This window comes from Brevibacterium casei CIP 102111 (assembly GCF_900169275.1).
Lineage (GTDB): Bacteria > Actinomycetota > Actinomycetes > Actinomycetales > Brevibacteriaceae > Brevibacterium > Brevibacterium casei.
Genome location: NZ_FXZC01000004.1, coordinates 113,838 through 169,567, shown reverse-complemented (window position 1 = coordinate 169,567; position 55,730 = coordinate 113,838). Strand labels below are relative to the sequence as shown.

Sequence of the window (55,730 nt, the reverse complement as noted above, 5' to 3'; positions counted from 1 at the left end):
CGAGCATCCCGATCTCCGTGAACCGGTTGACCGCGACCCGGGCGGTGACGAGCGCCGAACCGTGCGCGCGGATCGCGTCGCTGAGCCGAACGACGTCGGAGGGGCGGGTGAGCCCGTGCTGGAGGTCGAGGCAGACGAAGTCGTACCCCGTCGCCGCTCCGATCGTCGCGAGCTCCGGGCTCGCCGTCATCATCCACAGCCCGTTGTAGACCGCACCCTCGGCGAGCCGGGCGCGGTGCGTCTCGAATGCAGCAGTCATGGGGGCATCGAACCACACCGGCCCGGGTGCGGTCGCCGACGTTCAGGATCCGGGCGAGCCCGGCAGGGCCCTGCCCGCCGCACTGAGGAGTCAGTGCCCTTGACGTGGGCGACCGAGCGCCCATACTCGAACCATGCCCACCCACACCGAGGAGGACCAGTGAGCGAGCGACCCACCGACGACGCCGTCATCGCCGCCCAGGCCGACGACGTCACCCGCGGCCTCAGCGTCGACATCGACGGCGGCACCCAGCATGCCGTCCAATCACTCAGCCAGACCTACCCGACCTCCGTCGACGACCTCTGGGAGGCGTGCACCGACCCCGAGCGCCTCGCCCGCTGGTTCGCCCCGGTCAGCGGCGACCTGCGGCCAGGCGGCCGGTACGCGATCGAGGGCAACGCCTCGGGCACGGTCGAGGCCTGCGAAGCACCGCGGACCTTCGCGATCACGTGGGAGTTCGGCGGCGGAACGAGCCAGGTGTCCGTGCGCGTCGACCCCGACGGCGATGGTGCCCGACTCACCCTCGAGCATGCGGCCACCGCCGAGGCGGGGTCGGAGTTCTGGACCCAGTACGGGCCCGGGGCGACCGGCGTCGGGTGGGACCTCTCGCTCCTCGGACTCGCCCTCCACCTCAAGGCCGGAACGGGTCGCCCCGAGGACGAGGAGGCCTTCGCTCAGACGCCGGCCGTCCAGCGGTTCATCCGCGCGTCCAGTGCGGCGTGGGGTGAGGCCTCGGCGGCGGCAGGCACCCCCGAACCCGAGGCCCGGGCCGCGGCGGAGCGGACGACGGCGTTCTACCTCGGCGAGGACTGACCGCCGGCCCCGAGCGCGAGGCGGGCGATGTCCCTGAGCACCGCGAGCTCCTCACTGTCCTCGAGGAGGGACTTGAGTTCGATCGCCGCCGTCGTCACCGGCCCGCGGTAGGCACCGGCGACATTGTCCGGCTCCCTGGTCAGGGGGTAGGACACACAGAGCGCGAACACCGTGGCCCCGACCGTGAAGGCCACGCTCGCCGAGGCGGTCCCCTTCACCCGCGCCTGCTTCGTCGCGTAGAACTCCCCCGGATTCCCCGGCCCGCACAGGGCGAGCGCCGCCGACCCGCCGTCGACGAGCGGGAGGATCGTGCCGACGCCGCGGGTGACCCGCAGCTCGTGGTCGGCTTCGACGTTGCGCACGCACACCCGGTCCTCGCCGACACGGACCCACAGCTGCACGGATTCGCTCGTGAGCGTGCGCAGGTGCTCGAGGACGGAATTCGTCGTCGCGATGCTCCGCCGTCCCGGGAACGGCCCGAGGCGGAGCAGGCCCCCGGAGTCGCGGACGATGAAGCGGTGGGTCCGCAGGTCGGCGAGGAGGCGGTACGTCGTCGACTTCGAGTAGCCGAGGCGGCGGCACACCTCGGCGGCGGTCATCGGGGTGTCCTGGAGCGCGGTGAGGATCGCCGCACTCCGGTCGATGACTCCGACCTCCTGGGGTCGGTCGAAATCGGACGGGGCGAGCGCCTCGGCGGGGGTGGGATCGCCCCGCCCCTCCGTGGTCGTCGACCTCCCTGCGGTGGACGTTCTGTCGGTCATCGGTGTCCTCTCCCTCATCCGACGCTCACATCTGCCAACAGCTTCCGTCGGCGCACCCACCAGCGGAAGACGAACGGACCGACGATGCCGGCGATCATGAGGATGATGATCGCCAGGGACACCGGCCGGGTGACCAGGGGTGCGAGCGATCCCCCGGAGATCTGGAGCATGCGGCGGAAGTTGTCCTCGAGGAGCGGAACGAGGACGAGCGCGAGGATCGACGGGGCGAGCGGGATGCCGCCTCGGTCCATGAGGTAGCCGACGACCCCGAAGATGCCGAGCATGATGAGGCCGAAGAGGCTGAACTCGATCGCGTAGGCGCCGATGACGACGAGGACGAGGATCGCGGAGAAGAGGATCTCCTTGGGCATCTTGAGGAGTTTGACGAAGACGCCGACGAGCGGGAGGTTGAGGATGATGAGGGCGACGTTGCCGACGTACATGCTCGCGATGATCGTCCAGATCAGTCCCGATTCGTCGCGGAAGATCAGCGGACCGGGCTGGAGTCCGTACATCGTGAAGACGAAGAGGAGCAGCGCCGTCGTCGCCGATCCGGGGATGCCGAGGCTGAAGAGGGGGACCATCGCACCGCCGACGCCGGCGTTGTTCGCCGCCTCGGGACCGGCCACTCCTTCGATCGCTCCTTTGCCGAACTCGTCTTTGCGCTTCGAGATCCGCTTCTCCATGATGTAGGACATGAAGGAGGCCAGCGACGGTCCGACACCGGGGAGGACGCCGATGATGAACCCGAGGACCGAGCCCCGCGCCCACGGGCCGGCCGAGCGCTGCCAGTCCTGCTTCGTCATCCACCGCTCGGAGCCGAAGCTCTGGATCTCCTCCTTCGCCCCCTGACCGAGCGCGAGGTTGCGGATCGCCTCGGGGATCGCGAAGAGGGCCATGGCGAAGATCGTGAAGTCGATGCCGTCGGAGAGCAGCGTGATGCCGAACGTCTGCCGTGGCAGGCCCGTCTGGAAGTCGAGGCCGATGAGGCCGACGGCGAGGCCGATGAAGATCGAGATGAGGGCCTTCGCTCGGGACCCGGTCGACATCGTCGAGGCGAGCAGGAGGGCTGCGGCCATGAGGAGGAAGTACTCGGTGGCCCCGAAGACGTTGGCGAGGCGGACGAGGACCGGGGAGAGGAACGTCAGCCCGATGATCGCGAGCGTGCCGGCGAGGAACGACCCGATCGCCGCGGTCGCCAGCGCCGCCTTCGCCCGGCCGCGCCGGGCCATCTCGTAGCCCTCGATCGCCGTCACCGCACTCGAGACCTCGCCGGGGGTCTTGATCAGGGTCGCGGTGATCGATCCGCCGTACATCGAGCCGTAGTAGATCCCGCAGAGGAGGATGAGGCCGTGCACGGGCTCCATCCCGAAGGAGACGGGGATGAGGATCGCGATCGCCGAGATCGGACCGATCCCCGGCAGGACGCCGACGACGGTGCCGAGCAGGACGCCGAGGAGGGCGAAGGCGAGACTGGCCGGCTGCAGCGCCGAGGCGAAGCCGCCTCCCAGATCGACGAGTGTGTCCATGCCCTCCCCCTATCCCAGGATTCCCACGGGCAGGTAGACCGCGAGCCCGAAGACGAAGGCGACGTAGACCGCGACGGAGAAGAGGACGGAGAAGACGAGGTTGCGGATCCACTTCTCCGGGGCGTAGAGACTCGTCACCGCCATGAGGAACGCCGCGGTCGAGAGGACGAAGCCGACCGGGATGACGATCGCGAGGTAGGCGAAGAAGAGCGCGAACTGGACCAGGACCCTGCGCCCCGCCGGCTCCGGCGGCGCCTCGATGACGACACCGCCGGTGGGTTCGGTGGTGCCGTCACCCAGGGACCCGGCCTCCGCCTCGGCGGGGTGGGTCCGACCCTGCCCGGTCCGAGCACTCCACACGGACTGTCCGGCGAGGAAGAGGCCGAGGACGATGAGCCCGGCGCCGACGATCTGGGGGAAGGTCCGCGGGGTGACGATGTCGGCCGTCTCCCGGATCGAGAAGGTCGCCGAGAGGTAGACGACCCCGATGACCGTGATGACGATCCCGGTGACGAGATCGCGCCGGGTCGCGGTCATTTGTCCGTGCCCAGTTCGGTCTCCTTGACACCCTCCTCGACCGTCTTCGCCGCTTCGTCGACGTAGCTCTGCGCGTCCTCACCGGTCCGGAACTCCGGCGCCCACTGGTTCTTCTTCACCGTGTCCTCCCACGTGGTCGACGTGCTCATCTTCTCCAGCGTCGTCGCCCAGTAGTCGACGGCCTCCTGCGGCATGTCCGCGGGACCGTAGACCCCGCGCCAGTTGCCGAGCGTGACGTCGTAGCCGGAGTCCATCGCGGTGGGCACCGATTCGAACGGGGCGAGCAGCGGCTTCTGGGCGAACGTGACGAGGGGGACGATGTCCCCGGATTCGAGGACGGACCGGAATTCACTCAGTCCGGCGATCGCGACCTTCGCATCCCCGTTGAGCATCGCCGTCGTCTGCTCGCCGCCGCCGTCGTAGTTGACGAAGTTGACGTCGGCGGGTTCGACCCCTGCGGCCTTCGCGAAGAGCGCGAACGGCAGCGTGTCGTCGCCGGCGGCGGCCACGGTCACCGCCTGCGGGTCGTCCTTGAGCGCGGAGACGAGGCCGTCGAGGTCGGCGATGTCACTGTCCTTGGGAGCGACGACGATGAAGTCCTCGACGTAGAGCGTGGCGATGAGGGTGGCGTCCTGCGGCCCGTACTCGCACAGACCCCGCGCCTTCATCGTCTGGCTCGCCAGCGAGGTGATCGCGATCTGGTCGTCCTTGCCCTTGTCCTGCTGCATCATCGTCGTCAGCCACGTGCAGCCCGTGCCGCCCGGCCGGTTCTGCACCGGCAGGGGCGTGGTGACGAGTTCGTCGCGCTGCAGGGCCTCGGTGACGGCGCGCGCCGTCGTGTCCCAGCCCGAGCCGGGTTCGGCAGGGGCCGTCACCGTCACCGGTCCCGACGGGTAGTCCCCGCCCTCCCCCGGCGGCTGGGCTCGGCCCTGGCATCCGGAGAGGACGAGCGCCGTCGCGGCGAGCGCGGCCCCCACGCCTGCCCACCGTCTCCTCTGCGCACCTTCCCTCGCCGAGGTGGTCCGACCTGTGCCTGTGATCGTCGTTGATCGCATTGCCACTCCTTGATCAGCTGCAGCTGCCTGCAGATCCCTGTCATCGTGTGTTGTCGTATAACTGCGGTGCTCGTGTCCGTGGTACTCGCGCCTGCGGTGCTCGCGGTGTTCCCGTCATTGCGACTGCGTCCTCTCCTCGCCGAGGTCGACGTCCGGGAGGTCGGGAGGGGTGCCCGAGTTCCCGTCCCGGTAGACCGCATTGTGCTCACCGGGGGCGGGGACGTTGCGGCGCAGGCCCAGTCGCTGTCCGTCGAAGGTGAGCGGCAGCAGCGGGATGTCGACGCTCTCCCCGTCGGGCAGGCCCGTGGCCGCCAATGCTCCCGAGGCCACGAGGTGGGGGTCGCTCGTGAGGTCGGCGGGGGTGTTGACGGGGGCGACGGGCAGGCCCCTGCGTGTGCACTTCCCCTCGATCTCGGCGAGGCTGAGTCGGGAGAGGGCGGCCTGGAGTTCGGCGTGGATGCGCTCGCGTTGGTCGACGCGGCCCTGGTTGTGCTCGAGCGCGGGATCCCGGGCGAGGTCGGTGAGCCCGAACTCGTCGCAGAGGTCGCGCCACTGCCCGTCGCTGACGGCGGCGACGAAGACCTGGCTGCCGTCCCGGTCGAGGAAGATGTCGTAGACGGCCCACGTCGCCCGCCGGGTGGGCATCGGCCGCAGCGGCTCCTCGCTCAGCTGGGCCTGCGCCATGTGGGTGCCGACGAGGAACGCGTTGTTCTCGAACAGGGCGGAGTTGACGAGTTGCCCGCGGCCGGTCTGCTCGCGCACCCGCAGGGCGGAGAGGATGCCGATGACCCCGAACATCCCGCCCATGATGTCGTTGACGCTTGCGCCCGCCCGCAGGGGCTGACCGGGAGGACCGGTCATGAAGGCGAGCCCGCCGAGCATCTGGACGACCTCGTCGAGGGCGGTGCGCTGCCCGTAGGGACCGGGAAGGAATCCCTTGAGGGAGGCGTAGATGAGGCGCGGGTTGCGGGCGGCGAGCTCGTCGTACCCGTAGCCCATCGACTCCATCTTCCCGACCCGGAAGTTCTCGAGGAGGACGTCGGCGGAGTCGATGAGGGTGAGGGCGACCTCCCGGTCGGCCGCCTCGGCGATGTCGAGCTGGACGCTGAGTTTGTTGCGGTTGAAGGCGGGGAAGAGTCCGGAGCCCGAGCCGGGCAGGTAGCGGGTCTTGTCGCCGGCCCCGCGGGGCTCGACCTTGATCACCTCGGCGCCGAGGTCGGCGAGGATCATCCCGCAGCTCGGGCCCATGACCATATGGGAGAACTCGACGACGCGGACGCCGGCCAGGGGCAGGGGCTCGCTCGGTCCGGCGTCGACGGCCGCCGCCTCGGTGCTGGTGTGCGGGTCCTCGTCGATCATGATCAGCCGCGGTAGGGTGCGGGGACGGCGGGGATCTGGGAGAGGCTCGAGCTCAGCTCGTGGCCGACGGCGGCGGTGAGCGGTGCCCGCACCTCGGCGAGCGCATCGACGTCGACGCCGGTCGCGACCCCTTCGCGGTGGAGGAGGTGGACGAGGTCGTCGGTGCCGATGTTCCCGGCCGCGCCCGGAGCGAACGGGCAGCCGCCGAGGCCGCCCATCGCGGCGTCGAAGTGTTCGACGCCGAGGTCGAGGGCGGCGATGACGTTGGCCATCCCGAAGTTGTACGTGTCATGGAGGTGGAGGCCGACCGACTTCCCCGGGAAAGCCTCCATGACCGCCGAGGTGTTCCGGCGCACCAGTGAGGGGTTGGCGTTGCCGATGGTGTCGGCGACGCCGATGCCGTAGGCGCCCGCCTCGACGAAGGGGCGGATGACCTCGACGAGGCGGTCGGGATCGGTGATCCCGTCGAAGGGGCAGATGAAGCTCACGGCCGTCGTGATGTCGAAGCGCACGCCGTGGTCGCGGGCGTAGTCGGCGGCGGCCAGCAGGCGTTCGGTGGCCTGGGCGATCGGTGCGTCCGAGTTCGCCTGCGAGTGGCCTTCGGAGGCGGAGACGACGAGTTTGATGTTCTTCGCTCCCGCATCGACGGCGCGTTCGGCACCCTTGAGGTTGAAGACGAGCGTGAAGAAGTCGACCCCCTGGTCCTCGTGCGGCCGAAGGCGTTCGAGAACCTCCCCGGTGTCGGCCATCTGCGGGACCTTCTTCGGGTTGACGAAGGATCCGACTTCGATCTCGGTGAGCCCGGCGGCGATGAGGCGCTCTGCGAGTTCGACCTTGACGTCCGTGGGCACGATGGCCGCCTCGATCTGCAGCCCGTCGCGCAGGGTCGTGTCGAGGATGTGCACCGTGTTCGGCCGGACCATGTGTCTCCCTCTGCGTCATCTCCGCATGAGCGGAACGATGATGGCGATATCGTCTCCCGCTCAGCGGGAGGATGCTTCCGGCATGCGCCCTCGCATGCTTACTTCAGAGATAGCATAAGCACGCCGTTGCAGGGAATGGCTGCGGGTCGCTATGTGAGAGCGGAGTGGGAAGTCGGCGTCCGTTGTCCCGGCAAACGGGACACTCGCGGTCGCGGCGGGATCCGGTCGTGTGCGGCTCAGCCTGCTTCTTCAGTGGCGCGGACGATAGTGGAGCACGGCAGCGCCCGACTCGAGTTCGCGACGGTCCGTGGGGACGAGGTCGACGACCTCGGCGAGACCGTTGAACACGTACGGCCCATAGCCGGCGATGCGCGGGTGGACGACGAACTCGTATTCGTCGATGAGTCCGAGTTCGGCGAGCGCCCGGGGCAGCGTCACTCCCCCGACGAAGAGTCCGCGGACGGAGTCGTCCTTGATCCGTTCGATCTCCGATCTGAGGTCGCTGCCGAGGAGTTCGGCGTTCCAGTCGACCTCGGTGAGCGTGCTCGAGACGACGTACTTCTTCGCCTTGTCGATGACCTCGGCGAAGACGTCGATGTCGGTCTGCGTCTCCGCGTCGGCGGCGTCGGTCTCGGGAGTCACTGCGGGCTGGCGCCACGCGGATTCCATGAGCTGGTAGGTCCTGCGGCCGAAGAGGAGGCCGTCGGCCTGTCGGAGGTTCTCGGCGTGGTGGGCGTGGAGATCCTCGTCGGGGTCGATCGCGAGGTGGTCGCAGCACCCGTCGACGGTGATGTTGATCGAATACCGCAGCTCTGCCATGGGCTCAGGGTACTGCCGGGCCTCCCGGTTCGGAAGGGTCCTCGGGTTCGCCCATTCCCAGCCAGGCGAGCACCTCGGCGGTGTGTTCACCGAGGTCGGGGCCGAGGTGATCGATGGGGATCGAGGCACCGCCGATGACCGGGGTGATGCCGGGGAAGGCGACGTCGTCGAGGACCTCCTCGCCGGTGGAGACGTCGATCTCCTGGATCATGTTCCGGGCGCGCAGCTGCTCATCGGCGACGAGGTCCTCGGCCGTGTAGATCGGCCCCGCAGGCACTCCCGCCTCGTCGAGGACCGCGACGACCTCGTCGACGTCGCGCTCGGCGCACCACGCTCCGATCGCCTCGTCGAGTTCGTCCCGGCGGTCCCATCGGCCGGCGTTCGTCTGCAGGTCGGGATCATCACCGAGGTCGGGTCGGTCGATCGCCGTCATCAGGCGGGCGAAGATGCCGTCGCCGTTGCCGGCGATGACGACGGACTTCCCACCGGCGCAGAGGTAGCCGTTCGAGGGCGCGATGCCCTCCATCCGACCACCGGTGCGCGTGCGGACCTCGCCGAAGGCCGAGTAGTCGGGGACGAGGGACTCCATGACGGAGAACATCGCTTCGTTGAGGGCGACGTCGACGGTGCGGTCGGCGAGCGGTCCCTCGCCCTCGAAGCCGACCTCCTTGCCTGTGACCGCCTCGGCGGCTCCGTGGATGCGCTGCCGCTGCCGGTCGAAGAGCATCATCACGGCCCCGAAGGCCGCCTGCATGCCGGCGATCGAGTCGCCGATCGAGATGCCCACGCGTACGGGTGGGCGGTCGGGATCGCCGACGAGTTCGCGGAATCCCGAATACCCCTCGGCGACGGCGGCGAAACCGGGTCGGGCCGACATCGGTCCGGTCTGACCGAACGCGGAGATCCGGACGAGGATGATCTCGGGGTTGACCTCCTCGAGGACGTCGGGGCCGATCCCCCACTTCTCCAGGGTGCCCGGCCGGAAGTTCTCAAGGACGATGTCGGAGCGGCGGACGAGCTCGAGGACGGCTTCGCGTCCGTCCTCGGAGCGCAGGTCGAGGGTCACGGACTTCTTGTTGCGGTTGATCGTGCGGTAGAGCATCGACGTCGTGCCGGCCTTGAGCCGCCAGTTGCGCAGCTCGTCGCCGGTGTCGGGACGTTCGACCTTGATGACCTCGGCTCCGAAGTCGGCGAGCATCCGGCCGGCGGTGGGGGCCGCGATGTAGTTGCCGAGTTCGAGGACCCGCACACCGGTCAGCGGGAGGCGGCGCGTTGTCATGGGAGGCTCCTGTTCTCCTGTCGGGCGTCCGCGTCGGCGGCCCGGACACGGTCCTTCCATGGTGCCAGGTCGAACCCGCCGAGGCGGACTCGTCCCTGACCATGAACGTGCCGTCGCCGGAGAGTTCGATGAATGTCGAGCAACCCCCCTTGCCTTATCGCGCGGAGTGTCGAAGACTGGCAGACACGCCGCGATGCGCGGCGCAGTGTCAGTGCGAGATCGATTCCCAAGGAGCAGATCATGACATCGGAGAACTTCGGAAGCAACGACCCGAGCGCCGAGGCGGGCCTCGGCCAGGAGAGTCAGCAGGGTCATCCCGGTCCCGGAAGCCAGGACGGTACGGAAGGCCAGCAGGGCCACCCGGGCACGGACAGCCAGCAGACCGGCGGTCAGCCGCAGGGTGACCGCGGCGGTGTCGGCGGCCTCGACGATCAGCAGGCCGGTCGCCCGGGCGGCGACGGGCGCGATCGCCAGCGGATCGAGGAGAGCGAGGACGAGGGCTTCGGCGGCACCCAGCCGGAGCGCGACGCACCCGCCTGAGGCGACCCCACCCCGAGTTCTGAGGGACCGCATGCCGAGCGTGCGGTCTCTCGGAGCGCGACCGGGTCAGAACTCGACCCGGTCGGCTCCCTTGAGGCCGAGCATGGCCCGCGCCTCGTCTGGGGTCGCGACCTCCATCCCGAGCTCTTCGACGATGCGGCGCATCTTCTCCACCTGCTCGGCATTCGACTCGGCGAGTCGGCCGGGCCCGATCCACAGCGAGTCCTCGAGGCCGACGCGGATGTGGGAGCCCATCGTCACCCCCATCGTCGCGAGCGGCTGCTGGTTGCGTCCCGCGCCGAGGATCGACCACTGGTAGTCCTCGAGGAGTCGATCTGCGGTCCGCCGCATGTGCATGAGGTCCTCGGGGTGGCCGCCGATGCCGCCGAGGAGACCGAACACCGACTGGACGAACAGGGGCCCGGTGGCGAGCCCCCGCGACTGGAAGTGGGCGAGGCTGTAGAGGTGTGAGATGTCGTAGCACTCGAACTCGAACCGGGTGCCGTTGGCATTTCCGATCTCGAGGATGCGCTCGATGTCGGCGAACGTGTTCTTGAAGACGAGGTCACGGGAGTTCTCGAGGTGCTCTCGCTCCCACTCGTGCTCGAAGTCCTCGTACTTCTCGAGCATGGGGAAGAGACCGAAGTTCATCGACCCCATATTCAGGCTCGCAAGCTCCGGTTTGAACTCGGCGACCGGACGCATCCGCTCCTCGACGCTCATGTGCGGTGACCCGCCCGTGGTGATGTTGACGACCGCGTCGGAGTTCGCGGCGACCTTCTCGAGCACCGGTGCGAAATGCTCGGGGTCCTGCGAGGGTCTGCCGTCCTCGGGATCACGGGTGTGGAGATGGAGAATCGCCGCCCCCGCCTCGGCGGCCCCGATCGCGGCATCGGCGATCTCATCCTGGGTGACGGGAAGGTGGGGCGACATCGTCGGCGTGTGGATGGCGCCGGTCACCGCCGAGGTGATGATGACTTTGCGTGGCTGTGCCATGGGTTCGTGGTCCTCTGGGATCGGTGGGCAAGTGGGGGTCAGTAGAGCTTCTCGGTGTTGCCGTCGACGGCCATAGCCTGGCCCGTGACATGGGAGGCCATCGTCGAGGCGAGGAAGACGGCCATGTTGCCGATGTCGGCGGCCGCGGCGAGCTTCCCGAGGGACGCCTGCCCGGTGTAGAGCGCGGTGACCTCGTCGACGGAGACTCCGAGCATCTGCGCCTTCGAGGCGATGACCGCCTCGATGCGGGGACCGTCGACCGCACCCGGACAGATCGCATTGCAGCGGATGCCTTCGGGACCGAGTTCGATGGCAAGCGTCTTCGTCAGTCCCACGACCGCCCACTTCGACGCCGAGTACGGACTGCGTCCGGCCATGCCGAGACGCCCGGCGGCCGAGGAGAGGTTGACGATCGAGGCGCTGCCGCTCGTGCGCAGGAGCGGCAGGAAGTGCTTGACGCAGTAGAACTGGCTGTGGATGTTGACGTCGAACGTCGTGAGCCACGCTGCGGTCTCCAGCGTCTCGATCGGTCCCGTGGGACCGGCGATTCCGGCATTGTTGACGAGGACGTCGAGTCCTCCCCACAGCCCCGCCACCTCGGCGGCGAGCGCCCTGACCTCGTCCTCCGAGGCGGCGTTCGACACGGTCGCCCGCAGGCCGGTCTCGGCGGCGTCGGCGACGGCGGTCTCGGCGATGTCGGTCACCCACACCTCGGCGCCGGCGTCGCGGAACCGCTGGGCGATCTCCCGCCCGATCCCCGCGGCTCCCGCCGTGATGAGCACTCGTGCTCCGGTCAGTCCGAGCATGTCCATGGTCTCTCCTGTCGTCGTCGTCGAGGTCACTTGTGATCGGGATCCGCCGAGGTGGTCGGCACCGTCGCCGGGTCGGCTTCGTGTCCGCGCCTGAGGAACGGGATGAGGCACGCGCCGACGACGCAGACGGCGATGATGAACCACAGTCCCGAGGTCGCCGACCCGGTGAGGTCCTCCATGTAGCCCATGATGTAGGGCCCGAGGAATCCGCCGAGGAGGCCGATCGTATTGACGAGGGCGAGGCCTGCGGCAAGGCTCACTCCGGTCAGGCGGGTCGCGGGGAAGGTGAAGAGGATCGGCTGGAGGACGAAGAAGTTGAAGGTAGCCAGAGAGAAGCCGATGAGGCCGAGGACGGGTCCGCCGACCGCGCCGATGATGTAGCCGGCGATGATGCCGATCATCGCGGCCAGGGCGATCTTCTTCGACATCGACGCCGACGTCGCGAAGCGCGGGAGCAGGAGCGCGCCGATTGCGGAGAAGACCCACGGGACGGCGGTGAGCAGGCCGATCTCGACGGTGTTCATCTCGCCCCAGCTGCCGACGATCGTGGGGAGGAAGAAGTTGAGGGCGTAGACGGCGAGCTGGTGTCCGAAGTACACACAGATGACGAGGATGATCTGCGGGTCGCGGACGATGTCGAGGAGTCGGTGGTTCGAGGCTCCCGAGGCACCCGCGCGTTCCTCGGCGGCGATGGTCTGCTCGAGCCATTCGGCTTCCTCGGGCGAGAGGAACTTCGCCTTCCGCGGCCCGTCGGGCAGGTACTTCCAGACGACGAGTGCGAGGAAGCAGGCGGGCAGGCCTTCGATGAGGAACATCCACTGCCAGCCGTGGAGGCCGAGGAACCCGTCCATCGTCAGCAGCAGACCGCCGATGGGGGCGCCGATGATGTTGGCGATGGAGACTCCGAGGAGGAACATGCCGTTGGCCTTCGCCCGGTCCTTCACGGTGAACCACTGCGTGAGGTAGTACATGACGCCGGGGAAGAGTCCGGCTTCGGCGATGCCGAGGAGCATGCGGAGGATGTAGAAGGACCATTCGCCCTGGACGAACATCATCGCAGCGGAGATGAGGCCCCACGTGATCATGATCCGCATGATCCACCAGCGGGCACCGACCTTGTGCATGATCATGTTCGAGGGCACCTCGAAGAGCGCGTACGTGAGGAAGAAGAGCCCGGCACCGATGCCGTAGGCCGTTGCGGAGATCCCGAGGTCGATCTCGAGACGGTCCTTGGCCATGCCGATGTTGGTCCGGTCGAGGAACGCGAGGATGTAGGCGGCGATGAGCAGGGGCATGAGGCGGGCGAAGATCACCCGGTTGAGGACGGCGGGCGGCCTCAGGCCCGTCCTCGCGGAAGCGGTGTCGGACATGGTTCTCCTTCGGGGTCGGATCGAACGGTGTGGTCGCGGCGGCGGTGCCGGACTGGGAGGAACGTGCGGGGGCGGCTCAGCGGGCGGCGAGGGCGTTGAAGTCCTCGGGGTGGCAGCCGCAGCTGGTGCCGATGTGGAGCTGGTGGGGACAGATGACCGTGCGGGCGGGGGTGCCCGGTTCCGTGATGCGTTCGAGGAGGACGCGGAAGGCGGTCGTCGCCATCTCGACGACGGGTTGGACGATCGTGGTGAGCCCGAGCAGCGGTGAGCGCGAGCGGGCGAGACCGTCGCTGCCGACGACGATGAGCTCGCCCGGGATGTCGATGCCGTTGACGACCGCGTGCTCGATGACGCCGAGCGCGACCTCGTCGGAGCCGCAGACGATGGCCTCGGGTCGGTCGTCGGGATCGGCGAGGAGCTCTACGGCGGCGATCCGCCCGCCGCCCCGGTGCAGGCGGGTGCTCACGCGCCATCGCCCGGGGATGGGGACGTCGTGTGCGACCGCGGTGTCGATGAACGCGGCTTCCCTCGTCGCCGAGGCGGTGGAGAAGCGCGGCCCGATGACGGTGGCGACCTTCGTGACTCCGTGCCCGAGGACGTGGCCCATGAGTTCGCTGGCGGCCTGGGCGTCGTCGATGCCGATGAAGCTCGCATCGGCATGTTCGACGGTGCGGGAGAGGTTGACGACGGGGATCCGGGCCGCGCCGAGAGTGCCGTGGATCCGCGCGTCGAGGCGCATCCCGCCGGTCGAGATCACCCCGTCGACGTTGCGGGCGGCCATCGACGCGGCGACGTGGGCGAGGCGTTCGGGGTCGTCGCCGGTCGTCGAGACGAAGACGTCGAACCCCTCTTCGGCGGCGGCGTCGATGATCGCCTGCGCCCAGTGCATGTGCATGTAGTTGAGCATCGAGGGAACGATGAGTCCGACGACGCGGGTGAGGGAGCGGTTGTGCTTCGCCGCCGTCAGCGGCGACCGGTATCCGAGCTCGTTGGCGGTTTCGATGACATGGCGGCGCACGACCGGCGAGACGCCGGGCTTGCCGTTGAAGACGTAGCTGACGGTCGCTGTGGAGACTCCGCAGGCGCGTGCCACCTGTGCCGCTGAGACCCGCGGTCTGGGCTTGCCCGTCGACTGTTCCTGATGCATCGTCGCGTCCTTCACGTCCTTGTGGAGTTCGAACTCATTGCGCAGTCCGAACACTGCCATTGGACGACTGGAACGGTTCGTTAAGCAACGTTAAGTCGCGGCGGTCTCCTCCGTCTACGCCTCCGCGTCCTCCCGTGCCCGGGACGTGTACCGCGCTTTCGCGCGTCGGGGAACGACGACGACGGGGACCGGCGAGTTCTGGAGGATCCTCGTCGCATGGCTGCCGAGCGACACCCGCTTGAGCGTGCCGAGACCGGAGGACCCGAGCATCATCACCTCGGGGTCCTCCCACCCGATGCTCGTCAGCGCTGCCGCCCAGCTGGGTCCCGTGCCGATCGCCACCTCGGTCTCCCCGGGGCGGATGTCGAGTTCGTCGATCGAGCAGAGGATCCGGTCGGTGTCGCGGCGCACGACCCGCGTCCATTCGTCGACGATGCCCGCCTCGACGTCGCGTCCGATGCTCGCCGCCGAGAGCACCCGGGACCGGGGGGCGAAGGAGGCGATGCGGAAGGGGATTCCGGACTCCGCGGAGACCATCGCGGCCCCGAGGATGAGGTCCGCCGAGGTGGACGACCCGCTGTAGGCGGCGGTGATCCGTTTGAGCTTCGCCCCCGCCGAGGCGGTGAATCCCTCGGGCGCGAGGACGACGGGGAGTTCGGCGCTGTGGAGGAGTCCGGTCGAGACCGATCCCAGGGTGATCCGGCCGTCCCGACCGTCGTCGGCGGAGCCGACGACGAGGCGGTACGCGTCGACGCGTCGGCTGACCTCGAGCAGCCCCCGCCGCGACGAGCGGGCCGGGTGGACGATGTAGGTCGCCTCGATGTCATCGGGAACGAGCGCCCGCACCTGCTCAAGCGACGCCTCGGCGACGGTGTGGACATACGACTGGAATTCCGCGTCGATCTTGTCCCGGTTCGGCGGCCACGCCGTCGAACTCACGGACACGAGAGTGAGCGTCTTCGCGTACGAGCGGGCGAGGACGACTCCGAGCTCGACGGCTGAGGTGTCGTCCTGACCGGGGGCGACGCCGACGACGATGGTCATGACCGTCCTCCCGTGGGGTCGGTGGTGCCGCGTTCGGCTGCGGCCTGCTGCTTGCCGAGGACCGAGTTCCTTCGGCCGAAGACGAGGTAGAGGCCGATGATGGCCGCAGTCCAGATGACGAAGACGACGATCGTGATCGGCCGCAGGCTGCTGATGATCCACAGGCAGCCGAGGATCGAGAGGATCGGCAGGACCGGGTAGAACGGGACCTTGAAGCCGCGCTCGAGGTTCGGTTCGCGCACGCGGAGGATGATGACGGCGAGCGAGACGACGACGAAGGCGACGAGGGTGCCGATGCTCGTCATCTCGGCGAGGAAGTTGAGCGGGATGAACCCGGCGAGGATCGCGATGACGACCGTGACGACGATCGTGCCCTTGACGGGGGTGAGCGTGCGGGGGTTGACGTCCTGGAAGAGCTTGGGCATCATCCCGTCGCGCGACATCGTGAAGAGGATGCGGCTCTGACCGTAGATCGAGACGAGGGTGACGCTGAAGATCGAGATCACGGCGCCCGCGGCGACGACGGTGCCCGGCCAGGTCGAGCCGACGATGTTCTCGAGGATCGCCGAGAGGCCGGCGTCCTGCCCTTCGAACTCCTCCCACGGCTGAGCGCCGAGCGCGGCGACGGCGACGAGGACGTAGACGGAGGTGATGATGAGGAGCGCGAAGATCAGGGCCTTGGGCATCGTCTTCTTCGGGTTCTTCGTCTCATCGCCTGCGGTCGCGACGGCGTCCATGCCGACGTAGCTGAAGAAGATGAGGCCGGCACCGGCGACGACCCCGGAGAATCCGAAGGGGGCGAAGTTCGCGAAGTTGTCGGAGTTCCAGCCGGTGAGGCCGACGACGATGAAGAAGACGAGGACGCCGACCTTGATGCACACCATGATGGTGTTGACGACGACCGATTCCCCGGTGCCGCGGACGAGGAGGAAGCAGCACATCGCGAGGAGGAGGATCGCCGGGAGGTTGACGATGCCGCCCTCCTCGGGGGCATAGGCGAGGGCGTCGGGGATCTGGAAGCCGAAGAGGTTGAAGAGGAGCTGGTTGACGTACTGAGACCAGCCGACGGCGACGGCCGCTCCGGCGACGCCGTATTCGAGGAGGAGGCAGGCGGCCACGCCCATCGCGGGGAGTTCGCCGAGGGTGGCGTAGGCGTATGAGTAGGACGAGCCGGAGACGGGGACGCTGCCGGCGAGTTCGGCATAGCAGATGACCGCGAGACCGGCGACGACGCCGGCGATGACGAACGACCAGATGACCGCTGGCCCGGCGACGGGCACCGATTCGGAGAGGATGAAGAAGATGCCGGTGCCGATGGTCGATCCGACGCCGATCATCGTCAGGGAGAAGAGACCGATCGTGCGCTTGAGGTCGCTTGCCGCCTCCTCGCTGTCACGAGGCACCGGTTTGACCCGGAAGAGCTGCTGTCTGAGGGTTGCCATGACTGTCCTTCCCGACATCATCGTCTTCGGCCAGACCGTGCAAGCGGCCGAATCGGGGATTCAATTCGCCGCACCCTGCACGTCGTCTACGGTGACCCTACTGCACCATGGTTCAACAAGCGAGACGGGACGGCGAAATTCCCCGGATTGTGTCTCGCTCTCCGTGTGTCGCGGGTGGGTCAGTGCTGGGCCCGGGTATTGCGATAGTGCCGCAACGCCTTGTCGCGTCCCCCGCACATGCTCATCGAACACCAGCGCCGGCTCCGGTTGCGGGTGGTGTCGATGAAGAGCCACCGGCAGCCGGGGCACGATTTGACCCGGTCGAGGCGAGAGCCGGTGAGCTCGTCAATCGCCGATTCGGCGAAGAGCGCCGTGAGCGAATCCGCATCCCAGACATCGGGCCACTCCCGCGCGACCCCGGTCGTGGTGGGACCGTAGCCATATCGCGACAGCCCAGATGCATGGGCGTCGGTGACCACCTGGAGACCCTCTGCGGGAACCGCGTTGCCTTCTGCGACGGCGGCGAAGACGGCGAACACCGACTCTCGGAACGATCGCAGGTCGGCGAGCTCCTCGCCCGTCAACTCTCGCACCGGCCCCAGCCCGAGAGACTGTGCCCACGCGCGGGCAGTGTCTTCGTCACCGAGCCAGTCCCGATCCCCACCCTCGATGCGGTCGGGCACCGAGTTCACCAGCTCGAAGCACTGGGCATTGCCGACATGCTCGAAGTCCATACACCGACTTTACCACCTATCGACTCTTGACTGGTGATGTTCGACGATGAAGACTTAACCTACAAACAAGTTTTAGGTGGTTAGAATGCGTGCATCGTTCCGCTGGCTCTGGACCAGCGCAGGCACCGCCAACCTCGGCGACGGAATCACCGTCATCGCGCTCCCCCTCATCGCCCTCGCCGCGGATGCGCCCCCGGGGCACGTCGCCCTCGTCACCGTGGCTGCGACGATTGCGTGGCCGATCTTCGGCCTGCACGCAGGCTGGATTGTCGACACGGTCTCCCCGGCGAAGCTGCTCATCGCCGTCAACGCCATGCGGGTCCTCGCGCTCACCGCTCTTCTCATCGCCATCGCCGCCGACTTCGCGGTCTACGCGTTCACCATCGCCGCCGCGTTCGCCTACGGGCTCGCGGAGACCCTCGTCGACACCGCCCTCATCGCCACGGTTCCTCGAACGGTCGACCCCGGGCGGCTCACTGCAGCCAACAGCAGACTGGAGGCGACGATCAATGTCGCCAACCAGCTCGCCGGGCCTCCGCTGGCCGGCCTCCTCATCGGACTCTCGAGTCTTGCGGCCGCCGCCTCCGGAGCGGGGCTCTACGCCATGTCGGCGCTGGCCGCAGTCGGGCTCGCACTCACACACCAGCGCGGCGGGAACCCCGGTCGGGAATCCGGCGCAGCACTCCCACTTCGAGTTCGCGAGGGCATGCGCTTCCTCTGGAACCATCGGCCGCAGCGCGAACTCACGCTGCTCACCGCAGCCATGAGTGTGGTCTGGGGAGCTTGGACGTCGACGTTCGTCCTCTACGCCGTGGCGCCCGGCCCACTGGGTCTGTCGCCGGAAGCATACGGCCTGCTCCTCACGGGCATGGCCGTCGGCGGGATCGCCGCCTCGATGCTCACCTTCCGCCTCGAGCGCCTGCTCTCCCCCGCCGCGCTGCTCTTCGTCGACACGGTCGGGACGGTGGGTCTCGTCCTCCCCGCGGCCCTCGGTGCCCCGGTGCCCGTCATCGCAGTCGGCATCATTCTCGCGGGATCAGGGGCGACGGTCTGGCGGATCATCGTCGCCGTCGTCCGCCAGCAGGCGACGCCGCCTGATCTCCTCGGGCGCGTCTACTCGGCGTCGCGCGTCATCAGCTGGGGAGCGCTGCCGCTCGGTGCGAGCCTGGCTGCCGCCGGCGTGACCACTCTCGGCATGCAGCCCGTCCTGTGGATCGCCAGCGGTGTCGCCGTCGCCGTCTCCCTGTGGTTCGCTGCGCGTCTGCCGATGACCGCGCCCCTCATCAACGCCGCCGCCAGCGAGGCCGACGGGAACGGCTAGGGACTTTTATTCAACCAAACGGTTGACTAGGTGACTCGACGGGTCTACCGTCGTAATCAACCAACAGGTTGAATGAGAGAGGGGGGCTCAGTGGACGATCAGCTCTCGAAGGTGTTCGCGGCACTCGCGGACCCGACCCGCAGGGACATCGTCGCCCGACTGAGCGTCGCCGACGCGACCGTCGGCGACCTCGCCGAACCCTACGAGGTCAGCCTGCAGGCCGTGTCGAAGCACCTCAAGGTCCTCGAGGACGCGGGACTCGTCACCCGCAGCCGGGACGCCCAGCGCCGACCGGTGCACCTCGAGGACAACGTCTTCGACCTTATGACGAAATGGATCGAACGGTACCGACGCCAGGCGGAATCCCGCTATCAGCGCCTCGATGCCGTCCTCGAAGCGATGGACGCGGACGAGGACGGTGCGGCACCCGACTCAGGGGCCGCCTCGGCGAGGGAAGTCGGCACTTCGGCACAACCCACACCACCCATCACAGGGCAATCACGCAAAGGAGCATGACATGACCACCGACACCGATCACAGCCAGGTGAAGCTCGACGTTCCGGAGGGAACCCAGTCGCTCGAGATCACCCGCGATTTCAACGCGAGCCCTGACAGAGTGTTCCGCGCGCATATGGATCCCGAGCTCTTCGTCAAGTGGAACGGGCCCGAGGAGATCACGAACACGATCCGCGAATGGGACCCGAAGACCGGCGGGAACTGGAGCTACGTCTCCCGCGACGACAACGGCGAGTACGGCTTCTTCGGCTCCTTCCACGAGGTCCGCGAGAACGAGCGCATCGTCCAGACCTTCACCTTCGAAGGCTTTCCCGACGCGGTCAACCTCGAGATCATGACGCTGACCGACCTCGGCGACGGACGGACACGGCTGTCCTCGACGGCGATCTTCGACTCGGTCGAGTCCCGGGACGGCATGGTTGCCGCGGGCATGGAGTCCGGCATCGTCGAGGGCTACAACAAGCTCGACGCCCTCCTCGCCGAAGGGGCCTGAGGCTGGGGACCGGCCTTGGCTGGGGACCGCCCGCACCCAGCCGGCTGTCCCCAGCTGTGCGCGCCTAGTCGGCGGTCTCGGCCATCATCGCGAAGTACGCGTCGCGGCTGCGGCCGACGTGCTCACCCATGTGCTCGGCGGCTGTCGCCTCCTGACCGGCGTCGATGGCGGCGAGGATCGCGCGGTGCTCGGGCCAGGCGCGTGAGCCGCGGCGGCTGACGTTGAGCGAGTAGAGCCATTCGATCTTCCCCGAGATCTGCCGCAGCAGGCTGATGAGCGAGAGGCTGCCGCTGAGCTCGGCGATGGCGAAGTGGAAACGCATGTTGAGCACGGCGAGGTCCTCGAACCGCCCATCGGCGATGACGACCTCACCGGCCTCGAGGATGTCGTTGATCTCCTTGCGCACCGCTCGCCAGCGCGGATCGGGCTCCTCACCGTCGGCGAGGGCGGCCGCGCGCTTCGCCGCCCGTCTGGCGGTCGCGGATTCGAGGACGATGCGGATCTCGAAGAGGTCCTCGGCGTCCTCGATCGGCGACGGCGCGACGACGCTGCCGACGTAGGGTCGGGATTCGACGAGCCCCTCGGCTTCGAGCGAGCGCAGCGCCTCTCGGACGGGGATCCGTGAGACCGCGTACTGCTTCGCCAGCGCCGTCTCCCGCAGCTTCGTCCCGGGGGCGAGGACGCCGGAGATGATGTCGGAGCGGATGCGGGCCCCGACGACGTGCGTCGGCATCATCGACCCGCCGCGTAGCCCTGGGCACCGCGCGGGTTGGCCGCGGCGGCCAGCGTCCCGGTCTCCGGTTCGCGTGTCACGCACGAGAGTCGTCCGAGCTCCCAGTCACCCGCCCGCGTCACCTCGTGACCGCGTCGGCTCAGCCCCTGGATGACCTCATCGCCGAGGCGGTCCTCGACGACGGCTCCGGCCGACACCCAGGTGCGGGGCCAGAACGAACCGGCGAGCGCGGTCGTGTGCAGGGCCGGGGCGTCGATCGCCTGTTGCGGAGCATAGCCGCCGACGAGCATGCGGAGGATCATGAGCAGCTGCCACTGCTCCTGCTGGTCACCGCCTGGCGAGCCGAGGGCGATGACCGGCTGCCCGTTCTTCGAGATGAGCGTCGGCGTCAGGGTGGTGCGTGGCCGCCTGCCCGGTCGCAGTGCCGACGGGGAGGTCTCGTCGAGCCACATCATCTGCAGGCGGGTGCCGAGGCAGAAGCCGAGATCGGGCACGACGGGCGAGGACTGCAGCCATCCTCCCGAGGGCGTCGCCGAGATGATGTTGCCCCACCGGTCGACGACGTCGATGTGGCAGGTGTCGCCGTTGTTCGTGCCGTTCTTCTGCACGGTCGGTTCGCCGATGCCCGCCTTGATGAGCTCCTCCTTGTCCGCGCCTTCGGGAACGAGCGGAGGGGTGAAGGTCGGAGCACTGCCGTCCCGACCGGACCCGGGCCGGAACTCGTCCGACGCGGTGTCGGCGATGAGCGCTCGCCGACTCGCCGCGTAGTCCTCGCTGAGCAGCCAGTCGAGGTCGACGTCGGCGTCGCCGTAGTAGGCGTCGCGGTCGGCCATCGCGAGTTTGAGTGCCTCGAGAATCGTGTGGGCACCGATCTCGGTCGAGGGGTCAAGGCGCTCGTCGTCGAAGCCCTCGAGGATGCGCAGGGTCTGGAGCAGCGCCGGTCCCTGTCCCCACGGGCCGATCTTCGCGATCTCGTACCCGCGGAAGGTGATCGTCACCGGGGTCTCGAACTCGGCGTCGAAGCCTGACATGTCGTCCACGGTGATGACCCCGGCGTGGTCCCCTCCGGTCGAGTGCCGGTGCGGGCTCGTGACGAACTCCGCGATCGCCTCGGCGACGAACCCGGACTTCCACGCCGTCCGTGCGGCCCGGATCCTCTCGACCCGAGCATCCCCGGAACCCTGCGTTTCGCTGCCGCTGTCGGCGGCGTCAGTCTCTGCAGCACCAGCACTGGCCACGCCGTCACCGGCGGCGATGAGGCGGCGGAGCACCTCGGCGTAGGGGCGGTTGACGATGATCTCCCCCGCCGCGGGGATGCGGCCGCCGGGCATCCACAGCTGCGCCGAGGTCGGCCAGTGCTCGGTGAAGAGCTCCTGCACGCGTTCGATCGTGCCGACCACGCGGGCGAGGACGGGGTGGCCGTTCTCCGCGTAGTCGATGGCGTAGGCGAGGACATCGGCGAGCTCCCAGGTCCCGTGCTCCTGAAGGAGGAGAAGCCACGCGTCGACGGAGCCGGGGACGGCTGCGGCGAGCGCTCCGGCGCCGGGGACCATGTCGAGGCCCTCGCTGCGGTAGTGCTCGATCGTCGCCCCGGCCGGGGCGGGACCCTGACCCATGAGGATCTGGGGGTGGGAGGGATCCTCGGCGGTCGCAAAAACCCCGGTCATGTCCCCGCCGGGGCCGTTGAGGTGGGGTTCGACGACGTGGAGGACGAAGGCGCCGGCGACGGCGGCGTCGAAGGCGTTCCCGCCGCGTTCGAGGACGGACTGCGCCGAGGCGGTCGCGAGCCAGTGCGTCGATGCCGACATCCCGAAGTGGCCCTCCAGGGTGGGGCGGGTGGTGAAAGCGGCCGGCGGCGTGTACGCCATGTCAGTGTCCCTTCATCGAGTTGGGGTCGAGGGCGTTGCAGATATTGCATACAATCTAACGTGGACTCACTGTTTTGTATACAACCGGACCCCGCTGTCCGAGTCGGACGGTCGGGCCGCTGCGAAAGGGGGCCGCGATGGATCGCCGTCTCGACCTGGCCATGCTCCTCGTGCTCACCTTCTCCACCGGGATGGTCGACGCGATCGGCTACCTCGGCTTCGACAAGATCTTCACCGCTAACATGACGGGCAACGTCGTCATCCTCGGCATGGCGCTCACCGGCGCGGACGACCTGCCGGTGCTGCGGCCCGCGCTTGCGCTCGTCTTCTTCATGGTCGGCGCAGCGATCGGCGGTCGCGTCCTCGGTCAGCGCGGAGCGGACTGGCACCACCGCACGACGGTGATCTTCGCCCTCGTCGCGCTCGGCTGCGCGGGCCTCGCGGTCTACGTCGGCCTCGTCCCGAACCCGGAGATCGGGCTCGCGGGAACGGTCTTCACCTCGGCGCTCTCCACCCTCATGGGCGTCCAGGCAGCAGCGGCGAGGCGGATGAAGATCGCCGACATCACCACCGTCGTCGTCACCTCGACGATCGTCGGCCTCGCCTCGGACTCGCGGCTGGCCGGCGGGGACAGCACGAACTGGGTGCGTCGCGTCCTCGCCGTCGTCCTCATCCTCGCCGGTGCCCTCGCCGGTGCCGCATCCCTGCTCATCAATCAGTGGATCGGCATCGCGATCGTCGCCGTCATCATCGCCGTCGCCGCATTCATCGGTCACCGCGGGATGCATCGCCGCACCCGCGCCGAGGCGGCCACCACTCCCGCCGAGGCCCGAACCTGACCAGCGCCGCTCCCCGGTCAGGGCCCCCGCCCAGGGCCTCCCCGCTCGATCCACGCCGCGGGTGAAATCCGCGTCGCCCGGGACGCGGAATTCGGGCCCCGCGTGGATCGGCAGCCGGCCGCGTCGCGAGCACGTCGATTTTCGGGCCCCGCGTGGATCGAGCGGGGGACCCGGCTCGGCAGCCGCCCGACTCCAACACGTTTCGAGGACGCTGAGTGTCGATTCTGAGCTCGCGGATCGACACTGCGCGTCCTTAGGCCCGTTCGGCGGCGCGGCGGCGGGGACGGCGCGGGCGGTGCGCTGCGCACCACCTGCGCCGCCTCAGCACTCGGGTCTCACCCGCGCAGGCGGGTCATCTCCGGGTCGTAGAGCGGTTCGGCCGTGACGGTGGCGGGCACTCGGCGGCCGAAGTACTCGATCTCGACGGCGTCGCCGACGCCCAAAGTGTTCGGCAGCCACGCGTAGGCGATCGCCTTCCCGATCGTGTACCCGTACGCCGCCGAGGTGACGTACCCGTCCGCCCGAGTCGCGGAGTCCTCGGATCCGCCGTTCGCCTCGGCGCTCGCGTCCTTCGACGCGCCGTCCGCGACGTACACCGGTTCCTTGCCGAGCACGATGTCGCTCGGCTCGTCGAGGGTGAGGCACGTGAGCCTCTTCGTCGTTCCCGCCGCCCGATCGGCGAGCGCCGCCTTGCCGACGAAGTCGTCGGTCTTCGAGGCCTTGACGGCGAACCCGAGACCCGCCTGCTCCGGTTCGTGCTCGCTCGTCATGTCGGTGCCGAAGGACCGGAATCCCTTCTCCAGCCGCAGCGAGTTGAATGCCTCGCGGCCGGCGGCGATGATCCCGAACTCCTGCCCGGCGTCCCAGAGCACATCCCAGAGCCTGTGTCCGAGATCCGCCGAGGTGTAGAGCTCCCAACCGAGTTCCCCGACGTAGGACAGGCGCATCGCCGTGACGGGGATGCCCGCGACCGAGATCTGCTTCGTCCGGAAGTACTTGAGTCCCTCGTCACTGAGGTCGTCGTCGCTCACGGCGGCGATGACGTCGCGGGCGCGCGGTCCCCACAGCCCGATGCAGCATGTGCCCGGGGTCGTCTCCCGCACGGTCACCCACTGGCTCGGGTCCTCCGCGGTCTGCCGCTTGGCCGCCCTGGTGATGTAGGCGAGGTCGATGTTGCTGTTCGCTCCCACCTGGTAGGTCTCCTCGTCGAGGATCGCCACGGTGATGTCCGAGGTGATCCCGCCCGCCTCGTCGAGCAGCAGCGTGTAGCTCACCGCCCCGGGTTTGCGCAGCATCGACGACGTCGTCAGCCCGTGGAGCAGCCGGCCGGCGCCGGGACCGTTGACCTCGAAGCGCTTGAGCTGGGTCATGTCGTACATCGCGACGTTGGTCCGCGTCTTCCACGCCTCGACCGCGGCGATGGGCGAATGGAACTGGTTCGCCCAGTCGTCGCGCTCGGGAGCCCGCCATTCCTCGGGCAGCTCGTCGAGCAGTGCGGCGTTCGCCTCGTACCAGTGCGGGCGCTCCCATCCCGCGGCCTCGAGGAAGAACGCGCCGAGCTCCCGCTGCTGGGCATTGAACGGGCTCATCCGCACGTCGCGGGGCGAGACCCTGGGCTGGAGCGGGTGGAGGACATCGTAGATCTCGCGGAAGTTCTGCTGCGAGGTCTCGCTGACGTACTCGGGAGCCGTCTGGATGTCTTCGAACCGATTGAGGTCGAGGCCCGAGAGGTCGGTCTCGGAGTGGCCGTGCGCGATGAGCTCGGCGACGGCCTTCGCGACACCTGCGGCATGGGTGACCCACACCGCCTCGGCGACGAAGAAGCCGTCGACGTTCCGGGACTGACCGACCAACGACCCGCCGTCGGGAGTGAAGGAGAAGATCCCGTTGAACCCGCGCTGGATCTGCGTCTGCGCGAGTTCGGGGAGGATCTCCTGGCTGATCTCCCATTCGCGGGCGAAGTCCTCGGGCGTGAAGGTCAGCGACGAGGGCATCCGCTCGTCCGTGATCTCGTCGGGCGAGTACTGCGGCAGCGTGTCGAGGTCGACGGGCATGGGGCGGTGCGCGTACGAGCCGATGCCGATCCGCTCACCCCACTCCCGGTAGTAGAGGTCCTCGTCCTGGTAGCGCAGGATCGGGGCGCTCGCTCCCTTCGGCAGCTCGTTCTTGCCCTCCAGGCTCGGCACTTCCGTCGACCACGCGAACTGGTGGGCGAGCGGCAGCAGCGGGATCGGGGTGTCGGCCATGGCGCCGATCTTCGGCCCCCAGAAGCCCGCGCAGCTGACGACGATGTCGGCAGGGAACCGCTCGTCCCCGGCGATGACGGCCGAGACCTTCCCAGCGGAGTGTTCGATGTCGGTGACGACCGTGCGGTCGCGGAACTCGACGCCCGCGGCCTGGGCGCGGGCGATGACGAGCTGGGTCCCCTGGGCGGCGAGCGCGAGCCCGTCACCGGGAGTGAAGAGCCCGCCGAGAACCATCTCGGGATTGAGCATGGGGAACCGGCGCAGACACTCCTCGGCGTCGATGACCTCGGCGTCGACGCCCCACGCCCGATTCCAGCCGGCCCGCCGCTCGAGGTCGTGGAGGCGCTCGGGTTTCGTCGCGATCTCGAGCCCGCCGACGGGCAGGAACGAGCCCTTGCCGTCAGGTCCGGTGAGCGAGGTGAGCTTCTCGATCGTGTACTGCGCGAACTCCGTCATCGACTTCGACGGGTTCGACGAGAAGACGAGGCCGGGAGCGTGCGACGTCGACCCGCCCGGGATCGTCAGCGGCCCCTGCTCGAGGACAAGCGTGTTGGTCCAGCCCAACCGGGCGAGTTCGTCGGCGAGGTTGGCCCCGACGATGCCCGCTCCGATGATGACGACCCGTGGGGAGGAATTCGACACTGGGTTCTCCTTGCTGTGGTGAAGCTGCGGTGGAAATCTGGGGTGACGCCCTCAGGCGTCGATGACGAGATCGGACTTCGCCGTCGAGCAGCAGGGAAGGAACTTCCCCGCTTCGATCTCGCGTGAGCGGATGCCGCCCTGATGGTTCATGTCGACCTCCCCGTCGAGTTTGACGACCTTGCACGAACCGCACATGCCCTCCTGGCAGTTCGCCCCGATGCGCACCCCGGCCTTCCTCGCGGCGTCGAGGATGACGACGTCGGAGGCGACGCGGACGTTGATGCCCGAGCGCAGGAAGGCCATCGTGTGCTCGCCTTCTCCCACGGTAGCGAAGCCGGAGGTCTCCTGGGGTCTCGATTCGCCATCGACTTCGGCCACCCCGGCTGCCGCCTCGGCGAGGGCAGCAGGGGCGTCGACGGGGACGGGAGCGTCGGCGGGCACGGCCTCGAGGGGTGCGCCGACCGCCTCGACGGGACCCTCGGCGCCGTACTCGGGTTCGTAGAGGTCGAAGGCCGCCGGCTGCTGTTCGTAGTACTCCTCGGCCGAGGACGCGATCTCGCCGGCGATCTCACCGGCCAGGGCGACCTCCTCGGCGTATTCGAGGCGGGTGGCGCGGTCGCCGGAGAAGAACTCCATGAAGATCGACGTGTCGTCGACCCCGACCCGGGCCAGGCAGTCCGTCGCGGTGTTGAGGTAGCCCTCGGGCCCGCACGCGAAGACCTGACGGCCGTTGGCGTCGGGGACGACCTCGTCGAGGAGCTCGGCCGAGAGTCGTCCTGTCCGCCCCGTCCACTCCGATGACTGCGGGTCCGTCTGCGCCCGATCGCCGAGGCAGTAGACGACCTGAATCCGGAAGTCGGCCTTCTCGAGGAAGTCGAGTTCGTCGGTGAACGCGAAGCGGTCGGGGGCCGAGCCGTGATAGACGAGGATGACGTCGGCCTGCCCGGGCAGCGAGTGGATGGTGCGGATCATCGACATGAGCGGGGTGATCCCGGCGCCGGCGGCGAGGAAGAGATAGCGCGCGCGTCGGTCCCAGTCGGCGAGGTGGAAGGCCCCGACGGGTCCGAGCATCTCGAGCACCGTGCCCGGCCGGATCGACTCGTGCGCCCACGGGGAGACAAGGCCGGACGGGTCGAGTTTGATCGTCACGGAGAACGTCCACGGTTCGGTGGGCGCGGACGAGAGCGAGTAGCTGCGGGACTCCGGCTCCGCCTCGGCGCCGTAGATGGGGAAGTCGATGTTGACGTACTGACCCGACCGGAACGCGAGCGGGGCACCGTCGGTGCGGCGGAAGACGAAGGTCATCATGTCCCCGGCCTCGGGGATCGTCTCGACGCATTCGGCGGTGAACTCCTGCGGATGCCACGGACCGAGCGCCGTCGCCGCCCCGGCCGGACCCGCGGTCGAACCGAGCACCCGGTTCCACGGCATCTCGAGGCCCCGGATCCGCTGCGCGAGCGGGATCGTGGGGTCATCGATCGTCCTCATTCCACGTGCTCCCGCATCCTCATCACGTACCAGTTGATGAAGGCCTCGACCTGATATTCGCTCTTCATGTACGGACCCTGCTCGTAGAAGGGGCTGCCCGCGCCCTGCTGGCAGAGCTCGACGAAGGCCTTGTCCTGGAGGTTCGTCTGCTTCCACGTGTGCGTGAGCGTCTCGAGGTCGTAGTCGACGCCTTCGACGGCGTCGTCGGCGACGAGCCACGTCGTGCGCACGAGCGTCTGGTGCGCGTTGATCGGGTACGCCCCGAAGGTGATGACATGATCGCCGAGGAGGTGGAACCAGCTGTTGGGCTGCAGGTGCATCGAGCACCGGCCGAGGCGGAAGTCGGGCAGGTCGCCGAGCAGCTTCTTCGACAGCCGGCGCCCGTCGGCGGAGAACGACTCCCCCTCCCCGTCGAGGGATTCCCGGGAGATGCGGATGCCGGCGACCCGAGTGTCGAGCTCCTCGATGACCTCGTAGGGCAGACCGTAGCGGCGGCACCGGTACTCGAGAGAGGCCTGCGCCTGCTGGTTGCGCTCCCACACGTCAGCCAGGTGCGGGGGCACCGTCTCATCGGTGAGCCCCCACGTGGGGAAGAGCGAGCAGGCGAGTTCGGGGTGGCCGTCGCAGTGGTAGCACTCGCGGTTGTTCTCCATGACGAGCTTCCAGTTGCCCTCCTCGACGATGGTCTGCTGGTAGGCGACCTTCGTCTTCGCCAGCTCGTGCGGGGCGATGTAGGGGGCGAAGAGCTCTGCCACCTCGGCGAAGTCCGCAGGCGGTTCGTCGGCGAGGCAGAGGAAGACGAGGCCGGCGACGACCGTGGCATGGGCACGCTTGAGCGCGTAGCAGGCCTTGTCGAAGGTCATCTCCCCCGGCGCCGAGGCGTGGATGAGGTCCCCGTCGGGCGAATAGGTCCACGAGTGGTAGCCGCACACGAGGTTGCCCGTCGTCCCCGACTCAGCGGTGAGCACGCGGGCGCCGCGGTGGCGGCAGACGTTGTGGAGGACGTTGACGCCGCCGTCGTCGGTGCGGAGCACGATGAGCGAGTAGGGACCGTAGTCGAGGGTGATGTAGTCCCCGGGTTCGGGGATCTCGGCGACGCTGCACGCGAAGACCCAGTGGCGGCCGAAGATCGCCTGCATGTCGAGGTTGAAGAGGTGGTCGTCGGTGTAGAACGGGGCCTCGAGTGAGAATCCCTGACGTCTGGTGTCGAGGAGGAGGCGGATCTCGTCGAGTCTCTCCTCGCTGATGCCGGCCGGAAAGCCCTTCTTCGTCGGTGCCAGATTGGTCGCGGTCAAATTCCCATCCCCCTCGATGCCGGTGAGTGTGCGATCAGCGGCGCCATCGCCCTGCAGCCGTGTCGCTGCTGTCACGATAGAACAGCCTGACACTGCACGAAAAGCGCGAGATCCTGCGGGACAATGTGCGGAATGAGTGCATAATGTCTCCATGATCGATCCGCGTCTCATCACGCTGCGGACCTTCGCCGAGACCGGCACGATCGCTGCCACCGCGGAGCTCACCGGATACTCCCCCTCGGCGGTGTCCGCGCAGCTGCGCGACCTCCAGAATTCGCTGGGGATGACGCTTCTGACCAAGGACGGACGCGGCCTGCGGCTGACGGCGACCGGCCGCTATCTCGTCCGCCGCTCCGACCGGCTCATCTCCGTGTGGGAGGAGATCCGCGCCTCGTCGTTCACCGCCGGCGACCAGGCACCTTCCCATTTCGGCATCGGCGGGTTCTCCACCGCCTCGGCGAACCTCCTCGCTCCGCTCGCCGCGCATCTGCGCAGCACCCACCCCGACGTCCGCGTCCACATCGTCGAGGCGAGTCCGAGCCGGTGCTTCGACCTCCTCGTCGCCGAGCGCATCGACCTCGCCGTCGTCGTCTCCCCGCAGGGGGACTCCCGGGCCGAGAACGATGCACGCTTCGAGAAGGTCGACCTCCTCGACGACCCGCTCGACGTCATGGTCCCCTCCGACCATCCTGTCGCCGGACGCGATTCGGTGACGCTGTCCGAACTCGCCGGCGAGGACTGGATCACGGCGATGCCCGGCTCGCCCTATCACGCGCTCTTCATCGCCGCGTTCACCGCCGCCGGCGTGACCCCGACGATCGCCCATGAGTCCGTCGAGTGGGAGACCTCGGCGGCACTCGTCGGCGCCGGCGTGGGGGTCAGCCTCGTGCCCCGGCTCGCGAGCCTCGCCGGCGAAGCCAATGTGCGACGGGTGAGGCTGACCGGTACCGGGCGTCTGAGCAGGAAGATCATCGCCGCGGTGCGCACCGGCAGCCGCGGATCGCCGCTCATCCGGGAGTCCCTGCGCCACCTCAAGGCGACGTCGCAGCGGATTCTCGCCACCCGCCTCGGCGAGGCGGACTGAGACGCCGGGGACGCGGCGGCGCGGGCCGGCGGCGCGACGGCGGCGCGGGCGGCGCGGGCGGCTCTGGCACTTCGACGCGGTGAACCGACAAATACGCGGTAAGCAGACCGCGTTTTTGTCGGTTGACCGCGTCGGTGGCTGTGGCGGCACGCTGAGGCGGCACGGCGGCAGCGCGGGCCGGCAGCATGGCGGGGAACCACCTCGACGCTTCGACTCGGGCGACCGCCTCGGCGCCTCGACTCGGTCAACCGACATATACGCGGTTAGCAGACCGCGTTTTTGTCGGTTGACCGCGTCGATGGCTGTGGCGGCACGCTGAAGCGGCACCGCGAGGCGGGCTGAGACGCCGGGTCTCCGCCCTCGGTATGCCCTTCCGGACCTCCACGGGTTCGATTAACGTGGCAAGCGATGGGGTGTTGACAAACTCTTCCCCGCGCAACGAGACTGACACCACGTCTGATACAAGACTGATATTTCAGGAGGCCGATCGGCTCTCCCGCCGATCGCCTCAGCGATTCCGTCCGAACGGAGGCTCAAGGATGAGCAACAAGGCAGTCAGCTACGCAGGTCCCGGCAAGGTCGAGGTCATCGACACCGAATACCCCGAGTTCGTCCTCAAGGACGGTCCGGGCGTCAACCCCGCCAACGTCGGCCGGAAGGTCGATCACGGCGTCATCCTCAAGACGGTCGCGACGAACATCTGCGGCTCTGACCAGCACATGGTCCGCGGTCGCACGACCGCTCCCGAGGGGCTCGTCCTCGGGCACGAGATCACCGGCGAGGTCGTCGAGGTCGGCAGGGACGTCGAGTTCGTCAAAGTCGGGGACCTCGTCTCGGTGCCGTTCAACATCTCGTGCGGTCGGTGCCGCAACTGCAAGGAGGGCAAGACGGGCATCTGCCTCAACGTCAATCCCGACCGCCCGGGCTCGGCGTACGGCTACGTCGACATGGGCGGCTGGGTCGGCGGCCAGGCCGAGTACGTGCTCGTGCCCTACGCCGACTGGAACGTCCTCAAGTTCCCCGACAAAGACCAGGCGATGGAGAAGATCCTCGACCTCACGATGCTCTCGGACATCTTCCCCACCGGGTTCCACGGTGCCGTCGGCGCCGGCGTGCAGGTGGGGTCGACGGTCTACGTCGCCGGTGCCGGTCCCGTCGGACTCGCCGCAGCCACCTCGGCGCTGCTCCTCGGTGCCGCCGTCGTCATCGTCGGCGACCTCAACGAGGACCGGCTCGCGCAGGCGCGCAGCTTCGGCTGCGAGACGGTCGATGTCTCGAAGGGCGACCCGAAGGATCAGATCGAGCAGATCCTCGGCACCCCGGAGGTCGACTGCGGCATCGACGCCGTCGGCTTCGAGGCCCGCGGGCACGGCAAGGACGCGAGCCATGAGGCTCCGGCGACCGTGCTCAACTCGCTCATGGAGATCACGCGCGCCGGCGGCAGCCTCGGCATCCCCGGGCTCTACGTCACCGGCGATCCGGGTGCCGTCGACGAGGCGGCGAAGGAAGGGTCGCTGTCGATGCGCTTCGGCCTCGGCTTCGCGAAGTCCCACGTCTTCGTCACCGGCCAGTGCCCGGTGATGAAGTACAACCGCGGCCTCATGCAGGCGATCCTCCACGACAAGGTCTCGATCGCGAAGAACGTCAACGCGACCGCGATCGGCCTCGACGAGGCGCCCCAGGGCTATGCGGACTTCGACTCCGGAGTGGCGAAGAAGTTCGTCCTCGACCCCCACGGGCTCATCCGCGCCTGAGTCCCCGGCCACCGAGACCGCCGCTCAACGCCGAGACCGACACTTCCACCCGTCGGTCTCGGTGCGAAGTGTCGGTCTCGGTGCTCAGTCGGTCGTCTCCCCCGCCTCGTCGAGGAGTCGTGCGTACGCGAGGTGGGCGAGCGCTGCCGCCTGGTCGCCGAGGAGACCGTCGTCGAACTGCACGCGCGGGGAGTGGTTCGTCTCCGCGTCCGGGTCGATGCCCACGGGTGTGGCACCGAGGAAGACGAAGGCACCGGGCACCCTCTCGAGCACGAAGGAGAAGTCCTCGGACCCCATCCGCGGATGCTCGAGGGTGGCGACGTTCTCCTCCCCGAAGAGTCCGCGCAGACGCTGGGTGACCAGGGCCGCCTCGGCGGGGTCGTTGACCGTGACCGGGAACCCGACCTCGAAGTCCACCGAGGCGGTGCACCGGTGGGCCCGCGCGATTCCCTCGGCGATCTCTCCGACCCGCTCCTGAAGCAGGGCCAGCGATTCGGCGGAGAGGAAGCGGATCGAGGCGGCGAGCGACGCATCGTCGGGGATGACGTTCGTCGCCTGCGCGCCCTGCAGCTGAGTGACGGTGACGACGACGGGATCGAAGATGTCGAACGACCGGGTCGTCATCGTGTTGAGCGCGAGCGCGAGCTCGGCGACCGCGGGCACCGGGTCCCGCGTCGCCTGCGGCTGCGAACTGTGTCCGCCGGCCCCGTGGATGGTGACGTGGAGGTCGGCGAATCCGGCCATGAGCGGCCCACCCCTCGTCGTGAACCGGCCGCGCACATCGGCCTCGACGTGGATGCCGTAGGCGGCGACGACCGGCACTCCCGCCGCCTCGAGGACGCCCTCGGCGATCATCGGCTCGGCGCCGCCGTCGCTCTCCTCCGCGGGCTGGAACATGAAGATCACCGAGCCGGGCAGCTCATCGCGGTGTACGGCGAGCAGTCGGGCCGCCCCGACGAGGCCGGCCGTGTGGAGGTCGTGCCCGCACGCGTGCATGTTCCCATTCGTCGACGCGAAGTCGAGCCCGGTCTCCTCGGTCACCGGCAGCGCATCCATGTCCCCACGCAGCAGCACCGCGGGTCCCGGGCGTCCTCCCCTGAGGACCGCCACCACCGAGGTGAGCGAATCCCCCGTGCTCACCTCGAGTCCCAGCCCCGCGAGGGCCTCGAGCACCTGAGCCTGCGTGAAGGGCAGATCGGTGCCGAGTTCGGGGTTCGCGTGGAGGGTGCGGCGGAGGGTGACGAGGTCGGGGAGGATGGACTGCGCAGCGCTGCGGAGATCAGGGATCGACATGCCTCCGATCCTAGTTCGATGCGCCGGTATTCCCCGCCCGGTCCACCTCCCGAGCGATCGACCTCTCGCGCTCGTCGGCGCTTGGGCGTAGCGTTGTCGGCAACCGGGCCTGTGGCGGGACCGACGACGCAGCGCCCACGGGCGGGCCCCGACGAAGGAGTCAGCAGTGCGCATCATCATCACGCAGAACGTCACCCTCGACGGCCGGGTCGAGATGCTCGACGACTGGTTCGACCCGCAGGCCCAGGACGATGAGCTCCTCGCCGAGGTGAGGAGCCAGACCACCCGCGAGCAGCTCCTCCTGCTCGGTCGGCAGACGTTCGAGGACTTCCGCAGCTACTGGCCGGGGAAGACCGATGACACGACGGGCATCTCCGCGCAGATGGACAAGGTCGACAAATGGGTGTTCTCCTCGACCATGACCGATCCCCAGTGGGAGAACTCGCGGGTGATGAGCACCGACCCCCGCCTCGTCGTCGCGGGACTGCGCGATCAGCCGGGCCTCGACGCGATCCTCACCGGCAGCATCACGCTCGCCCACGAGCTCATCACCGCCGGCCTCGTCGATGAGTACCGGATGTTCACCTATCCCGTCTGGCAGGGCCGCGGTCGCGGTTTCTTCCCCGACGGGCACCGGCAGCCTCCGCTCACCCTGCTCGATTCGAAGGCGTTCGGCAATGGCGTCGTCTACTCGGCGTACACTCCCGCCGGCGAGGTCCCGACGAGCCTGTGAGCGCCGCGCCCGGGCCGTCCACCCGCCGCGCACCCGCCGGGCGCACAGCTCGCAATGATCCGCGCCTGTTAGCCTGGCAGGCTGAATCGAGACACAGGAGTGATTGTGCCAAAGACCAAATGGTGGGTCGGACTCGCCGTGTCCCTCTCCGTCGCAGCGCTTGCCGGGTGCGGATCCTCCGGCGAGGACTCCGGTCCGGCGGTGACTTCGCCGGCGGCCGAAGCGAGCCAGGACGGCGCGCCGAACACCGCCGACATCCCCGACGTCGTCGCCGAGGTCAACGGCGAGACGATCACGAAGGACGACTTCGTCCCCCTCTACGAGACCCAGTACCAGCAGATGATGATGCAGGCCCAGCAGGGTGGGCAGCCCGTCGACGAGGAGGGGCTGAAGAAGCAGACCGCCGAGAACCTCGTGAGCACGAAGCTGCTCAGCCAGGAAGCCGACAAGCGCGGGATCGAAGCCACCGACGACGACGTCTCCACCGCCCTCGACGAGACCGCCCAGGCCTCTCAGATGAGCAAAGACGACTTCCTCGCGGCGATGGCGGATCAGGGCATGGACGAGAAGAAGGTCCATGAGGAGCTGCGCACCCAGCTGAAGATCGAGGACCTCATCGCCGATGAGTTCGGCGAGTTCGAGGTCACCGACGAGGAGATCGGTGCCGCCTATCAGCGGGCGAAGGATCAGCAGGAGCAGATGGCGTCCCAGTCCGGCCAGGAGGCGCAGGTCCCCTCGCTCGACGAGATGCGCCCGCAGCTCGAAGAGCAGGTCAAGGGTGAGAAGTCGACCGAGGCGACCCAGAAGTTCGCGGGCGAACTGCGTGACAAGGGAGACGTCACGATCAATCTCTGATCTGCGGATTCCGTGCCCACAAGCTCACCTGAACTCATTCGGGGCAGCGATGCCCGCTCCCACGCGGATCGCACCTGTAGTGGATCGTTCAACCACCCGCCTCGGCGGGGATGACACGCTCGATCCTGAGGAATTTCCCCATGGATCTCGCAATATCCATGTGAGGCCTCTAGTCTGTATGGGATGAACGCGGTTCCCACCGGACCGCATTGGCACACCGCTTCCCCTCGCCGTCGTCGACGACCCGGGAAGCACAGACGAAAAGGGTCCCCATGGCTTCCGTACTCTCTCGGTCAGCGATCGTCGCGCCGAAGGACTTCAACCGATGGCTGATGCCGCCGGCGGCATTGGCGATCCACCTGTGCATCGGCCAGGTCTACGCCTTCAGCGTCTTCAAGAATCCCTTCATGGCGCACTTCGACGCGGGTGAGATCTCGATCGGCTGGATCTTCTCGATCTCGATCCTCATGCTCGGCATCTCCTCGGCGATCTTCGGCACATGGGTCGAGAAGGCCGGGCCCCGCGCCTCGATGGTCGCCGCCGGCACGTGCTGGGTCGCAGGCTTCCTCATCTCCGCCCTCGGGATCATGACCGGGCAGCTGTGGCTCGTCTACTTCGGCTACGGCTTCATCGGCGGCATCGGACTCGGCATCGGCTACATCTCGCCGGTCTCGACCCTGATGAAGTGGTTCCCCGACCGTCCGGGCCTGGCCACGGGCCTGGCGATCATGGGCTTCGGCGGCGGAGCGCTCATCGCGAGCCCCCTGTCGAACCAGCTCATGTCCTTCTACGGCGGCGGCAGCGAACCGGAGAACCTCGTCGCCGGTCTCACCCCGACGTTCCTCACCCTCGGCATCATCTACGCCGTCGTCATCGCCGCCGGCGCCTACGTCATCCGCGTCCCGCACCCGGACTGGAAGCCCGAGGGCTTCGACCCGTCGACGATCAAGGCCAAGCCGATGCAGACGACCGGCAACGTCTCGGCGAAGAACGCCGTGCGCACCCGCCAGTTCTGGCTGCTGTGGATCGTCCTCTTCCTCAACGTCACCGCCGGCATCGGCATCCTCGAGAACGCCGCCCCGATGATCCAGGCCTACTTCGGCATCACGGCCGCAGCCGCCGCCGGGTTCGTCGGCCTCCTCTCGATCGGCAACATGGCCGGCCGTTTCGTGTGGTCGACGACGTCGGACTACCTCGGCCGGAAGAACAACTACATGATCTACCTCGGCGGCGGAGCCATCCTCTACCTCGTCGTCGCACTCTTCGGCGGCGGGTCGATCGTCCTCTTCGTCGCAGCGACGCTCCTCATCATCTCGTTCTACGGCGGCGGCTTCGCGACGATCCCCGCCTACCTCAAGGACCTCTTCGGGGTCTTCCAGGTCGGCGCGATCCACGGCCGCCTGCTCACCGCCTGGTCGGCCGCGGGTGTGGCCGGTCCGCTCATCGTCAACTCGGTCGTCGAGGCCGGGGAGAAGGCCGGCAAGACCGGACCCGAGCTCTACACCCCGGGCATGTTCATCATGGTCGGCGCCCTGGCCATCGGCTTCGTCGCGAACCTGCTCGTCACCCCGGTCAAGGACAAGTACCTCGAACCCACGACCGCCGAGGCGACCCCGAAGTCCGCATCGACGGCTGAGACCGACTGAAGGAAGGAGGAGAAGTCATGAGCAGCTCCGAGACCTGGTCATCGGTTCCCGCCACCGGCTCCCCGCAGTCGCCCGTCGGCGGCATGTACAAGGTGGTCGGCTCCGCACTCACCGTCGTCGTCATCGGCGGCCTCGCGTGGGGCCTCACCCTGACCGTGATCAAAGCCGTGGCGATCTTCACCGGCTGAGCTTCGTCCCCACCGGTCCCTCCCCGCCGAGGCGGCCGGACGACGGCCCCGCCCCGGACCCTCCGTCCGGGCCGGGGCCGTCGGCATGTGCGCACCCCGTCCGGGCATCCTCTTGCCACCCATTAACTTAAGTGTTTAACTTAGTGTCATGGACCTCGCCTTCGAACTCCACGACCTCGTGCGCACCCTCGACCGGTGGGCCGAGCGGATCCTCGCGCCGGAGGGCCTGAGCTACAACCAGTACGTCGCCCTGGTCATCCTCGGCCAGCACCCGGGAATCACCGGACGCACCCTGGCCCGGTCCCTCGGCGTCACCGAGGCGGCCGGCAGCGGCATCGTCAAGGCCCTGCTCAGCGCGGGGTACGTCGACAACCGGGCCGCGGCCGGTTCGGGGAACCGACGCGAACTCCACCTCACCTCGGCGGGTGAGGAGAAGGCCGAGCAGTGCGGACGCCTCCTCGGGAGCTCACTCGACGACAACGCCCGCACGATCGGCCTCGACCCGCAGGCCCTCGCCCAGACGATCCGCGACCTCCACGACGAAGTCCGCACCGTCCGCAACCCGTAACCCCTCTCGCACCTCTCCTCCAGGAGCTCTCATGGCAATGACCTTGGCCCTTCTCGCCCTCGTCCTCGGACTCGCCCGGCTCGGTGTCTTCGTCGCCCTCCACCTCGTGCCCAGCGACTACTCGATCGTCTCCCACGCCGTCAGCGACTACGCGGTCGGACCGACGCGAAGGCTGAGTTCGGTCATGACCTGGCTGACCGCGGGATTCTGGGCACTCCTCGCCGGAGCGGTGATCACCGGCGTCCCCGACTGGTCGGATGCCACGGGCATCACGATCGCCCTGCTCGTCCTTGCGGGGATCTTCGTCGCCCTCCCCTTCGCCCCCACCGACCTCGAGGGTGAGAAGACGACGCTCGTCGGCCGGCTCCACTACCTCTTCGCGATCGCCTGGTTCGCCCTCAGCTACGCGTGCATGGGCAACTTCACCCGTCTCTTCACCGCCGAGGGCCCCGCGTGGCTCGCCTCGACGCTGGCCGTCATCGGGTGGATCGCCGCGATCTCGCTGGCCGTAAGCGTCCTCGTCCTCGTCGTCTCGAGGCTGCGGCCGAAGGTCTTCGGCATCTCCGAGCGGATCTTCATCCTCTCGGTGAGCCTCTTCTACATCGGCGTCGCCGCCGGACTGATGATGCTCAGCGCCTGAGATAGCCAGCTCCGCCCCGCTCACCCCGGTCCACCTTCCGCCCCGAGCCCGCCCGGGCCCCTCCGACGTCCTTGAGGCGTACACTCGATCCGTGCCGACGACGAACCCCAAGACCCCACCCCGCATACGCGGACGTCTCGCGTGGGGGTCGATCGTGCGCAACGCGGCCCTCGCCGTCGTCGTCCTCGCCGGACTCTGGCTCGTGGTCAACGTCCACCTGCCAACTCCCCGCGCGCTCCAGGATGAGATCGCCGAGGCGGGCGCGTGGGGCTTCGCCGTCTTCGTCGCCCTCGCCACGGTGGTCGCGGCCACCCCGATCCCGGTGACGATCGTCGCCGTCGCCGGTGGGCTCGCGTTCGGTCTGCCGCTGGGAACCCTGCTCACGCTCATCGGCATCGTCCTCGGAGGGTATGCCGGGTACTGGATCGCCCGCGGCCTCGGCCGTCCGACCGCGAGGAAGATGCTCGGCTCCCACGCCGAGGCGGTCGAAACCCAACTCCACGGCGGCGGCTTCTACGCGGTGTGCACACTCCGCCTCCTGCCGGGTCTGCCGTACTGGCCGGTCAACTACGGCAGCGGCGCCTTCGGGATCGACAATCGCACGTTTCTCACGGCCACGACGATCTCCTCGCTACCCGGCCTTTTCGCCCTCGTCGGCATCGGGGCCTTCATCGGCGACCCGAGCATTGCCAACGCTATCGCCGTCGGCGTCGCCTGGGTCCTCGTCGGCACACTGACGATCCTCGCATTCCGTCGCTGGCGAGCGACGACCCGGGAACCTGCGGCCCGGAACGGCATCGACGAGCGCGACAACCGGGGGAATCCGGGACCCGTCACCGAGGCGGCCGACGGCTGAGGGTATCAGAACGCCCGGCCAGCGCCCTACCCGAAGTTCGGCTTGCGGCGCTCCTGGAAGGCGCGGAAGCCCTCCGCGTAGTCGGGGGTGCGTCGGGCCGTCTCCTGGAGGTGCGCTTCGGCGTCGAGGACCTCGGCGAACGAGGGCCGTTCGTCGGCGAGCCTCTGGACGAAGTCCTTCTCCATCGCATACGCCTCGGCGGGGCCGGTGACGATCCGGGCGAGCTTCGCCTCGACGAAGTCCCCGAGTTCGGCCGCGGGGACGGCGCGGGAGACGATTCCCGTCGCCGCCGCCTCGGCGCCGGACATGAAGTCACCGGTGACGATGAGGTCCATCGTCCGGTGGTAGCCGACCCGGTCGAGGAAGACGTGGTGCGCGCCGGAGTCGAGCATCGCCCCGATCGCGGCGAACGGCGAGCCGAACTTCGCGTCCTCGGCGGCGTAGATGATGTCGGCGGCCGCGGCGACCCCGAAGCCGAGCCCGAGGGCCGCCCCCTGGACCTGGGCGACGACGGGGATGGAGAGGCCGCGGATGGCCTGGACGATCGGGGCGAACACCTCGGCGAGGAACGCGTACGCGTCGTCGGTCTCGACGTCGACGGCGGAGATGTCGCGACCCGAGCAGAACACCTTCCCCTCACCGCGGATGAGGAGGACGCGGACGGCGGGCACGGACTCGGCGACCGTCGACACCGCCTCGGCGAGGGCACGGAGGTTGTCGGCGTCGAGGGCGTTGCGGGACTCGGGCCCATCGAGGACGATCTCGGCGATCGGCCCCCGGGTGGTCAGTCGGATCTCGGTCACCATTCGTAGAACCCCTTGCCCGTCTTGCGGCCGAGTTCGCCGGCGGCGACCTTGTCACGGAGCAGCTGGGGTGGGGCGAAGCGGGGACCGAGTTCGCGTTCGAGGTGCTCGGCGATGCCGAGGCGGACGTCGAGGCCGACGATGTCGGTCGTCTTCAGCGGTCCCGCCGGGTGCCGGTAGCCGAGCGTCATCGCGGTGTCGATGTCCTCGGCGCTGGCCACGCCCTCTTCGACCATGCGCACCGCCTCGAGGGCGAGCGCGACGCCGAGGCGCGAGGACGCGAACCCGGGAGAGTCAGTGACCGTGATCGGCGTCTTGCCGAGACCGGCGACCCAGTTCGTCGCGGCAGTGACGAGGTCGGGCGAGGTGCGGGAGCCGACGACGATCTCGACGAGGTCGGAGACCGGGACGGGGTTGAAGAAGTGGAGGCCGATGAGGGCCTGGGGACGGGGCAGGACGGAGGCGAGCTCGTCGATCGAGAGTGAACTCGTGTTCGTCCCGATGCTCGCCGCCGGGGCGAACTTCGCGATGTCGGCGAGGACGCGCTGCTTGAGGGCGACGTCCTCGGGGACGGCTTCGACGACGAGCAGCGCCTGGTCGAGCAGGGTCGGGTCGCGGACGACCTCGACCCGGCCGGGGACCTCGAGGCCCTTCGCGCGGGACTTCTCGATCGAGGCCTCGACGCGCTCCCGGGCCGCGGCCGCGGTCTCCTCGGTGTTCTCGATGACGATGACGCGGGCGCCGGCGCTCGCGAACGCGTGGGCGATGCCCGCCCCCATCCGGCCGCCGCCGTAGACGCCGACGGTGTCAGGCACGTAGGCCCTGTCCTCGGTCGCCGGACGCGCCTCGTCGGTCGCGCCGGGGGCCGCCTGTGACTGGTTCTGCTCGCTCACTCGTGACCGGCCTCTCTCTTCTCCTGCTGCTTCTTCTCACGCCGCTTCTCCTCGCGCCGGGCGAGGAAGGCGTCCATCCGGGCGAACTTCTCGTCGGTCTCGAAGAGCACCGCCTGGGCGACGTTGTCGATGAGGGGGTGCGCCTCGCGGGGGGCGTGGAACGCCGACTTCGTCAGCCGCACGGCCAGGGGCGCGAAGCTCGCGATCCGGTCGGCGAGCGCCTCACCCGCGGCCTCGAGTTCCTCGGGGTCGACGACGTCGTTGAGGAGGCCGATGCTGCGGGCCTCATCGGCCTGGAGCGTGCGTCCGGCGAGGAGGATCTCCTTGGCCCGGGGCTCTCCGACGAGTTCGCGCAGACGCCATGCGGCACCGGCAGCGGCGAGGATGCCGAGACCGGGTTCGGGGTTGCCGATCTTCGTCGCCGGTGTCCCGATGCGGAAGTCGCACGCGAACGCGAGTTCCGCTCCCCCGCCGAGGGCGTAGCCGTCGATGAGGCCGATGACAGGCATCGGCAGGTCGAGGATGCGGCTGAAGATCTTCGAGTTGATGCCGGCGAGCGCATCGTCGCGGCGGCGCTCGCGCAGCTGCCCGATGTCGGCTCCGGCGGCGAAAGTCCCTCCGGTGCCGGTGAGGATCGCGACCTGCGGGTGCGCCTCGAGTTCGGCACACACCTCGTGGAGGGCCTCGACCATCGTCAGGTCGATCGCATTGCGCACCTCGGGGCGGTTGAGCCGGATGACCATCCGGTCGTCCCGACGTTCGACGAGCAGTGGGGAGGCGTCGTCGGCCGTGGAGTCGTCGCTCGCGGCGATGCCGCTCGCTGAGGCGTTCCCGGTTCCGTCGCCCTGCGACGCAGCCGTGCTCACGGGCGTTCCAGGAGGACGGCCGAACCCTGACCCACGCCGACGCACATCGTCGCGAGCCCCCGCTGATCCTCGCCCTGCTCCATGCGGTTGAGCAGGGTGAGCGTGATGCGGGTGCCCGAGGCGCCGAGAGGATGGCCGAGCGCGATCGCCCCGCCGAACTGGTTGACGATGTCCGGGTTGAGCCCGAGATCGCGGATGCACGCGAGCGACTGCGAGGCGAAGGCCTCGTTGAGTTCGACGGCGTCGAGGTCGTTCACACTCCAGCCGACCCGGGCGAGCGCCTTCTCGGACGCGGGGACCGGGCCGATGCCCATGATCTCCGGGGGCACGCCGGCGCTGGCTCCGGCGACGACGCGAGCGCGCGGGTCCAGGCCGTGCTTCTCGGCGTAGCGGTCGGAGACGAGGATCGTCACGGCGGCGCCGTCGTTGAGCGACGACGAGTTGCCGGCGGTGATGACGCTGCCCTCGCCGTGGAGGGCGCGCAGCTTCGCGAGTTTCTCCGGGGTCGTGTCCGGGCGTGGACCTTCGTCCTTGCTCACATCGCCGATGGGAAGGATCTCGGGGTCGAACTTCCCCTCGTCCTGCGCGGCGAGCGCCCGCTGGTGGGAGGCGAAGGCGAAGTCGTCGAGCTCCTCGCGGGTGAGGTTCCATCGCTTCGCGACGTTCTCGGCTGTCTCCGGCATCGAGTAGGTGACATTCTCCCCGAACTGCGGGTTGGGGAAGCGCCAGCCGATCGACGTGTCGAAGGACTTCCCGGGCTTCGCCCAGGCCTTCGAGGGCTTCTCGACCACCCAGGGCGCGCGGGTCATCGACTCGACGCCGCCGGCGACGACGACGTCGGCGTCTCCGGCCGCGATCATCGCCCGGCCCTGGATGATCGAGGTCAGTCCCGAGGCGCACAGCCGGTTGACGGTGAAGCCGGGGATCGAGTCGGGCAGGCCGGCGAGGAGGACGGCCATGCGAGCGACGTTGCGGTTGTCCTCCCCGGCCTGGTTCGCCGCCCCCATGATCACCTCGTCGATGTCGGCGGGGTCGATGCCGGTGCGGTCGACGACGGCCTTCAGGGTCGTCGCGAGGAGGTCGTCGGGCCGCTGGTCGGCGAGTGCGCCTCCGTAGCGGCCGATGGGCGTGCGCAGTCCGTCAAGGATGAATGCCTCGGGCATGATGCTCCTTCAAGTCGGTTCAGACGAGTCGATCGTAACGCCTGCCACATCAGGCCGGGGCAGGGGGCCGGATGGCGGTATCGCCACCCACACCGGGGTCAGGAGTCGAAGTCGATGGTGACTTCGTCGCTGACTGGGAACGTCTGGCAGGTGAGGACGAACTTCGCCTCCACCTCGGCGTCCTCGAGGGCGTAGTTGCGGACCATGTCGACCTCGCCCGCGCACACCTTCGCCCGGCACGTCCCGCACACCCCGCCCTTGCACGCGAACGGCAGATCGGAGCGGGACTCCTGCGCGGAGTCGAGGATGGTCTTGCCCTGCGCCATCGCCGAGGTGGTCCGCCGTCCGTCGAGGATGACCGTGACCTCGCTCGTCGCCCCTTCGAGGACCTTGTCGGCGTGGACGACCTCGGGTGGGGGCTCGTCGACGTAGAAGAGCTCGAAGTGGACCTTCTCCTTGGGCACCCCGAGCTCGTCGAGCACCGTACGGGCGTCGCCGAGCATTCCGAAGGGACCGCACAGCCACACATGGTCGATGTCGCCGACGGGCACGAGGTAGGTGAGCAGCTGGCGCAGCTTCTCCTCGTCGAGGCGGCCGGAGAAGAGTTCGACCTCGCGGGGTTCGCGGGAGAGGACGTGGACGAGGTCGAGCTGCTGGTTGCGGGCGTCCTTGAGGTCGGCGAGCTCCTCGGCGAACATCACGGTGTTCGTCGAGCGGTTGCCGTAGAGGAGGGTGACGGAGGCATCGGGGTTGGTGAGCACCGTCGTCGCGATCGAGAGCATCGGGGTGATCCCGGAGCCGGCGGCGATGCACAGGTGCTTGCCGCCGAGGCTCGCGTCGGCCCGGAAGCTGCCGCTGGGCGGCTGGACCTCGATCGTCTCACCGGGGCGGACATCGCGGACGAGCCAGCGGGAGAAGAGGCCGTCGGGGATCTCGCGGACGCCGATGCGTGGGGCAGCTCCCGCGGGAGCGCAGATGGAGTAGGTGCGGCGGTGCTCGACGCCGTCGATCATCCGACGCAGGGTGAGCGACTGTCCGGCGGCGAAGTCGAAGAGCTCGGCCACCTCGGCGGGCACGTCGAAGGTCACGGCCGCGGAGTCCTCGGTGAGGTGCTCGACGGACCTGACGGTGAGCGGGTGGAAGCCGGTGCGGTCAGCGGCCTGACCCGTGGACTCCGCGGGGGCGGTCTGGCCGACAGTCTCGGCATCTCGGCCGATCGTCTCGGTCATCTCAGATCTCCTTCACGTGTTCGAACGGTTCGAGGCAGTCACGGCACTGGTACATCGCCTTGCAGGCGGTGGGACCGAACTCCGAGGTGAGCGCCACGTTGCCCGATCCGCACAGGGTGCACACGATCGCGCGGCGGGTGGGCATGAGGGTGAGCGCGACGGGCCCCTGCCGGCGCGGCGCCTGGCCGGGCGGGGAGATGCCGGCCTCGGCAAGCGCCTCCCGGCCCTCCGCGGTGATCCAGTCGCTCGACCAGGCCGGGGTGAGGGAGACGCGGATCTCCGCGTCTGGGAATCCTGCGTCCTCGAGTTCGCGCTGGAGGTCATCGCGCATCGTCGCCATCGCCGGGCAGCCCGAATACGTCGGGGTGATCGTCGCGACGACGTGGTCGTCCTCGAGCGTGACGTCCCGAAGCACGCCGAGGTCGACGAGCGTGAGCATCGGCATCTCCGGGTCGGTGACCCGGGCGGCGGCGGCACGGGCCCGGTCGACCGCCTCGGCGGGGGATTCCAGGGTCGCGTTCATCACCACTGGCCCTGCGGGTGGGCGCGGGCGACGACCTGCATCTCGGCGAGCATGCGGGAGAGCGCCTCGGTGTGGAGCCCGTCGCGGCCCTTCTTGCCACGGACCCCGGCGAGTGCTCCCGCCTCCGGGCGGTCGAGGCCGGCGGCGGCGAAGACCTGGTCGAGGATGACACCGGCCTCGTCGGCCACCTCGGCGGGGTCGACGCCGATGCCGGCCTCGGCCACCGAGGCCTCGATCGGGTGGGTCTCGAAGAGCTCGGACCACAGCGGCCACAGGCCGCTCAGTGCGGTGAGCAGGCGAGCACGGGACTCCTCGGTGCCCTGGGCCAGGGTGACGACCCAGCGGCCGGCGAAGTCGCGGTGGTAGGACATCTCCTTGACGCCCTTGGCGGCGATCGCCGAGAGCACGGAGTCGCGGCTGGCGGTGAGGCGTTCGAAGAGGGCGAGGCGCCAGGTGGAGTAGATGAGGATCTTCGCGACCGCCTCGGCGAAGTCGCCGTTGGGGACCTCGGCGAGGCGGACGTTGCGGAAGTCCATGTCCTCGCGGAAGAAGGCGAGCCGGTCCTCGTCGGGCACCGGTGATCCCTCCGGCAGCTGCGGGACGAGGGCGGGGTCGGCTGCGGCGGCGCGCGCGAGGAGGAGGCGGGCCTGGCCGAGGAGGTCGAGGGAGATGTTCGCGAGCGCGATGTCCTCTTCGAGGTCAGGGGCGTTGGAGCACCATTCGGAGATCCGCTGGGAGAAGACGAGCGCATCGTCGCCGAGCATGAGGCAGTACTGGGCGAGCTCAGACGGGTCGACGCCGTCGGGCACGGTCGTGTCGACCCCAGCGAGCGGGTCCTCGAAGTCCGTGCCGAATGCCCAATGGGCGTCGTTGACGAGGAGGCCCGAGTAGGCGTTCTCGTGCTCGTCGTGTTCGGCCGTGGGCTCGTGGACCTCAGGGGCGTTGGATTCGTTCGCCGAGGCGGCGTTGGGAGTCGTCATGTGATGCTCTTCCCTCACATGTGCGGGACATCGTCGGGGATGTCGTAGAAGGTCGGGTGACGGTAGACCTTGTCGCCGCTCGGGGCGAACATCGGGTCCTTCTCGTCGGGGCTCGAGGCGGTGATGTCCGATGAGCGCACGACCCAGATGCTCACACCTTCGTTGCGGCGCGTGTAGACGTCGCGGGCGTGGCGGATCGCGAGCTGGTCGTCGGGGGCGTGGAGCGAGCCGACGTGGACGTGGTTGAGGCCGCGCTTGCCGCGGACGAAGACCTCGTAGAGGGGCCATTCGCCGCGCACGGTCGGGGTCGTCCCTCCGGTGGCCGGGGTGGACTCGGTCATTCTGCGGCCTCCTCGGCGGTGGTGTCGGCGGTTGCGGCGGACTGAGCATCAGCCGCGGCGTGGGCGGACTTCTCGGCGAAGGCGAGCGCGGCATCGCGCACCCACGCGCCCTCGTCCCACGCGCGCTTGCGGTGGGCGATGCGCTGCTCGTTGCAGGGCCCGTTGCCCTTGACGACGGCCCAGAACTCGTCCCAGTCGGGGGTCGAGAAGTCGTAGTGTCCGCGCTCCTCGTTCCACTTGAGGTTCTCGTCGGGGAATGTCACACCGAGTGCCTCGGCCTGCGGGATCGACATGTCGACGAACTTCTGGCGCAGCTCGTCGTTCGTGTGGGTCTTGATGCCCCACTCCATTGACTGCGCGGTGTTCGGCGAATCGTCGTCGGGGGGTCCGAACATCATCAGGGCAGGCCACCAGAAGCGGTTGACCGATTCCTGGACCATCGCCCGCTGCTCGTCGGTGCCCCGCATCATCGTCATGAGCAGTTCGTAGCCCTGGCGCTGGTGGAAGGACTCCTCCTTGCAGATGCGGATCATCGCGCGCCCGTAGGGGCCGAAGGAGGTGCGGCACAGGGGGACCTGGTTGCAGATCGCGGCGCCGTCGACGAGCCAGCCGATCGTGCCGACGTCGGTGTAGTTGAGCGTCGGGTAGTTGAAGATCGAGGAGTACTTCTGCTTGCCGGCGATGAGCTTCTCGGTGAGCTCGTTACGGCTGGCACCGAGCGTCTCGGCGGCCGAGTAGAGGTAGAGGCCGTGACCCGCCTCGTCCTGGACCTTCGCGAGCAGGATCGCCTTGCGCCGCAGGGAGGGGGCGCGGGAGATCCAGTTGCCCTCGGGCTGCATGCCGATGATCTCCGAGTGCGCGTGCTGGGCGACCTGGCGGATGAGCGTCTTGCGGTAGGGCTCGGGCATCCAGTCGCGCGGTTCGATCCGATCCTTGGCCTCGATCGTGTCGGCGAACTGCGCCTCGAGCTGCGTTTCGTTGACTTCCGTTGTCATGACCACTCCACCCCCTGGGTGCGCCCTTCCTCGTCACGCGCCCGACCCGTGTCCCGGGCGCGGCACTGCTGGTGCGGCGGGGCCGGATGAACTCCGTCATCACAGGCCGCCGGAACCGTTCGATCATTTACTGACCGTTTGTTCTGTAATGTTCTTCACCAGTGTGGCATACCCCACGCCGAGGCGCAATATCGGGACAGGGCGACTGACCTGAACCCCGAGCGGGCCTTCGAACAGCCCCAAGCGAGACCTCGCCCAAGCGGTGCCACCGATCCCCCAGCCTGCCGCCGGCGATGCGGGCACCCGAAGCCACGACGGCACAGCCGACTCGACGAGTGGTCGACCGCAGTCAATGACCTAATCCACCCCTCCCATCACGCGTTTCACCGCCGCCCCGGGGCGGGAAGACGGTCGTCGCCACCGAGGATGGGTTCGTGAGGCTCCTGAGAGCCCGAGACTCCGCAAACGCCCGCGCCCGAGAATCCGCGCCCCCATAAAAACCAAGCCACCTTTCCCTAAATGAATCGGCCGCGACCTTGAATTCTCGACTTCGAAGACAATCTTCAACTACTTCTGGTTTTGACCGCGGCAATCCCCGATGAAAAGATTGCTTCGCTCTAAAATGTGGGTGAACGAGGAATAGCGTGCGGAGGTACGGACAGTGAACGGTCTGAAGTCGACGATGAGTTCTGTCGTCGGCGGTGTTCGGCGATCAATGGTCGATTCGCTGAGCGACCGGCAGAAACTTCTGCTCTCCGAGATCCGTCATGGTGAGACGGAGTGGCAGCAGCGCATCAGGACAACCGTCCGCAGTCGCACACCGCGACCGTCCGACGCCGTCGCGCAGCGCGCTCACGACTCCCGCGCCGCACGAGCAGATAACCTCGCACAGGTACGACGCACCCTCGGTGAAGCCGGTGTCGATTTCGTCGAACTTCCGCGCAGGTCGCGCGAGAAGACGCGGATTGCGGTGCCCCGCTCCCAGATGAGATGTGTGTTGACGGCGGTCGCGCGCCTGACACCGGGTGACGGCTGGTCGAAGGCGTTCAAGAATCAGTTCGGATCGTCGGTCAGTCTGCAGAAGATGCGGCACGACCCTGGGAACGTTGCGGTCATCGAATGCCGTCGTATCGCGGCGGCTCCTGACGGTCGCCGTCTCAACGCGGAGAACGAAGAGGTGGTCATCGAGTCGTGGACGGACCTCGGGCCCAGGGAGCCTCGCATCGACGGATCGTGGCACGTTCCAGGCACACTGCACAGGGTCGTCACCCAGCCCCGCACGCTCGTCGAGTACTTCACTCCCGACGACTGGTCGGCAGCACTGGCCAATGACAACCGGACCGTGCAGCCGAGCGCCCCTGACCTGTATGAGGTCGAGGGCCCGGTCGACCTCGTCTACACCTGGGTAAACGGGGCCGACCCTAAGTGGCAGTGGAAGAAGATGGAGGCTCAAGCAAGCCTCACCGGACAGCCGATCAACAAGTCGGCGGTGTCTGACTCGCGGTTCGCCGACCGCCACGAGCTTCTCTACTCCCTGCGTTCCGTCGAGTCGTATGCGAGTTGGGCGAACCACATCTACCTCGTCACCGACGCGCAGGTCCCCGAGTGGCTCAACGTCGATCATCCCAAGATCACCGTCATCGACCACCGGGACATCTTCACCGACCCCGGCAACCTGCCAGTCTTCAACTCCCATGCGATCGAATCCCAGCTCCACCACATCCCCGGGCTGAGCGAGAACTATGTCTACATGAACGACGACTTGTTCTTCATGCGCCCGACCGAGCCTGATCTCTTCTTCACCGGAAGCGGACTCTCCCGGTTCTTCCCCTCGACGGCACCCCTCGACCTCGCCGAACCAAGCGCGCGCGATCTCCCGGTGCTCTCTGCGGCGAAGCACGGCCGCCAGTTCATGCTCGACGAACACGGCCGCCGCGTCGGCAACAAGTTCAAGCACACCCCTCACCCGCAACTGAAGTCGGTCATGACCGAATTCGAAGCGAGCCACCAAGAGCTCTTCGATCAAGTGGCGAGTTCGAAGTTCCGCCACCCCGACGACTATTCGATTGCTTCGGCGCTCTACCACTTCCACGCGTATGCGCAGGGGAAGGCCATCGACTCGGGGATCAGGTATGCCTACATGGACATCTCTCGTCCGGACGCTGAGCTCTACATGCGGCGTCTGCTGAGGAGGAAGGACCTCGACGTCCTCTGTCTCAACGACACCGACTCGTCCCCGGAGTCCCAGGACCACCTCGACGAGATCGTCAAGTGGTTCCTCAACGAGAAGTTCCCCCTACCGAGCACCTTCGAGAAGTAGAGGACGCAAGCCTCCGATGACGCGCTTCAGCCTGATCTCCGCCGTCTACAACGTGGGACGATACCTGCCGGACTTCCTCCGATCCCTCGATGACCAGACTTTCGACCATTCCGACGTCGAGATCGTTCTCGTCAACGACGGCGCGACGGACTCTTCGGCCGACGTCATCGCGGAGTGGTCAGCGACGACCGACTACTCCGTGGTCGTCGTCGATCAGAAGAATGCGGGTCAGTCCGCAGCGCGCAACGCCGGCCTCGACCACGCTTGCGGCGCTTGGGTGAGCTTCCCCGATCCGGACGATATCCTCGATCGTGACTACCTGACATCGGTCGACGCGAACCTCCGGTCCGCCGACCATGCGTCCCTGCTTGCCGCCCATCTCGTCGACTTCTGGGAGGCGAAGGGTGAGATCAGCGACTCACATCCCCTCCGGTTCCGCTTCAAGGGCGGAACTCAGGTGGTCGACCTCAACAGGTTTCCGCGGAACATCCACCTTCACGCCTCGTCCGCCTTCTTCCGCAGAGATCGGGTGGAAGAGTTCGGGATTCGCTTCGACCCTCGCATCAGGCCCGTCTTCGAAGACGCTCACTTCGTTCAGAGCTACCTCCTCGTGAGCGAGGATCCCACGATCATCTTCGACGACGATGCCCGCTATCTCTACCGGCGGCGTGCCGACGGCAGTTCGACTCTGCAGACGAGCGGGATCGACGAGCGTCGGTACACCGACGTCCTCCGCTATGGGCTTCTCGATCTGCTGCAGCGTCCGATGAGCGACAACGTGATTCCTCGCTGGCTGCAGTACGCAGTCCTCTACGACCTGTTCTGGGTCCTGCGCGCAGAGGAGTCGCTTTCACCGAAGAGCGGTCATCTGCCCTCCGCGGTAGCGGACGAATTCTGCGAACTCATGGCGGAGATCCGTTCGCTCCTCGATCCTCAGGCCATCGAGGCGTTCGATCTCATCAAAGTCTCACTCACGCAGCGTGAGGTCATGCTTCATGGATTCTCACAACGTGATTGGACGTGGGACTGCATCCAAGCCGAGGAGTACGACGCAAAGAAGAAGCTCGTCAAACTCCGCTATCACTTCACAGGTGCACAGCCGAAAGAGCAGGTGAAGTTCCGCGGTCTCGATGCTGAGCCCATGTACGCGAAGACCAGGGCGATCAGGTACCTCGGGCGACCGCTGATCTACGAACGCATCCTCTGGGTGAGCGCACGCGGAACGATCACCGTGAGTCTCGACGGCATCGAAGCCCCCATCGAGACGACGCCACCTCGACCGAAGAGATTCGTCCTGCGCCCGTCGCGCTCCGCAGCCCTGGCCGAGCAGACTTCGGTGAAAGCGATCCAGCGCAGACGGCCTCGGCTGAACATGGGCGATCGCGCAATTGCAGCCATGACGGTTTCACCGCATTACCGGCGGAAGTTCGCGAATGCGTGGGTGTTCATGGACCGACAGGCACAGGCGGGCGATAACGCAGAGCACCTTTTCAAATACGTCCGCAGACACCACCCTGATCGAAACTCCTGGTTCGTGCTCGAGGAGGGTTCGGCCGATTGGAAGCGGCTCAAGGCCGAGGGCGTGGATCGACTCGTTGCGCACGGCTCCCGCACGTGGAAAGCACTGTGCCTCAATGCGGATCTGATCGTCTCCTCGCACATCGATGTGGACGTGATCAATCCATTTGCGCTCAGCGACGGGCGCCGCCCCGTTTGGGACCACATCTTCCTTCAGCACGGCGTCACGATGAATGACATCTCGGCGTGGCTGAATACGAAGCGTCCGCGCATGGTGGTCACGAGCACCGAACCCGAGCACCGTTCGATCGTCGGCGACGGAAGCCCGTACATCCTGAGCACGAAGGAAACAGTGATGTCGGGTATGCCGCGATACGACCGGCTGTCCGAACTCGACTCCGCGATGACATCGTCCCGCTCTTCGACCATCACCGTCATGCCCACGTGGCGCAAGGATCTGGGCACTGCGTTGGCCAAGGTTGACGATCCGGTCGAGCGAGCTGAGCTGTTCCGGCGATCCGAGTGGTGGCGCAATTGGTCTGGTCTGCTGAAGTCAGTCCGCCTGCACGAAGCTGCGAGTAAGCAGGGTCTGCGTATCCGCTTCATGCCGCATCCGGGTTTCGAAGCGTACATCGGACCGGACGATCTGCCCGACGACATCGAACTCGTGCGCCATTCGACGCATGATTTCCAGACTGTACTCGTCGAAGCGGCCGCAGTCGTCACCGACCTGTCATCAGTAGCCTTCGATGCCGCCTACATCGACCGCCCCGTGATGTATTTCCAGTTCGACGCCGACTCCATCTATGGAGGCGGGCACATCGCCAAACCCGGTTACTTCTCGTTCGAGGATGACGGATTCGGCCCGGTGGCGGCCACCGTCGAAGAGGCCGCCGAAGCGGTCGAGTCGCTCGTCTCCGGCGACGATCCTCGGCTCGAGGAATACGCGCGTCGCCGTACAGCAACGTTCACACTGCCGAAGTCCGGCAACTGCGAACGCACGTACAAGGCGATCGTCCGCTCGCTCAAGGTGGTCTCACCCAAGGATGGCATCCGCCTCCATCCGAGCCCGCAGGCCCAGCCGACCCGCTACCTTGGCGCTCCAATCCCAGCTGTCCCGACTGCGATCGCCGAGACTCCGACCGTCCCGACCCCGTGATCGAACAGCCCATGGCCGGACCACGGAAGAACACCTTCCCGGCCCTCCGACTTGACAGAGACGCCGATCACAACGATATTTATTGACCAGATGGTCGTTTATTCCGATCCCGTGTCGCACGTCGGATCGGGCGACGGAGGCAGTGCATCGCATCGGTGCGAGGAGGAACCTGACATGGGAGAGACGACCACAACGACGACGGACACCAGTTCCGGCGCGGCTCCCTCACAAAACACCCATGCCGATCCCACGGCGACTCCCTCCTCTGCCTCCGTCGCCCCCGGCATCGGGAACGAAGCACATACCGGCGCGGCCGCGATGTACGCGAACGACCGCGCCTCCCAGCACCTCGGCATCACCCTCGACGATCACGGCCCCGGCTGGGCGCAGTGCTCGATGACGATCACCGACATCATGGCCAACGGCCACGAGATCACCCACGGCGGCTACATCTTCCTCTTCGCCGACACGACGTTCGCGATGGCCTGCAACTACCCCGGTTCGGTCACCGTCGCCTCGGGCGGGGACATCACCTTCCTCAAGCCGACCCGCGTCGGCGACGAACTCGTCGCCCACGGCCGCGAGATCGTCAAGCAGGGCCGCGCGGGCATCTACGACGTCGAGGTCAAGCGCGGCGATGAGATCGTCGCGGTCTACCGCGGACGCTCCCGCACCCTTCCGGCACCGAAGCCGGCCACCTCCTGACCCTCACCGCGGACCACGCTCACCCGGCGTCTCCCGCGTCGCGCCCCCACCTCGGCGCTTCCTGACTCGACACCTCACCTGCACGGATTCCCAAGGAGACGATGATGACCACGACCGACAGCGACGCCGGTCCGACGATGAGCCTCGACGAGCTGCGCGCCGATCAGCTCGCCAACCTCAAGACCACGGTGGCCGCCGTGTACGAGAAGGTGCCGCACTACCGGAAGGCCTTCGACGACCTCGGCATCACCCCCGCCGACATCACCAGCCTCGACGACATCGCGAAGCTGCCGTTCACGAACAAGCAGGACCTGCGGGACAACTACCCGTTCGGACTCTTCGCCGTCCCGCGTGAGGACGTCGCGCGCATCCACGCCTCCTCCGGCACCACCGGCCTGCCCACCGTCGTCGGGTACACGCAGAACGACCTCGACGTGTGGAGCCGACTCATCAAGCGCTCGATCCTCGGCGCCGGCGGCAGGCCGGGACAGATGCTCCACAACGCCTACGGCTACGGCTTGTTCACCGGAGGCCTCGGCGTCCACGGCGCGGAACGCCACGGCTTCACCGTCGTCCCGATCTCCGGCGGCCAGACAGAGCGCCAGGTCCAGCTCATCCAGGACTTCAAGCCCGACATCATCACGGCCACCCCGACCTACCTGCTCACGATCCTCGACGAGTTCCACAAGCAGGGCATCGACCCGACCTCGACGAGCCTCAAGGTCGCCATCTGCGGCGCCGAACCGTGGACGGACGAGATGCGCCGGGAGATCGAGCGGTCCTTCGCGATCGACGCCGTCGACATCTACGGCCTCTCCGAGGTCATGGGCCCCGGCGTCGCGTGCGAATCCGCCGAGACCAAGGACGGCCCGACGATCTGGGAGGACCACTTCTACCCCGAGATCGTCGACCCCTTCACCGGTGAAGTCCTCCCCGACGGCGAGGAGGGCGAACTCGTCTTCACCTCGCTGACGAAGGAGGCGCTGCCGATCATCCGCTACCGCACCCACGACCTCGCGAGCCTCCTGCCCGGCACCGCGCACCCGAACTTCCGCCGCATCTCGCGCATCACCGGCCGCTCCGACGACCTCATCATCATCCGCGGCGTCAACGTCTACCCCGCCAACGTCGAATCCGTCCTCTTCGAGTTCGAGCACTTGAGCCCCCACTTCCAGCTCGTCCTCACCCGTCCCGGGCGGATGGATGAGGTCACCGTCGAGGTCGAATGCCGCGAGAACGTCGGCGCCGTCGAACGTGAGGGCCTCGACCGCCGCGTGGCCGCCCGGATCAAGGAGCGCCTCGGCGTCTCCTCGACCGTCGACATCAAGGACCCCGGTTCCCTGCCGCGCTCGGTCGGCAAGCTCAAGCGCATCATCGACCGTCGCGAGAACATCCGCTAGGTCCGCTGTGACTCGGATCGCGGCACCGCCGGCTTCCGCTGATTAGACTGATTCCCATGTCCAAGAGCCCGTCACCTGCACAGACTCCGTCGACCGCGACGGAGTCCGTCGCCGGTGACCTCGCCGAGGCGGGAGCTGGGTCCGGATCCGCCGCCGAGGCGGGGGTCGGGTCGGAGCCGAAACGGACCCGCCGCGGTCGTCCCGGCTACGACCGGGAGACGCTCATCAACAAGGCGACCGAGGTCTTCGTCTCCCGCGGCTACGACGGCACGTCGATGGACACGGTCGCCCGCGAGCTGGGGATCACGAAGTCGGCGATCTACCACCATGTGAAGTCGAAGGAGGAGCTGCTGCGGCTGGCGATCAACCGCGGCACCGACGCTCTCGCCTCGGCGGTGGAGTCCGAATCCCACCGGCAGGATCTCAGCGCCCTCGAGCGCCTGCGCCACGCCGTCCACTCGAGCGTGCTCATTCTCATCGAATACCACCACTCGGTCACCCTGCTCCTGCGGGTGCGCGGCAATTCCGCGGTCGAACGCGATGCGCTCGAGCAGCGGCGGCAGATCGACATGAAGATCCGCGCGCTCGTCACCGCGGCGATCGAGGAGGGCGGCGTCCGCGCCGACTTCCCGCCGGGCCTCGTCACCCGCCTCCTCTTCGGCATGGTCAACTCGATCACCGAGTGGTACCGCCCGGGCTATCCCGTCGACCCCGAGACCATCGCCGAGGCGGTCACCGCGATGGCCTTCAACGGCCTCGCCGAATAGGACCTGCCGAATAGAGCGCGCACACGCGCCCGTGCGATTGGGGCCGCCGACAGTGCTGATCACGGTCGTTTCCGGCGTACTCTGACAGGGTGACTTCTCAGATCCTCTGGATTGCCGTCCTCGCGTCCTTCGTGGCGTTCCTCGACGGCACGATCGTCAACGTCGCCCTGCCCGCGATCGACCGCGAGCTCGGCGGCGGGCTCGTCACCCAGCAGTGGGTCGTCGACGGCTACTTCATCACCCTCGGTGCCATCATGCTTGTCGCCGGCTCCATCAGCGACGCCTACGGCCGCAGCCTCGTCATGCGCATCGGCCTCATCGGTTTCGGCATCGCCTCGGTGATCATCACCGTGGCCCCCGACCCGCTCATCCTCATCATCGCGCGGATGCTCCAGGGAGCCGCGGGAGCCTTCCTCGTCCCGAGCTCGCTCGCGCTCATCAGCGCCCACTTCTCCGGCGTCGCCCGCGCCAAGGCCATCGGCACGTGGACGGCGCTGACGACGGGGGCGATGATCGTCGGCCCGCTCATCGGCGGCGTCCTCGTCGACTTCGCGAGCTGGCGGTTCGCGTTCCTCATCAATGTCGTCCCCATCGCCGTCACCCTGTGGCTCCTGCGCACCGTGCCCGATCCTCCCCGGCAGACGAAGCCGCACATCGACATCCTCGGCGCGGTCCTCTCCATCCTCGGACTCGGCGGACTCGTCTTCGGTCTCATCGAACAGCCGCGGCTGGGATGGGGGCATCCGGCGATCCCCATCACCCTCCTCGGCGGGGCCGTGCTCTTCGTCCTCTTCCTCCTCCGGCAGAAGCGGGTGACCGACCCGATCCTCCCGCTCGACCTGTTCCGCGCGCGGAACTTCTGGGTCGGCAACATCACGACGACGCTCATGTACGGGGCGCTCTCGCTCAACGGCTTCGTCCTCGCCATCTACCTGCAGGAGCAGGCGGGGCTGTCCGCGACGGCCGCGGGTCTCGCGAGCCTGCCGACGACGATCATGATGATCCTCTTCAGCTCCACCGCCGGGCGCCTGTCCGGCAGCTGGGGCCCGCGGCTGTTCATGGGCGTCGGACCGATCCTCATGGGTCTCGGGTCGCTCATGCTCCTCCTCGTCAGGGAGGACTTCAACTACTGGTGGCAGGTGCTGCCGGCGATGATCGTCTTCGGCCTCGGGCTCGCCGCGACCGTCTCACCGCTGACGGCGACGATCCTCGGCGCGATCGAGGAGGAGCGCAGCGGGATCGCCAGCGCCGTGAACAATGCGATCTCCCGCGTCGCAGGGCTCATCGCCATCGCGCTCGTCGGCACGGTCGTCGGCGGCACCCTCGACCTCAGCGGCTTCTACCGCGCCGCCGTCTTCGTGTCCGTGCTCCTCATCGCCGGCGGGCTCGTCTCGCTGGTGGGAATCCGGAACCCGGCCGTGCCCGCCCCGGAGGACTCGCGCCCCTGACTGGGCTGACCACCGACGCAGCGAGTCGAGGACGCTCAGTGTCGATAATGCTCAGCAGAATCGACACCGCACGTCCTCGACTCGAGGAGTCAGCGCCCCCTCACTCCTTGGCGACGAGGGTGAGGACGTCGTAGTTCGCGACG

General features: G+C 68.1%; 53 protein-coding genes (2 of these 53 cut by a window edge). 21 read left to right on the top strand and 32 right to left on the bottom strand.

Annotation, left to right across the window (positions count from 1 at the left end):
* Positions 1–259, bottom strand: the beginning of a protein-coding gene (locus BC102111_RS10625; RefSeq protein ID WP_095375223.1) for an HpcH/HpaI aldolase family protein. It extends 500 nt beyond the left edge of the window; 259 of the gene's 759 nt are visible here — the first part of the coding sequence; its start codon is at positions 257–259; the stop codon falls past the left edge of the window.
* 159 nt (positions 260–418) lie between these two features.
* On the opposite strand from BC102111_RS10625, the gene BC102111_RS10620 reads away from it, so the two are divergent.
* On the top strand, positions 419–1,072 hold the full coding sequence (locus BC102111_RS10620) for an SRPBCC family protein (RefSeq protein WP_095375224.1): 654 nt from the start codon (positions 419–421) through the stop codon (positions 1,070–1,072).
* On the opposite strand, the gene BC102111_RS10615 is transcribed toward BC102111_RS10620, so the two are convergent.
* The 8 genes from BC102111_RS10615 to BC102111_RS10580 all read right to left on the bottom strand — a co-directional run bounded on the left by BC102111_RS10615 (position 1,054) and on the right by BC102111_RS10580 (position 9,334).
* Positions 1,054–1,833 (bottom strand): helix-turn-helix domain-containing protein, encoded by a 780-nt coding sequence (locus BC102111_RS10615; protein ID WP_101624292.1) that lies wholly within the window; start codon positions 1,831–1,833, stop codon positions 1,054–1,056. The two genes, BC102111_RS10620 and BC102111_RS10615, sit on opposite strands and share 19 nt — an antisense overlap.
* Before the next feature lie 14 nt (positions 1,834–1,847).
* Positions 1,848–3,362 carry a tripartite tricarboxylate transporter permease gene (locus tag BC102111_RS10610; RefSeq protein ID WP_009380114.1) on the bottom strand — a complete coding sequence of 505 codons (1,515 nt, stop codon included), beginning with the start codon at positions 3,360–3,362 and terminating at the stop codon, positions 1,848–1,850.
* A 9-nt stretch (positions 3,363–3,371) separates the two neighbouring features.
* Positions 3,372–3,899, bottom strand: coding sequence for a tripartite tricarboxylate transporter TctB family protein (locus BC102111_RS10605; RefSeq protein ID WP_095375226.1), 528 nt, complete (start codon positions 3,897–3,899; stop codon positions 3,372–3,374).
* Positions 3,896–4,954 carry a tripartite tricarboxylate transporter substrate binding protein gene (locus tag BC102111_RS10600; protein WP_232252538.1) on the bottom strand — a complete coding sequence of 353 codons (1,059 nt, stop codon included), beginning with the start codon at positions 4,952–4,954 and terminating at the stop codon, positions 3,896–3,898. Before BC102111_RS10600 ends, BC102111_RS10605 begins: the two co-directional genes overlap by 4 nt.
* A gap of 114 nt (positions 4,955–5,068) precedes the next feature.
* The gene (locus BC102111_RS10595) at positions 5,069–6,313 is read right to left on the bottom strand and encodes a CaiB/BaiF CoA transferase family protein (RefSeq protein ID WP_101624291.1); all 1,245 of its coding nucleotides are present in this window, start codon (positions 6,311–6,313) and stop codon (positions 5,069–5,071) included.
* A 2-nt stretch (positions 6,314–6,315) separates the two neighbouring features.
* On the bottom strand, positions 6,316–7,236 hold the full coding sequence (locus tag BC102111_RS10590; protein ID WP_101624290.1) for a hydroxymethylglutaryl-CoA lyase: 921 nt from the start codon (positions 7,234–7,236) through the stop codon (positions 6,316–6,318).
* 249 nt (positions 7,237–7,485) lie between these two features.
* Positions 7,486–8,055 carry a dihydrofolate reductase family protein gene (locus BC102111_RS10585; protein WP_101624289.1) on the bottom strand — a complete coding sequence of 190 codons (570 nt, stop codon included), beginning with the start codon at positions 8,053–8,055 and terminating at the stop codon, positions 7,486–7,488.
* Positions 8,056–8,059: 4 nt separating this feature from the next.
* Positions 8,060–9,334: a CaiB/BaiF CoA transferase family protein gene (locus BC102111_RS10580; RefSeq protein WP_101624288.1), complete on the bottom strand. Its 1,275-nt coding sequence runs from the start codon at positions 9,332–9,334 to the stop codon at positions 8,060–8,062.
* Between the two features lie 240 nt (positions 9,335–9,574).
* Between BC102111_RS10580 and BC102111_RS10575 the strand changes: the two genes are divergently transcribed.
* Positions 9,575–9,874 (top strand): hypothetical protein, encoded by a 300-nt coding sequence (locus BC102111_RS10575; protein WP_095375232.1) that lies wholly within the window; start codon positions 9,575–9,577, stop codon positions 9,872–9,874.
* Positions 9,875–9,940: 66 nt separating this feature from the next.
* Here BC102111_RS10575 and kce read toward each other — a convergent pair whose 3' ends face one another.
* The 7 genes from kce to BC102111_RS10540 form a co-directional block, all read right to left on the bottom strand.
* Entirely contained in the window at positions 9,941–10,870 is a 930-nt protein-coding gene (gene kce / locus BC102111_RS10570) for a 3,5-dioxohexanoate:acetyl-CoA acetone transferase (protein ID WP_095375233.1), read from the bottom strand.
* A gap of 38 nt (positions 10,871–10,908) precedes the next feature.
* Complete coding sequence (locus BC102111_RS10565) at positions 10,909–11,682, bottom strand: SDR family oxidoreductase (protein WP_095375234.1); 774 nt, start codon at positions 11,680–11,682, stop codon at positions 10,909–10,911.
* Positions 11,683–11,708: 26 nt separating this feature from the next.
* The gene (locus tag BC102111_RS10560) at positions 11,709–13,052 is read right to left on the bottom strand and encodes an MFS transporter (RefSeq protein ID WP_176472401.1); all 1,344 of its coding nucleotides are present in this window, start codon (positions 13,050–13,052) and stop codon (positions 11,709–11,711) included.
* Between the two features lie 76 nt (positions 13,053–13,128).
* Positions 13,129–14,259: a LacI family DNA-binding transcriptional regulator gene (locus BC102111_RS10555; RefSeq protein WP_095375235.1), complete on the bottom strand. Its 1,131-nt coding sequence runs from the start codon at positions 14,257–14,259 to the stop codon at positions 13,129–13,131.
* A 54-nt stretch (positions 14,260–14,313) separates the two neighbouring features.
* A complete protein-coding gene (locus tag BC102111_RS10550; protein WP_063248709.1) occupies positions 14,314–15,243 on the bottom strand; it encodes a universal stress protein in 930 nt (309 codons plus the stop codon).
* Complete coding sequence (locus BC102111_RS10545; protein WP_009380138.1) at positions 15,240–16,685, bottom strand: APC family permease; 1,446 nt, start codon at positions 16,683–16,685, stop codon at positions 15,240–15,242. Before BC102111_RS10545 ends, BC102111_RS10550 begins: the two co-directional genes overlap by 4 nt.
* Positions 16,686–16,864: 179 nt before the next feature.
* Entirely contained in the window at positions 16,865–17,419 is a 555-nt protein-coding gene (locus tag BC102111_RS10540; RefSeq protein WP_009380140.1) for a CGNR zinc finger domain-containing protein, read from the bottom strand.
* 85 nt (positions 17,420–17,504) lie between these two features.
* Here BC102111_RS10540 and BC102111_RS10535 point away from each other — a divergent pair, with 85 nt between their 5' ends.
* The 3 genes from BC102111_RS10535 (at position 17,505) to BC102111_RS10525 (ending at position 19,749) form a co-directional block, all read left to right on the top strand.
* Complete coding sequence (locus BC102111_RS10535; RefSeq protein WP_101624287.1) at positions 17,505–18,740, top strand: MFS transporter; 1,236 nt, start codon at positions 17,505–17,507, stop codon at positions 18,738–18,740.
* Between the two features lie 72 nt (positions 18,741–18,812).
* A complete protein-coding gene (locus BC102111_RS10530; RefSeq protein WP_232252537.1) occupies positions 18,813–19,256 on the top strand; it encodes an ArsR/SmtB family transcription factor in 444 nt (147 codons plus the stop codon).
* Position 19,257: 1 nt separating this feature from the next.
* Positions 19,258–19,749: an SRPBCC family protein gene (locus BC102111_RS10525; protein WP_101624285.1), complete on the top strand. Its 492-nt coding sequence runs from the start codon at positions 19,258–19,260 to the stop codon at positions 19,747–19,749.
* Positions 19,750–19,813: 64 nt separating this feature from the next.
* Here BC102111_RS10525 and BC102111_RS10520 read toward each other — a convergent pair whose 3' ends face one another.
* A complete protein-coding gene (locus BC102111_RS10520) occupies positions 19,814–20,485 on the bottom strand; it encodes a GntR family transcriptional regulator (RefSeq protein ID WP_232252536.1) in 672 nt (223 codons plus the stop codon).
* Entirely contained in the window at positions 20,482–22,350 is a 1,869-nt protein-coding gene (locus BC102111_RS10515; protein WP_101624283.1) for a gamma-glutamyltransferase family protein, read from the bottom strand. The genes BC102111_RS10520 and BC102111_RS10515 overlap by 4 nt, the downstream gene beginning before the upstream one ends.
* Before the next feature lie 137 nt (positions 22,351–22,487).
* Here BC102111_RS10515 and BC102111_RS10510 point away from each other — a divergent pair, with 137 nt between their 5' ends.
* Positions 22,488–23,189 (top strand): YoaK family protein, encoded by a 702-nt coding sequence (locus tag BC102111_RS10510; RefSeq protein WP_101624282.1) that lies wholly within the window; start codon positions 22,488–22,490, stop codon positions 23,187–23,189.
* Between the two features lie 335 nt (positions 23,190–23,524).
* Here BC102111_RS10510 and BC102111_RS10505 read toward each other — a convergent pair whose 3' ends face one another.
* Genes BC102111_RS10505 through BC102111_RS10495 form a run of 3 tightly spaced genes read right to left on the bottom strand, consistent with a single transcriptional unit; the run spans position 23,525 to position 28,812 of the window.
* On the bottom strand, positions 23,525–26,077 hold the full coding sequence (locus tag BC102111_RS10505) for a GcvT family protein (RefSeq protein WP_101624281.1): 2,553 nt from the start codon (positions 26,075–26,077) through the stop codon (positions 23,525–23,527).
* A 51-nt stretch (positions 26,078–26,128) separates the two neighbouring features.
* On the bottom strand, positions 26,129–27,565 hold the full coding sequence (locus BC102111_RS10500) for a flavin reductase family protein (protein ID WP_009380151.1): 1,437 nt from the start codon (positions 27,563–27,565) through the stop codon (positions 26,129–26,131).
* Positions 27,562–28,812, bottom strand: coding sequence for an aromatic ring-hydroxylating oxygenase subunit alpha (locus BC102111_RS10495; RefSeq protein ID WP_231882143.1), 1,251 nt, complete (start codon positions 28,810–28,812; stop codon positions 27,562–27,564). Before BC102111_RS10495 ends, BC102111_RS10500 begins: the two co-directional genes overlap by 4 nt.
* Before the next feature lie 199 nt (positions 28,813–29,011).
* On the opposite strand from BC102111_RS10495, the gene BC102111_RS10490 reads away from it, so the two are divergent.
* Together BC102111_RS10490 and fdhA are read left to right on the top strand one after the other, a co-directional pair.
* Positions 29,012–29,944, top strand: a complete 933-nt coding sequence (locus tag BC102111_RS10490) for a LysR family transcriptional regulator (protein WP_101624280.1) — start codon at positions 29,012–29,014, stop codon at positions 29,942–29,944.
* 539 nt (positions 29,945–30,483) lie between these two features.
* Positions 30,484–31,698 (top strand): formaldehyde dehydrogenase, glutathione-independent, encoded by a 1,215-nt coding sequence (gene fdhA / locus BC102111_RS10485; RefSeq protein ID WP_063248711.1) that lies wholly within the window; start codon positions 30,484–30,486, stop codon positions 31,696–31,698.
* Positions 31,699–31,782: 84 nt separating this feature from the next.
* Here fdhA and BC102111_RS10480 read toward each other — a convergent pair whose 3' ends face one another.
* The gene (locus BC102111_RS10480) at positions 31,783–32,991 is read right to left on the bottom strand and encodes a M20 metallopeptidase family protein (RefSeq protein ID WP_095375243.1); all 1,209 of its coding nucleotides are present in this window, start codon (positions 32,989–32,991) and stop codon (positions 31,783–31,785) included.
* Positions 32,992–33,157: 166 nt separating this feature from the next.
* Between BC102111_RS10480 and BC102111_RS10475 the strand changes: the two genes are divergently transcribed.
* The 7 genes from BC102111_RS10475 to BC102111_RS10450 all read left to right on the top strand — a co-directional run bounded on the left by BC102111_RS10475 (position 33,158) and on the right by BC102111_RS10450 (position 38,477).
* Positions 33,158–33,724: a dihydrofolate reductase family protein gene (locus tag BC102111_RS10475; RefSeq protein WP_095375244.1), complete on the top strand. Its 567-nt coding sequence runs from the start codon at positions 33,158–33,160 to the stop codon at positions 33,722–33,724.
* A 105-nt stretch (positions 33,725–33,829) separates the two neighbouring features.
* A complete protein-coding gene (locus BC102111_RS10470) occupies positions 33,830–34,579 on the top strand; it encodes a SurA N-terminal domain-containing protein (RefSeq protein WP_095375245.1) in 750 nt (249 codons plus the stop codon).
* 272 nt (positions 34,580–34,851) lie between these two features.
* Complete coding sequence (locus BC102111_RS10465) at positions 34,852–36,225, top strand: L-lactate MFS transporter (RefSeq protein ID WP_063248721.1); 1,374 nt, start codon at positions 34,852–34,854, stop codon at positions 36,223–36,225.
* Positions 36,226–36,242: 17 nt separating this feature from the next.
* Positions 36,243–36,413, top strand: a complete 171-nt coding sequence (locus tag BC102111_RS17805) for a hypothetical protein (protein WP_180960620.1) — start codon at positions 36,243–36,245, stop codon at positions 36,411–36,413.
* Positions 36,414–36,561: 148 nt separating this feature from the next.
* Complete coding sequence (locus tag BC102111_RS10460) at positions 36,562–36,981, top strand: MarR family winged helix-turn-helix transcriptional regulator (RefSeq protein ID WP_063248722.1); 420 nt, start codon at positions 36,562–36,564, stop codon at positions 36,979–36,981.
* A 31-nt stretch (positions 36,982–37,012) separates the two neighbouring features.
* Positions 37,013–37,621: a DUF998 domain-containing protein gene (locus BC102111_RS10455; RefSeq protein ID WP_101624279.1), complete on the top strand. Its 609-nt coding sequence runs from the start codon at positions 37,013–37,015 to the stop codon at positions 37,619–37,621.
* A gap of 91 nt (positions 37,622–37,712) precedes the next feature.
* The gene (locus BC102111_RS10450) at positions 37,713–38,477 is read left to right on the top strand and encodes a TVP38/TMEM64 family protein (RefSeq protein WP_232252535.1); all 765 of its coding nucleotides are present in this window, start codon (positions 37,713–37,715) and stop codon (positions 38,475–38,477) included.
* A gap of 26 nt (positions 38,478–38,503) precedes the next feature.
* Here BC102111_RS10450 and BC102111_RS10445 read toward each other — a convergent pair whose 3' ends face one another.
* The 9 genes from BC102111_RS10445 to paaA form a co-directional block, all read right to left on the bottom strand.
* A complete protein-coding gene (locus BC102111_RS10445; protein ID WP_232252534.1) occupies positions 38,504–39,283 on the bottom strand; it encodes an enoyl-CoA hydratase/isomerase family protein in 780 nt (259 codons plus the stop codon).
* Positions 39,277–40,059, bottom strand: coding sequence for a 3-hydroxyacyl-CoA dehydrogenase family protein (locus tag BC102111_RS10440; RefSeq protein WP_232252825.1), 783 nt, complete (start codon positions 40,057–40,059; stop codon positions 39,277–39,279). The genes BC102111_RS10445 and BC102111_RS10440 overlap by 7 nt, the downstream gene beginning before the upstream one ends.
* A 110-nt stretch (positions 40,060–40,169) precedes the next feature.
* Positions 40,170–41,039, bottom strand: a complete 870-nt coding sequence (locus BC102111_RS10435; protein WP_373270481.1) for an enoyl-CoA hydratase/isomerase family protein — start codon at positions 41,037–41,039, stop codon at positions 40,170–40,172.
* Complete coding sequence (locus BC102111_RS10430; protein ID WP_101624277.1) at positions 41,036–42,202, bottom strand: thiolase family protein; 1,167 nt, start codon at positions 42,200–42,202, stop codon at positions 41,036–41,038. Before BC102111_RS10430 ends, BC102111_RS10435 begins: the two co-directional genes overlap by 4 nt.
* Before the next feature lie 98 nt (positions 42,203–42,300).
* Positions 42,301–43,431, bottom strand: a complete 1,131-nt coding sequence (paaE, locus tag BC102111_RS10425) for a 1,2-phenylacetyl-CoA epoxidase subunit PaaE (RefSeq protein WP_232252533.1) — start codon at positions 43,429–43,431, stop codon at positions 42,301–42,303.
* A 1-nt stretch (position 43,432) separates the two neighbouring features.
* Complete coding sequence (gene paaD, locus BC102111_RS10420) at positions 43,433–43,954, bottom strand: 1,2-phenylacetyl-CoA epoxidase subunit PaaD (protein ID WP_101624276.1); 522 nt, start codon at positions 43,952–43,954, stop codon at positions 43,433–43,435.
* The gene (gene paaC / locus BC102111_RS10415; protein WP_101624275.1) at positions 43,954–44,934 is read right to left on the bottom strand and encodes a 1,2-phenylacetyl-CoA epoxidase subunit PaaC; all 981 of its coding nucleotides are present in this window, start codon (positions 44,932–44,934) and stop codon (positions 43,954–43,956) included. Before paaC ends, paaD begins: the two co-directional genes overlap by 1 nt.
* Positions 44,935–44,948: 14 nt before the next feature.
* The gene (gene paaB / locus BC102111_RS10410; RefSeq protein WP_101624274.1) at positions 44,949–45,275 is read right to left on the bottom strand and encodes a 1,2-phenylacetyl-CoA epoxidase subunit PaaB; all 327 of its coding nucleotides are present in this window, start codon (positions 45,273–45,275) and stop codon (positions 44,949–44,951) included.
* On the bottom strand, positions 45,272–46,270 hold the full coding sequence (gene paaA / locus BC102111_RS10405) for a 1,2-phenylacetyl-CoA epoxidase subunit PaaA (RefSeq protein ID WP_101624273.1): 999 nt from the start codon (positions 46,268–46,270) through the stop codon (positions 45,272–45,274). The genes paaB and paaA overlap by 4 nt, the downstream gene beginning before the upstream one ends.
* Positions 46,271–47,267: 997 nt before the next feature.
* Between paaA and BC102111_RS10400 the strand changes: the two genes are divergently transcribed.
* The 6 genes from BC102111_RS10400 to BC102111_RS10375 all read left to right on the top strand — a co-directional run bounded on the left by BC102111_RS10400 (position 47,268) and on the right by BC102111_RS10375 (position 55,587).
* Positions 47,268–48,590, top strand: a complete 1,323-nt coding sequence (locus BC102111_RS10400; RefSeq protein ID WP_180960619.1) for a stealth family protein — start codon at positions 47,268–47,270, stop codon at positions 48,588–48,590.
* A 16-nt stretch (positions 48,591–48,606) separates the two neighbouring features.
* Complete coding sequence (locus BC102111_RS10395; protein ID WP_101624271.1) at positions 48,607–51,267, top strand: bifunctional glycosyltransferase/CDP-glycerol:glycerophosphate glycerophosphotransferase; 2,661 nt, start codon at positions 48,607–48,609, stop codon at positions 51,265–51,267.
* Between the two features lie 174 nt (positions 51,268–51,441).
* Entirely contained in the window at positions 51,442–51,972 is a 531-nt protein-coding gene (paaI, locus tag BC102111_RS10390; RefSeq protein ID WP_232252532.1) for a hydroxyphenylacetyl-CoA thioesterase PaaI, read from the top strand.
* Between the two features lie 104 nt (positions 51,973–52,076).
* A complete protein-coding gene (gene paaK / locus BC102111_RS10385; protein ID WP_180960618.1) occupies positions 52,077–53,372 on the top strand; it encodes a phenylacetate--CoA ligase PaaK in 1,296 nt (431 codons plus the stop codon).
* Between the two features lie 56 nt (positions 53,373–53,428).
* The gene (locus BC102111_RS10380) at positions 53,429–54,139 is read left to right on the top strand and encodes a TetR/AcrR family transcriptional regulator (protein WP_101624270.1); all 711 of its coding nucleotides are present in this window, start codon (positions 53,429–53,431) and stop codon (positions 54,137–54,139) included.
* An 89-nt stretch (positions 54,140–54,228) separates the two neighbouring features.
* Positions 54,229–55,587: an MFS transporter gene (locus tag BC102111_RS10375; RefSeq protein ID WP_101624269.1), complete on the top strand. Its 1,359-nt coding sequence runs from the start codon at positions 54,229–54,231 to the stop codon at positions 55,585–55,587.
* A gap of 100 nt (positions 55,588–55,687) precedes the next feature.
* Here BC102111_RS10375 and paaZ read toward each other — a convergent pair whose 3' ends face one another.
* A protein-coding gene (gene paaZ / locus BC102111_RS10370) for a phenylacetic acid degradation bifunctional protein PaaZ (RefSeq protein ID WP_101624268.1) crosses the window boundary here: on the bottom strand, positions 55,688–55,730 show its final stretch. The gene runs 1,991 nt beyond the window's last position; 43 of the gene's 2,034 nt are visible here — the last part of the coding sequence; the start codon falls outside the window, past its right edge — the gene reads right to left on this strand; it ends in the stop codon at positions 55,688–55,690.

What these genes read in the sequence shown, in the direction of transcription:
- paaI (WP_232252532.1), top strand. Translation starts at nt 51,442, where the DNA reads ATGGGAGAGACGACCACAACGACGACGGACACCAGTTCCGGCGCGGCT.
- BC102111_RS10560 (WP_176472401.1), bottom strand. Translation starts at nt 13,052, where the DNA reads ATGTCCGACACCGCTTCCGCGAGGACGGGCCTGAGGCCGCCCGCCGTC.
- BC102111_RS10440 (WP_232252825.1), bottom strand. Translation starts at nt 40,059, where the DNA reads ATGGGGGCGGGCATCGCCCACGCGTTCGCGAGCGCCGGCGCCCGCGTC.
- BC102111_RS10520 (WP_232252536.1), bottom strand. Translation starts at nt 20,485, where the DNA reads ATGATGCCGACGCACGTCGTCGGGGCCCGCATCCGCTCCGACATCATC.
- BC102111_RS10605 (WP_095375226.1), bottom strand. Translation starts at nt 3,899, where the DNA reads ATGACCGCGACCCGGCGCGATCTCGTCACCGGGATCGTCATCACGGTC.
- paaA (WP_101624273.1), bottom strand. Translation starts at nt 46,270, where the DNA reads ATGACAACGGAAGTCAACGAAACGCAGCTCGAGGCGCAGTTCGCCGAC.
- BC102111_RS10585 (WP_101624289.1), bottom strand. Translation starts at nt 8,055, where the DNA reads ATGGCAGAGCTGCGGTATTCGATCAACATCACCGTCGACGGGTGCTGC.
- paaK (WP_180960618.1), top strand. Translation starts at nt 52,077, where the DNA reads ATGACCACGACCGACAGCGACGCCGGTCCGACGATGAGCCTCGACGAG.
- paaD (WP_101624276.1), bottom strand. Translation starts at nt 43,954, where the DNA reads ATGAACGCGACCCTGGAATCCCCCGCCGAGGCGGTCGACCGGGCCCGT.
- BC102111_RS10515 (WP_101624283.1), bottom strand. Translation starts at nt 22,350, where the DNA reads ATGGCGTACACGCCGCCGGCCGCTTTCACCACCCGCCCCACCCTGGAG.
- BC102111_RS10455 (WP_101624279.1), top strand. Translation starts at nt 37,013, where the DNA reads ATGGCAATGACCTTGGCCCTTCTCGCCCTCGTCCTCGGACTCGCCCGG.
- BC102111_RS10555 (WP_095375235.1), bottom strand. Translation starts at nt 14,259, where the DNA reads ATGGCAGTGTTCGGACTGCGCAATGAGTTCGAACTCCACAAGGACGTG.
- paaE (WP_232252533.1), bottom strand. Translation starts at nt 43,431, where the DNA reads ATGACCGAGACGATCGGCCGAGATGCCGAGACTGTCGGCCAGACCGCC.
- BC102111_RS10490 (WP_101624280.1), top strand. Translation starts at nt 29,012, where the DNA reads ATGATCGATCCGCGTCTCATCACGCTGCGGACCTTCGCCGAGACCGGC.
- BC102111_RS10610 (WP_009380114.1), bottom strand. Translation starts at nt 3,362, where the DNA reads ATGGACACACTCGTCGATCTGGGAGGCGGCTTCGCCTCGGCGCTGCAG.
- BC102111_RS17805 (WP_180960620.1), top strand. Translation starts at nt 36,243, where the DNA reads ATGAGCAGCTCCGAGACCTGGTCATCGGTTCCCGCCACCGGCTCCCCG.
- BC102111_RS10615 (WP_101624292.1), bottom strand. Translation starts at nt 1,833, where the DNA reads ATGACCGACAGAACGTCCACCGCAGGGAGGTCGACGACCACGGAGGGG.
- BC102111_RS10525 (WP_101624285.1), top strand. Translation starts at nt 19,258, where the DNA reads ATGACCACCGACACCGATCACAGCCAGGTGAAGCTCGACGTTCCGGAG.
- BC102111_RS10500 (WP_009380151.1), bottom strand. Translation starts at nt 27,565, where the DNA reads ATGAGGACGATCGATGACCCCACGATCCCGCTCGCGCAGCGGATCCGG.
- fdhA (WP_063248711.1), top strand. Translation starts at nt 30,484, where the DNA reads ATGAGCAACAAGGCAGTCAGCTACGCAGGTCCCGGCAAGGTCGAGGTC.
- BC102111_RS10510 (WP_101624282.1), top strand. Translation starts at nt 22,488, where the DNA reads ATGGATCGCCGTCTCGACCTGGCCATGCTCCTCGTGCTCACCTTCTCC.
- BC102111_RS10550 (WP_063248709.1), bottom strand. Translation starts at nt 15,243, where the DNA reads ATGACCATCGTCGTCGGCGTCGCCCCCGGTCAGGACGACACCTCAGCC.
- BC102111_RS10465 (WP_063248721.1), top strand. Translation starts at nt 34,852, where the DNA reads ATGGCTTCCGTACTCTCTCGGTCAGCGATCGTCGCGCCGAAGGACTTC.
- paaB (WP_101624274.1), bottom strand. Translation starts at nt 45,275, where the DNA reads ATGACCGAGTCCACCCCGGCCACCGGAGGGACGACCCCGACCGTGCGC.
- kce (WP_095375233.1), bottom strand. Translation starts at nt 10,870, where the DNA reads ATGGCACAGCCACGCAAAGTCATCATCACCTCGGCGGTGACCGGCGCC.
- BC102111_RS10430 (WP_101624277.1), bottom strand. Translation starts at nt 42,202, where the DNA reads ATGCCCGAGGCATTCATCCTTGACGGACTGCGCACGCCCATCGGCCGC.
- paaC (WP_101624275.1), bottom strand. Translation starts at nt 44,934, where the DNA reads ATGACGACTCCCAACGCCGCCTCGGCGAACGAATCCAACGCCCCTGAG.
- BC102111_RS10460 (WP_063248722.1), top strand. Translation starts at nt 36,562, where the DNA reads ATGGACCTCGCCTTCGAACTCCACGACCTCGTGCGCACCCTCGACCGG.
- BC102111_RS10595 (WP_101624291.1), bottom strand. Translation starts at nt 6,313, where the DNA reads ATGATCGACGAGGACCCGCACACCAGCACCGAGGCGGCGGCCGTCGAC.
- BC102111_RS10530 (WP_232252537.1), top strand. Translation starts at nt 18,813, where the DNA reads ATGAGAGAGGGGGGCTCAGTGGACGATCAGCTCTCGAAGGTGTTCGCG.
- BC102111_RS10535 (WP_101624287.1), top strand. Translation starts at nt 17,505, where the DNA reads ATGCGTGCATCGTTCCGCTGGCTCTGGACCAGCGCAGGCACCGCCAAC.
- BC102111_RS10395 (WP_101624271.1), top strand. Translation starts at nt 48,607, where the DNA reads ATGACGCGCTTCAGCCTGATCTCCGCCGTCTACAACGTGGGACGATAC.
- BC102111_RS10545 (WP_009380138.1), bottom strand. Translation starts at nt 16,685, where the DNA reads ATGGCAACCCTCAGACAGCAGCTCTTCCGGGTCAAACCGGTGCCTCGT.
- BC102111_RS10575 (WP_095375232.1), top strand. Translation starts at nt 9,575, where the DNA reads ATGACATCGGAGAACTTCGGAAGCAACGACCCGAGCGCCGAGGCGGGC.
- BC102111_RS10590 (WP_101624290.1), bottom strand. Translation starts at nt 7,236, where the DNA reads ATGGTCCGGCCGAACACGGTGCACATCCTCGACACGACCCTGCGCGAC.
- BC102111_RS10445 (WP_232252534.1), bottom strand. Translation starts at nt 39,283, where the DNA reads ATGGTGACCGAGATCCGACTGACCACCCGGGGGCCGATCGCCGAGATC.
- BC102111_RS10380 (WP_101624270.1), top strand. Translation starts at nt 53,429, where the DNA reads ATGTCCAAGAGCCCGTCACCTGCACAGACTCCGTCGACCGCGACGGAG.
- BC102111_RS10565 (WP_095375234.1), bottom strand. Translation starts at nt 11,682, where the DNA reads ATGGACATGCTCGGACTGACCGGAGCACGAGTGCTCATCACGGCGGGA.
- BC102111_RS10580 (WP_101624288.1), bottom strand. Translation starts at nt 9,334, where the DNA reads ATGACAACGCGCCGCCTCCCGCTGACCGGTGTGCGGGTCCTCGAACTC.
- BC102111_RS10480 (WP_095375243.1), bottom strand. Translation starts at nt 32,991, where the DNA reads ATGTCGATCCCTGATCTCCGCAGCGCTGCGCAGTCCATCCTCCCCGAC.
- BC102111_RS10540 (WP_009380140.1), bottom strand. Translation starts at nt 17,419, where the DNA reads ATGGACTTCGAGCATGTCGGCAATGCCCAGTGCTTCGAGCTGGTGAAC.
- BC102111_RS10600 (WP_232252538.1), bottom strand. Translation starts at nt 4,954, where the DNA reads ATGCGATCAACGACGATCACAGGCACAGGTCGGACCACCTCGGCGAGG.